Raw genomic sequence first — 57,671 nt, 5'->3', positions numbered from 1 at the left:
GGTCCGCGCGGTGGACTCCAGCGGCGCGGCCCCGCCGATCGGCAGCCGGACGTTGGCGACGGGCGAGTGGTGCAGCGCGTCGAGGATGAAGGTGTAACTGGCGTACAGGTCACCCGCGTAGAAGAGATCGGCGACCCGGTGCCCCGGGCGCAGCCCGGCGTCGACCAGCCCGGCGCCGAAGGAGGTGGTGAACGCCCGCCACTCCTCGCGGCTGTAGAACGAGAACTTGGGCGAGCCGGTGGTGCCGCCGCTCTTGAAGACCACCGCCTCCTCCAGCGGCCCGGTCAGCAGCCGGTTGCCGCGAGGCGTGTTCGCCTGCCAGAACTCGGCCTGCGGGACGACCGGGAGGTCGGTCAGCCGCAGTGTCCGGTCCGGCAGGCCGGCGTACAGCTCCGCGTAGAAGGGTGAATTGCGGCGCGCGAACCGTACGAGTTCCGCGATGGGTTGAACGGGCATGAATTCCTGCTCTGAGGCTGTGAGGAGAACGGACCGAGCGGGCGGTACCCGGATTCCGGGTACGCACAGAGCATTCGGTCGACACTGAGGCGAAGTCAGGAGAAGCTGCCCCCCGGCTCGCAGGAAGAGAGGCTAGCACCTTGATGGACCTTCGAATTCCAGCCCCAGGCCTCCCGTCGAGGTGGTGATCGGGCGACCTGAGGCTTCATCAGCGGCGATTTCCGAAGGTCCGGAATGACATGGTGAGCTGCGTCTCAGTGGCGAATTCGGCGGGCGCACATGAAATGTCTCGAATTCAACTAAAGGCAATCGGGGAGGATTCCGCCCGAACGGTGCGGCGGGCGGCCCGCCCCGCAGACGGGTCGGGATCCGGCGGTCCCGCTCCCGCACCGGCCCGCCCCGTTGATACCGTCCTGAATCCGCCGCACCACCCTGGAGCCCGGATGACCGACACGCCGCCCGACACCGCCGAAACCCGGAAGCCGGAAGGATTCAGCACCGCCCGCCTGGAGGCCTTCAGTGACGGAGTCTTCGCGATCGCGATCACCCTGCTCGTCCTGGACCTCCACGTCCCCGAACCCGACACCCTCCACGGCCGGTCGCTGGCCGCCGAGCTCGTCCACCAATGGCCCGCCTACTTCGCCTACTTGGTGAGCTTCCTCGTCATCGGCATCATCTGGATCAACCACCACGCCATGTGCGCGCTCGCCGGCCGGGTCGACCGCCGGACCCTGTTCGCCAACCTCTTCCTCCTGCTGACCGTCTCCGTCATCCCCTACCCGACCAGGATGCTCGCGGCCTACCTCACCGCCCGCCACGACGACGCGAGCACCGCCGCCGCCCTCTACGCGGCCACCATGCTCGCGATGGGCATCGCCTTCTCCCTCCTCTTCCTCTCCTTCACCCGCGACGCCCGCATGCTCCACCACCCCGTCCCGCCGCAGGCCCTCCGCGCAGCCCTGCGCCGCTTCGGCGTCGGAGGACTGTGCTACGCCGCCACCATCGCCCTCGCCTACGTCAGCCCCATCGCCATGCTCGCCACCCACGCCGCCCTGGCCGTCTACTACTGCTTCGACCAACTCGCCCCCGCCCGCGCCACGAAGGCGTGAGCTCGCGAGCCGGCGAGCAGCGCGGTCACACCCCTCCGGGAGGAACCGCAGGCGAGCGTGACCGCCCCGGGCGCCCAGCCGCGGGGAACCGAGGAGCGGACCTTCGCGCGGGCGCAGCCGGCGCGGGCCCGGCGCGTGCCGCCGGACGTCGGGCGGGCTGCGGGTCGACGGGCGGGCTGCGGCGAGGGATGGGGGTCCCCGTAGAGTTGGGCGGGGCGCACCCGGGGCCGTACGGGCCGCACCGCTTCCCGCCGGGCCCGGCCCGGGCGGGCCGCGGATGCCGGTCGCGGGTGGAGCCGGGGGTGTGCGGGTCGGCCGCAGCGGATCGGGGAGAGAGATGTCGAGGGACGGCCAGGACGCCAGGCGCCCGCACGGGGAGCTCGTCGCGGACGTGCTGGCGGTGCTGTGGGCGGCCGGTGAGCCGCTGACGGCCCGGCAGGTCAAGGGCGCGCTGCACCAGGACCTCGCCCGTACGACGGTGACGACGATCCTCGCCCGCCTGCACGAGAAGGGAACCCTGGCACGCACCCGGCCGGGGCGTTCCTTCGCCTACGCGCCGGTGGCGGACGCCGCCGGACTGGCGGCGGGCCGGATGCGTCAGGAGCTGGAGAAGGAGCCGCACCGGGACCTCGTGCTGAAGCGGTTCGTCTCCTCGCTCTCCGCCGACGACGGGGACGTCCTGCGCCGTCTCATCCTCGAAGCGGAGTCCGGACCGCCCTCGGTGGTGGAGGGCCGGGTGGAGCCGGGGGCCGGGGCGTGACGCTGGTCCTGGTGGTCGTCGCCCTCGCCGTCGCCCTCCCGTGGGCGGCGGTGCCCGCGGCGCGCGGGCTGGCCCGGCTGCTCCCGCCGCGCGAGGCCGCGCTGGCGCTCGCGGGCTCGGCGGTCCTGCTGGCGGGCAGCACGGTCACGGTCCTCGCGGGCCTGTTCCACGTCCCGTTCCTGGCCGGCCTGGAGCACCTGTCGCTGTCCGGCGTCGTCGCCCGGTGGCCGGCCGTGGTGCCGGTGTCCTGCGCCGCGGGAACCGCCCTGGTCGTGCAGGCCGTACGGCTGGCGCTGCGGTGGCGGAGGCAGCGCGCACTCCTCGCCCGCGCCTGGGACCTGGCCGGCGACGGGACGAGCGACGGCGATCTGCTCGTGGTCCCGGGTGAGGACGCGGAGGCCTTCGCGCTGCCCGGTCACCGGGGTCGCCCGGGCCGTGTCGTGGTCTCGGTCGGCATGCTCCGCGCGCTGGACCCGGCGGAGCGCGCGGTGCTCCTCGCCCACGAGCGCGCCCACCTGCGCGGGCGCCACCACCTGCTGTCGGCCGCCACCGACCTCGCCGCCGCCGTCCATCCCGCGCTGGGCCGGCTGGGCTCCGACCTCGGCTACCACCTGGAGCGGTGGGCCGACGAACGGGCCGCCCGCGCGGTCGCCGACCGGCGCACCGCCGCGACCGCCATCGCCCGGGCGGCGCTCGCCGGGGCACCGTCCGTGCGGCCGGACGCGGTGCCGCTGCTGTCCGTGACGTCCGGCCCGGTGCCCCGGCGGGTCCGGGCGCTCCTGGGCCCCGAACCCGCCCGTCCGACGGGCCGCGGGGCGCGTGCGGCCGTCGGCCTGGTCGCCGCCGTGGCGGTCGCGGTGCTGCTCGCCGTGGTCCTGACCTACGGGTTGCACGAGTACGTCGAGTACGCCGCGCAGGTCCTGAGGTCGCACGGCACGGTCTGACGACAATGATGTAGACCAACTCTGCGGGCCCGGGTATGGTGACGCTCGGACTGCCCCGCGCGGACCGCGCCCCCAGCCGCCCGCCGGCGATCAGGGACCGTGTTCACCCCGGTCCCGGGGTGCGGCGTGCCCGCGAGGGCGCCACCTGGACACCCCCTGGACACCCCCGGCCCGAGCGCACGGTGGCCCCGGACGATTGGACCTGGCGTGTACGACGGGAGGACGGGGTCGACGAGCCCCTTCGAACAGACCGTCTACCTGCTGTCGACGGCCGGCAAAGCCGTCGACCGGCTCCTGGCCGACCGCCTCGACGCACGCGGGATGAGCCCGGTCCACCAGGTGCTGCTGTCCGCGCTCGCCCGGCTGGGGCCCCACGGACGCGGTGACCTCACCGCGCGCACCGCCGCACCCGAGGCCGACGCCGCCCGGGCCCTGGACGACCTCCTGTCGGCCGGACTCGTGCACTCCCTGGTCGTCCACATCGGCGGGCAGCAGGAAGTGCTGACGATCACCCCGGCGGGACAGGCGGCGCTGGACGTGCTGCACGACGACGCGTCCGCCGTCCAGGACGACCTGCTCGCCGCGCTGACGCGGGGCCAGCGCGCCGAGCTCAACTCCCTGCTGAGACGGGTGTGCGCGGCAGCCGCCCGCAGCACCGAACGCCACACGGCTCCGCGTCGAGGCCCCGGCTGGGTGCTGACCGGCGGCCGGCGCCGCAGATGGGTCCCCGAGGAGCGCGCAGCCGGTGCGGCGGCGCGAGCGGACGGGACGGACGGGGCGGGCCCGGCGGGCGCGGTCGGTGCGGCGGCGCGAGCGGACGAGGCCGCAGGTGCCGGCGGACGCCGTCCGTCAGGACGCCGCCCCCGTGCGTCCGCGCCCCGCTGACCGGCCACCCGAACACCCGTAGTGCGTGCGGCACTGCGACACACCCGGAGGAAGCGATCCGTGACCCGATACAGCATCGACCCCGACCGGCACGAGCTGATCGCCGCCTGGGGAACCGGTGAGGGCAACCTCGCCACCCGCATCGCCGTCCTCCCCGCCGACGGGGCCGTGTCCGCGCTCCTCGGACTCTCCAGCGCCCTGACCCAACTCTCCGACGCGGCCTGGCGTTCCTACACCCACCCCGCCGACGCCGCCGACGCCGCCGGCGCCTCCGACGCCGCCGGCACCCCGGATCCCGACACCGACGGCCCGCACCGCGAGCGGGAGGACGATCCCATCGGCGAGGTCGCCCGCGCGATCGCCGCACCGAACCCGCCCCGCCGCGGCGCCGTGCTCGTCTCCTCCGGCCACCTGCTCGAATCGGCCCACCGGGTCGGCCGGACCCTCCACGACCTGGCCGATCCCCGCCTCACCGAAGCCGTCCTCGCCGAGACCGCCACCGAACTCGCCGCCGTGGAAGCCGCCGAACTCGGCGACCTCACCGGCCGCGCCCAACAGGCCGTCCTGCTCAGCCGCGAGGACGCGTCCCCGGTCCAGGTCGCCGCCGCGGACCGCCTCCTGGAACAGGACCCCTTCGGCCCGGCCGCGCTGTTCTCCGCGGTGGACCCGACCGCCGCCGCCGTCGCGGCCGCCCACTGGCTCGCCGCCGCCGTCGAAGTCACCGCCCAGGCCACCGGGTTGGACCCCGTCCGGGTCCTGCAGCAGGCCGACGCCGTCGAGCCCCTCGCCCACGAGACCCCCGCCGTCGTCCTCGGCCTGATCGAGACCGGCGTCTCCCCGTACGACGCCGTCACCGGCCTCGTCCGGCACGCCATGCAGATCACCGAGGGCCTGCTGCCCATCCCGGTCGCCCTGCGCGATCAGGTCGACGACACGGAGGAGGACACCACCGACTACCCCGTCGAGGAGGACCCGGGCCTCACCGACGTCGCCCTGCGCCTCACCCCGCTGGACCCCCGCCGACCCGCCCGCAGCCTCCTTGAGGTCCTCGTCGGCGGAATCCACGCCTGCTGGCTCATCCACGCCGAGTACGCCGCCCCGGCGGCCGATCCGGACACCGATCCGGACACCGGTTTCGACACCGGTTTCGACGGTGACCCCGACGGCGACCCGGCGGCCCGGGACGGCGACGGACAGGCCGGCCGGCAGCGGCGCAGCCGCGACCGCTTCGCCCGGCTCGTCCGCGCGACCGCCGCCCGCCACCGCGGCCGGCTGGTCTGACGCCCCTCCGGCGAACGACCCCCCGACACGCGGAAGGCCGTGGCCGGGGATCGGTCGTAGCCCGCGGTGGTTCCGAACCGCGACCGGACACGGGAGAGCCGATGTCGATCCTCGCCACCCGGCTACTGCCCGCCGAGGACGGCGACGCGGCGGCGCCGCGCGTCCACCAGGGACCGCACGTCGACCCTGCGGACAGCTTCGCCATGTCCGGGTGGCCGGCGGCGCGAGTGGCCTTCCGTCGGACGTGCTGGGCTTCCGGTCGCGCGGGCCCCGGTGGGAGCTCTGGACCCCGCCCCCGCCGGCTCCGGAAGTGAAGTGGCCCGCTCCTCGATGGCTTCGAGGAGCGGGCCGCTCGGCAGAGCCTGACGGCTCTGACTCAGGAGGTGATCAGGCTGCGGACCGCATCGCTGACTTCGGGCAGGTTGCCGGGCTGGGCCCACTGGTGGGCGTCGTGCTCGGTCAGGACGATCGGCTCGGTCTTCTTCACGGTGACGGCGAAGTTGAACTGTCGGGTGGTGCCACCGCGGCTGTTCTCGTAGTCGAAGTGCCCGAGGTAGCCGGTGACCTGGTCGATGGTCAGGCCGGTCTCCTCGTTGGTCTCGCGGTGCAGGCCGTTCAGGATGCTCTCCCCGGCCTCGACCGTCCCGGAAGGGATCTCCCACAGGCCGCCCATGTAGTCGTCGGCGTTGCGGCGCACGAGCAGGACCCGCCCGTCGTGGTTGATCACGGCGGCGGCGACGAAGCCGGTGATGCCGGCGGCTGAGGCGTCGGCCGCCAAGCCGGCCACGAACTCGGGGGAGGTGACGGTCACAGCAGCTCCTTGTGATGGTCGCTGATCTTCATGGCCGCGCGGGCGTACTGCTCGGCCAGCTCCAGATCCTGCTCACGATGCCAGACCGGGAGCTTGATCGTGTGGGCATAGGCATGCTCGGCGACCGGGAAATCGCCCGGCTCGTACCGACGGTGGGAGTGCGGGTGACCGGGGAACAGCATGCTGGGCTGCTGGTACAGCGGCAGCTGATTCATCGGGCAGGTGGAACCGGGCCGGTCGAACTCGGTGGCCCCCTCGGCGATCAGCGCCTGGTGGAACCGCTCGATCGACAGGCCGCCGATCTCGTCCGGCCGGTAGGTGAGCGTCAACCCGTACCAGGACGGGATCACCTCGTCGGGCATCTCGGTGACCTCGAGGCCAGGTATCCGGGCCAGCCGGCGGGTGAGGTAGCGCGCGATCTCCGCGCGGCCGGCGAGGTAGCCGTCGAGGCGGGCGAGCTGGTCGTGGGCGATGGCGGCGGCGAGGGGGTGGATGCGGAGCTTGAGGCCGGCCCCGGTGACCGCGTACCGCGCGAGCGGATGGCCTTCCGGGATCTCGGTCTTGGCCCGCTTGTTGTAGTGCGCGAGCGTGATGATGCGGTGGTAGGTGTCGTCGTCGTCCGTGAGGACGAACCCGCCCTCGCCGCCGGACAGCGGCTTGGGGCCGTTGAGGGAGAAGGCCGAGGCGAGGCCGAAGGTGCCGACCTTGTGCCCGGCGATGCCGGCGCCGTGGGCGTGGGAGCCGTCCTCCAGCAGCGCCAGGTCGTGGGCGTTCGCCAGGGCGACGAGGTCGGTCATGTCGGCGGGCTTGCCCCACAGGTGGGTGACCATGATGGCCCGGGTGCTGGGCGTGATCAGCTCCTCGATCCGGTCGGGGTTGATGTTGCCGTCCGGCCGGGTCTCGCACAGCACGGGCACCGCGCGGAGGTGGAAGAGCGGGGAGGCGGTGGCGTGGAAGGTCCAGGCCGGGACGATGACCTCGTCGCCGGGCTTGATCCTCGCGGCCCAGTAGGTGGCGTGCAGGGCGGCCGTACCGGAGCTGGTGGTGACCGCGTGCCGGACGCCGAAGTACTCCTGCAGGCCGTTCTCCAGCTCGGCGACGATGCCGGACCGGCCGGGGATGGAGATTGACTCCTCCAGCTGAGCGGCGACCTTGGCGCGGGTGGTGTCGTCGATCGGCGGCCAGCTGAAGTGCGGGCCGCCGGTGGTGACGGCGGGCTTGCCGCCGAGGAGGGCGAGGGTTGAGGTCACAGCATCTCCTTCGGGTCGATGTAGCGCCCGGCTGCCTTGGACTCGTAGCAGGAGGCGATGAAGGCGGCGTGGGCGAGGTGCTGTTCGGGGCCGGAGGTGTTGGGGCGTTCGCCGTCCAGGACCCGGCAGAAGTAGTCGATCTGGGCGGTCGATGCGCTGGCGGGCGCGTGCGGCCGGGCGAGCTCCTCCACGACGGTGCCGTTGAGGTCGAGCCGCTGGAGGTGGCCCTTGGTCAGCAGCACCGAGCCGCGGGTGCCGACGACGTGCAGCTTCTCGGTCTTCGGGGCCGCCCAGCGTGAGAGCAGGACGGAGCCGTAGAGGTCGGATTCGTAGCCGAGCTGGATGACGGCAGTGTCCTCCGCGTCGTAGCCGGCCTCGGGCAGGGCTGAGGCCGAGAAGTCGGCGATGACGCGGCTGGGCAGGCCGAAGTACCACAACAGCAGGTCGATGAGGTGGTAGCCCATGTCGATGATGCAGCCGCCACCAGCCTGCTTGACGTCCCCGCGCCAGCCCGCTCCGGGGTCGTCGGTGTGGAAGGTGTACTGGCCGTCGATGAGGAACGGGGTGCCGATCTGGTCGAGGAACTGCACCACGCTGGTGTAGATCGGGTTGAACCGCCGCTGGAGGGTGACCATCAGCTCCACCTGCCCAGCCTGGCAGATCGCGGTGAGTTCGCGGGCCTCGGCGAGCGAGGTGGCGAACGGCTTCTCCTTGAGGACGTGCACGCCCCGGGCCGAGCACTCCTCGATCACGGCCCGGCCCGCGTGGTGCGGGACGGCGACGATCACGAAGTCCGGACAGACGGTGTCCAGCAGATCGGCGGGCCGGGTGAAAGCAGGTACCTGGAAGAATTTCTGACGCTCGCGCAGGATGTCGGGGTTGCTGTCGCAGATCGCGGCCAGTTCGGCCCTGCCGGAGCCGAGCAGGCCGGGTAGGTGGTCCTCACACGCTTGGTGGCCGAGACCGATGACCGCAGCGCGTCGCTTCATGGGCAGAGTCCTTCCGCTTCGTGAAGGAAGTTCTTCGGTGTGCCACGAGTACAGTCCAACTCGCCGTCCCCGAAAAGGCATTGTCTGTAGTCCCGGGGTTGTCCCGCCTTCGCCAGCAGTAGGCTCACAGTCACCGTCGATGATGGGATTGGCCCGTGGACGACCCGATCCGGCACCCCCTCGCCTACGCACGCGTTTTGCGCGGCTGGTCGCAGGGCGACCTTGTCGCCCGCCTCGACCGGACCGCCCGCCGCCACGGGCTCCTGTCCGGCGCCGACAAGGCGGCCGTCAGCAGGTGGGAGAACTGGCGCAAGACGCCGAACCTCGACTCCCAGCTCCTGATTGCCGAAGCTTTCGGTGTCAAGGTCTCGGAGATGGAGGCGTACGGCTGGCCCTACTGGCTGCCCGGACGCGACGAACCGCTGCCGCTGGGGTCCGCCTACACCGTTCAAGCCCTCCACGATGCACAGAGAGCTTCCATGGACCGACGCAGCTTCATGACCTACAGCGCTATCTCGCTGGCCGGCCTCGCCGCCCGGTGGGCCACGATCGAACCCGAACGCCTCACGTCGGCCCTCGGGGGCAAGCGGGTGGACGCCGAACTCGTGGACTGGCTGGAGGACACCAGCACGAAGCTGACGGCCCTGCCCACCGAACAGCGCCAGCACACGATCCGCCTGATGGACGCTCATCTGGCCACGGTGACCGAGCTGATCGAGGAAGGCCGCTACAGCGAGAACACCGGCCGCAGGCTGCACCTGCTGGCGGCCTCGCTGGCCACCACCTGCGGATGGCACCGCTTCGACCAGGGCCGGCATTGGGCGGCCGGGAAGCTGTGGGGTGCGGCCCTGCAGTCCGCACACGCCGCCGGCGACCGCGACCACGGCGCCGGGGTGCTCTCGGACTTCGCCTACCAGTCGAACTGGCTAGGCGAGCCGAAGGTCTCCGTGGACCAGCTCGGATACGCGCTGTCCGGCATCGAGCACCCCGCCGCCCGGTCCCTGCTGTTCCTCCGCCGGGCCAGGGCCCACGCCGCGCTTGGCGACCACTCCGCCTGCTACCGCGACCTGTCCGAGGCCGAATCCGCTCTCGCCGTCGAGGCCGCCGACCCCGCACCCGACTGGTGCGCGTGGATGAGCCCGGCCGACCTCGCCGTGGACTCCGGCCAGTGCCTCCTGGACCTCGGCCGAACCGACGAGGCCCATGCGCGGATTGCCGAGGGCATGACCCTGCTGCCCCGCGCCAGGGACAAGACACGCGGCATCTTCCTGACCTACCAGGCCAAGGGCTACCTCCAAGCCAACGACGTCGAGCAAGCGCTCGCCGTCACCAGCGAGTCGCTCGACCTGGCCACCCGCATCGGCGCCCCGCGGTGCGTTGCCCTGGTCCGGGAGCTCGCGCCGGCTTTCAAGCCTTACCGCCAGGTCGACGGAGTCCCGGAGTTCCTGGAGCGGTTGAAGGCCGGCTGAGCACACCAGCTGGGGAACACCGATCGCGGAGTCGCTGCTGGGCCGGTCGGAGCCACTGCAGCACTGCGGCCAGACCTCCGGTACCGCCTGCCAACTGCTGCAGACCGACCTCGGAGGTGCGTCAGACCGCCTCTGCGGGCAAAGGGGTCCGGTAACCTCGGCTTCGTCCTCTGCGGGGCCGGACCTGAGGCGGCCTGGTGTCTTCATGGCCGAACTTCTGTCTGCCGGAGAAACGTTGGTGTTGCTGGGGAGCCGGGGGTCGGGAAGACCGCGCTGTCGGCCGAGGCAACCCGGCCCGGCGAGTCCGCCGGGATTCGGGTGCTGCGCCGCGCGGGTGCGCGGTACCGGAGGCAGCTCGGCTACGGTGCGCTGCGGCAGTTGGTGACGTCGACGCCCGAGTGCCTGGCGACAGCCGGGAGTTCGCCGGACCTCGCCGTCGCGCTCCGGTCGGAGTCGGGGGGAGAGGCGCCCGACGGGACGGAGCCGGCCGGGCACGGCTTCGACGCCGTGCCCGACTCGGCCGCTGGCTGAAGGGTCAGGACCTCGCTGCGCCGGGGATTCAGGTGGGCAGCGAGGAGAGCCAGCCGGTCAGCAGGCGGTTGACCTCGGTGGGGCGCTCCTGCTGGATCCAGTGGCCGCAACCGTCGAGCAGGTGCGAGGAGACCAGGCCGGGCAGGGTGGTGGGGAACGCGTCGATCGCGTCGGACATCCACACGGTGGAGGCGTCCAGACTGCCGCCGGCGAAGAAGGACGGCTGGGTGATCGGAGCGCCGTCGAAGTCGGCGAGGTCCACCCAGTCCCGGTCCATGTTCCGGTAGCGGTTGAGTGCGCCGCTCAGGCCGGTCCGCTCGAACTCCCCGGCGTAGACGTCGAGATCGTCCTTGCCGAGCCACTGGGGCAGCCGGCCGGTCGGAAACCGGTCGCGCAGCGTCCCGCCCTTGGTCACGAAGTGCGGGTCCGCCTCGTGGGGCGCGGGCATGGTGTCGGCGGACAGCGCCGCGTAGAAGCCCGCGAGCCAGCCGCGCACATCGGGTTCGATCTCGGCCTCGGCCCGCCCGGGCTCCTGGAAGTAGGAAACGTAGAACTCCTGGTCCCCGCCCAGCTGTGCGAAGACCTCGCTGGGGCGCGGCCCGCCGCGCGGGGCGTACGGCACGCTGAGCAGCCCCACGGCCCGGAAGACGTCCGGACGCACCAGCGCCGAGTTCGCGGCGATCGTCGCTCCCCAGTCGTGCCCGACGATCACCGCCGACTGCTCGCCGAGGGCGTGCACCACTGCGGCGTTGTCCGCCACGAGTTCCAGCATCCGGTACGCGTCCACGTCCTCGGGCCTGGACGAGCGGCCGTAGCCCCGTACGTCGATCGCCACGGCCCGGTACCCGGCGGCGGCCAACGCCGGAAGCTGGTGGCGCCAGGAGTACGAGGACTCGGGGAAGCCGTGGACGAGGAGCACCAGCGGCCCGGTGCCCTGCTCCACCAGGTGGATCCGGCCCGCCGCCGTGGGGACCGACCGGTGCGTGAGATCGTGCTGCGACATGAACCCTCCAGAGCTGCTGACGTGCTGTGCGCGGGCCGCGGCCGGTGCCGGCCGGTGGCGCGATCGGGACTCCGGATCGATCCTGTCGCGCGTGCCGCGGGTGCCTCCACTCTTGTTGCTGTTTCGGCAAAGAGGTGGGGGCGTCGCCTGCCGACTTCCCGCGCGGACTCCCTGCGGTGCGCAGGCGGTCAGCTCTCCGGGACGGGTCGGGTGTCCGATGGTGGCGGTGCGAGCAGGGCCCTGGCGCGGCGCTCCGTCAGGATCGGGACGAACGTCCGCACCTTGGCGTCGCGCAGTTCGTCGTAGGCGCCCACGACGAGAGCGTCCACGGTGGCCGGGTCGGCCTCGGGGTGGGCGGACTTGAGCCGGGCGGCGACCAGCCTCATCGCCTCCTCGTCCTCGGGTGACACCCAGGTCGCGGTCGCCCCGCCCGGTTGGGGGTGGCCGGGCGCGTCGTCGGGCGGCCGCGGTCGTCCGGGTGGCCCGTATTCCGGGTCATCGGTGGGCATGGCGCGGGCCTATCGGTGTGCGCCGGGACGCCGGCGCGGTGAGGGTCACCACGGCGACCTCGCTCCCGGGCCCCGCGGCCTCGTGGCAGGCCAGGGTGAGCAGGCCCGCGTCGGCCAGGTCTCGGAGGGCCTCCCGCAGGAGGCTCGGTTCGACGCGCAGGGCCACGGCCGCGGCCGTCACCGGAAACGTCGCCGTCCGGGCGAGGTGCTGCCGCGGGTCGGCGACGAGATCGACCAGGAGCCCGGCCGCGATCCGCCCGTTCGGAAGCTCCCTGGCCTGCCGGGCCCAGAGGGTCGCCCAGTCCTCGACTGCAACCGGTTGCACCGGCCCACGCCCCTTCGCATCCGCCGGCCTCGGGCCGACCCGCCGGTCCGCCCGACGGTCGGCCCCCGCATTCAGCATTCTCCGGCTGCCCGGACCGGACCGCCTGCCGGTACCGGGTCCTGCGCGTGCCCTCGCCCGATTCTTGACCGAGAACAAACGTCTGGCGGCCTGTACATGACACATATGGTCGAACGGTGGTGATCCTCGACCGGGCCCGGGTGGAGCACCTGCGCGACGTCCTCGCAGCCTGGCCGGGCACGGGCGAGCGGCAGCACCGCTCGCCCGCGGATCGTGCCGCAGGCCGCCGCCCCTGTCTCCGCACCCGGCGTGACCGTCGGCGGCGGCCCGCGGCGCCCCGTGCCGGGGGCGTTACCGGCCGGGGGCGGCCGTCGGCGGGGTGTCCAGGACCCGGAAGGAGATGCCGGCCGCGATCAGCCGGTCGATCAGCGGCCGGCCCATCGCCACCGCCGTGGTCAGCTGCCCCGCGGTGGGCGGCAGTTCGTCGTACGCCAGGCAGAACGCCGACTCGGCCAGCATCTTCGCGGTCTCCTGGTAGCCGGGGTCGCCGCCGGACACCTCGGTGAGGACCGTGCGTCCGCCGCGTTCCCGTGCCACGAACCGGACGGCGAACCAGGACCGGGCCCGCTGCTCCGCGTTCGGCCCGTCGCCCGGCTTGCGCAGCCGTCCCAGGGCCCGGCGCAGCGCCGGCAGTTGGGCGGCGACGGCGAGCGCCGCGACCGCGGCGACGCCGCCGAGGGCGATCGGCAGCCGGCGCACCGCCGCGTAGTGCGCGTAGCCGAAGTCCCGGCCGTAGGCGTCCAGTGCGGCGGCCGAGCGGGACACCACCTGCGGGTCGATGGTGGGCATCGGTACGGCCCAGGCCCGGGCGGTCCGGGACCGGTGCGGCCGGCCGGCCGGGGTGCGGACCAGCCGTCCCGCCGGCCGGGGTTCCACCGCGCGGCGCTCCCGGGCGGCGCGGGCCATCGCCCGGGGGCGGGAGAAGGCCGTCATCGCCGAGGCGAAGGTGCCGCCGGAGATGGTGCCGCCGGCGCGGACGAAGCCCTCGACGGAGATCCGGCCCGCCGGGCCGCCGCGGCGCAGGAGTTCCTCGACGGTGAACAGCACGCCGAGGTCGTGCGGCACGGAGTCGAAGCCGCAGGCGTGCACCAGCCGCGCGCCGGTGGCCACCGCCCGTTCGTGGTGCCGGAGGTACATCCGGTCGACGAACTCCGGCTCGCCGGTGAGGTCGACGTAGTCGGTGCCGCTGTCGGCGCAGGCCGCCACCAGCGGCTCGCCGTGCCGCAGGTACGGGCCGACGGTGGAGATCACCACCCGGGTGTCCGCGGCGACGGCGCGCAGCGCCTTCGCGTCCGCGGCGTCCGCGACCAGCAGGGGGAGGTCGGCGCAGCGCGGGTCGATCCGTGCCAGCCGCGCCCGGACGGCGGCGAGCCTGCCCTCGTCCCGGCCGGCGAGCGCCCAGCGGCAGTCCTCGGGCGCGGCCGTGGCCAGGTACTCGGCGGTGAGCCCGCCGGTGAACCCGGTGGCACCGAACAGGACGAGGTCGTACGGGCGGGGCTCGGCCATCAGCAGTCCCTACGTGCGGGTGATCGACTGCGCCACGCTAGGAGTCCGCCGGGGGCCTGTCAACGGGTTCGGCGGCTCCCGCCGCGCGGCCGGTGTGCGGTGCGTCGTGCCTGGTGCGCGACGTGGTCGAGGGGGCGCCGGGCGCCCCGCTGCTCCGGGGCGGGCGTGGTGGAGGTGCCCAACTCCGGGCGGCGGCGCGGGGTGTGCGGAACGGCCGGTTCCGGGTGGTTCGACGGACGGAGGGGAACGGCACAGTAGCGCTACGTCGATATGACAAGTACGCTGCGTGTCGCTGGTTGAACACCATGCGGGCCTGGGCGCCACTCCGTGGGGGGAGTCACGTCCAGGCCCGGTCGCCGGCCTTGGTCCCGGTTGGGCTCGTGGGGGAGCTTCAGCCGGGACCCTCGGCGGGCTGAGAGAGTTATGCCCGGTCGAACTGTGTTTCAGTCATGACAAGCCGTCAGGTTTTCTTCGGCGCCCGATTCTTCCCGCTCCGACTGCCGGGACGGGACCGGCCGGCGGTCTCAACGCCTGGCCGCAGGGCCGGAGTCGGCGGCGTCCCGGTCCGCCGGTCCGCCGGTCCGGTGGGCGCGGAGGTCACGAACGCCCGCTCGGTGAGTGCGACGGCGGGCCTCAGCAGCAGGACGGCGGCGCAGGCCGCGGTGACCGCCGCCATCACGACCAGCAGGGTCCGGTAGTCGAACCGGTCGATGAGGACCGTGCCGGCGGCGAGCGACAGCGACTGCGGGACCAGCACCAGCATCGTGCACATGGCGTTGACGCGGCCCTGGAGCCGGGGCGGCGTGTGCAGCTGCGCCGCGGACGACAGCACCACCATGATCCAGGTGATGGCGATCCCGTCCGCGACCTCGCCGGCGACCACGAACCCCAGGTGCGGCACGCAGTAGGTGAGCGCCGCGACCGTGAACGCGCCGATCCCGAGCCCGGCGGTGCGCGCCATGCCGACCCGCCGGATCAGGGCGGAGACCGTGAGTCCGCCGATCACCGCGCCGACGCCCTGGACGGCGTTGAGCGGGCCGAGCGCGGAGGGCGGCCGGCCCAGCCCCTCGTCCACGACCGCGAACATGACGGTCTGGCTCAGGCCGATGACGCAGAACGCGCAGGCCGCCGCGTAGCCGATCTGGGCCAGCACCGGTGTGGCGCCGATGTGCCGGATGCCGGCGAGGGCGCTGCGCCGGAACGGCTCGTGGGCGGGCTCCGCCCCGACCGACTCCTCGACCCGCAGGCCGACCAGCGCCAGGATCGCGGCCAGGAAGGTCAGGGAGTTGAGCACGGCGAGCGTTCCGGCGCCGGCGGCCGCGTAGACCGCCACGCCGACCAGCGGGGCGACGATGCGCAGCCCCTGACTGACGGTCTGGAGGAGGGCGTTGGCGCCGGTCAGCTGGTCGTCGGGGAGGAGGTCGCGGCGGATTCCGGCCGACGCGGCGCCGAGGACGCCGAAGGCCACGCCGTAGCAGACCGCCACCAGGTAGATCAGCCACAGCTGTTCGCGGCCGTGCACCGCGAGCAGGGACAGTACGGCCAGCGCCATGAGGGCGTTGGTGACCATGAGCAGCGGGCGCCGCCGCACCCGGTCGGCGAGGTGGCCGAAGAGCGGTGACAGCACCATGGGTGCGCCGAGGGCCGCCTCGACCCCGCCGGCGGCGGCGTTGCTGCCGGTGAGGTCCTTGGCCCAGATGCCCAGGGTGAGGAACAGGGCGCTGCTGCCGAAGCCGGAGAGCGCCTGGCCGATGAGCAGGCGGCGGAACCGGGGGTCCGCGAGCGGCTTCACCGCCGCTCCCGCCCGTCGCGCGGGTGCAGCAGGACCGGCGCGGACTCGTAGCCCCAGATCAGGTTGGAGTGCAGTCGGCGGGCCGGGCCGGCCGGTTCGGCGCCTTCGGCCCGGGCGAGCAGTTCGGTGAACAGGACACGGAGTTCGGTCCGGGCGAGGGCGCCGCCCAGGCAGAAGTGCGGGCCCACGCCGAAGGCGACGTGCGGGTTGGGCGTGCGCCGGACGTCGAAGCGCTCGGGCGCGTCGAAGACCGTCTCGTCCCGGTTCGCCGACGGCATCCACACCGCCACCGGGTCGCCGGCCCGGATCGGCTGCCCGGCGATCTCGGTGTCCCGGGCGGCGGTGCGCAGCACGTGCATCGCCGGGCTGGTGAAGCGCAGGATCTCGTCGACGACGCCGTCCATCCCCTCGGGGTCGGCGGCGGCGGTCCGCCACTGTCCGGGGTCGGCGGCGAAGGCGAGGAGTCCGCCGACGGTGGCGTGCCGGGTGGTCTCGTTGCCGCCCGAGATGAGGCCGTCGCAGTTGAGGAAGATCTCCTCGTCGGTGAGCGGCACGCCGTCGACGAGGCCGTTCACCATGGCGCTGATGACGTCGTCGCCCGGTTCGTCCCGGCGGAAGTCGACGAGGTCGGCGTAGTAGGCGAGCATGCCGGCGTGCGCTTCGAGCCGGGCGATCGGATCGACCTCGGAGGCCCCGAAGGCGGCCCGGGTGGAGTTCAGCATGAACGCCCAGTCGCTCTTCGGCACGCCCAGCAGGTCGCAGATCACCGCCACCGGCAGGACGGCGGCGAAGTCGGTGAACTCGCGGGGTTCACCGGCGAGCAGCGGCTCCAGTTCCTCGCGCACGATCGTCCGCATGTTCTGTTCCAGGCGGGCGACGGTGCGGGGGGTGAACGCGGAGCTGATGACCCGTCGGATCCTGCCGTGCCGGGGCGCGTCGGTGACGATGAGCATCTTCCCGGCGGCCTCGGCGGTGGCGGTCGGGTTGTGGCCGATCCGCATGCCCTGGGCGGAGGTGAAGGTCGCGGTGTCCTTGAGCACCCGCTGGACGTCGGCGTGCCGGGTGACGGCCCAGAAGCCGCCGCCCGTCGGGGAGTCGTTCCAGTGGACGGGGTGGTCGCGGCGGAGCGCGGCCCACACGGACTCCGGGTCGCCGGCCCCGTACAGGGCCGGGTCCGCGAGGTCGACCGCCGGCGGGGCGGCGAGGCTTCCGGTCGGGTTCGTCATGACGCGCTTCCCTGGGTGGTGGCCGGCTCCGGGCCGAGTAGCCGCTCGGCCCGGGCGATGGACAGGATCTGTTCGGGCCGGCCGAGGACCAGCTCCGGGAGGTGCCGGGAGACGGCCGCCACCGGCCAGTCCCACCAGCGGGCGGTGAGCAGCCGTTCGACGTCCTCGGGGCCGTAGCGGGCGCGGATCACCCTCGCCGGGTTGCCGCCGACGATCCGGTACGGCTCCACGTCGGAGGCGACCAGCGCGCCGGCGCCGATGATGGCGCCGTCGCCGACGGTCACCCCGGGCATGATCGTGGCGCCGCGGCCGATCCAGACGTCGTTGCCGATCCGGGTGTCGCCCTTGCGGCCGGGCCCCCGGGCGATCAGGTCGTCGATCAGGCCGTCGCGCCAGTCGCCCTCGAAGCTGAAGAAGGGGTAGCCCGTCGGACCGTCGAAGACGTGGTTCGCGCCGGCCATCACGAAGGTCACGCCCGCGGCGATGGAGCAGTAGCGGCCGATGAACAGCCGTTCGCTGCCGAACGCGTAGCGGACCCGGGCCTCCTCGAAGCCGGCGGTGTCCTCGGAGGCGTCGTAGTAGGAGAAGTTCCCGGCGACGACCTTCCCGCCCGGTTCGAGGACCGGGCGGATGAAGACCAGGCGGTCGTCGCCGAGCGGGCGCGGATCGCGGGGGTCCGGGATGTCCAGGTCGGGGTCGACGTCCCGGTCGACGTCCTGCTCGGAGGCGGGGGCGGAGGCAGGGGCGGGGTCGCGGTGGTCAGCCACGGTCGGCCTCCGTTCCCGACGGCGCCGGGGTGCCCGGCAGGGCCGGCAGGGCGGTCAGGGCGGCCGTCACCAGCGGCCCCGACTGCTCCATCACGGCGGGCGTCATCATCGCGTCGTGGTCGGAGTCCACCACGTGGTGCTCCGCCGCGGTGAGGTACGGCTGCCAGGCCTGCGCCGCGGAGCCCCGCTCGGCGACGGTCTTGGCGGCGGCGATGCTCAGGACCCGCCCGTGGTAGCCGTCCGGGTGCGGCGGCCCGAGGAGGGCGGCGACGCCCTTGGCCGCGCGGACCAGGGCCCGGCTCTGGCGGGCGTCGAGGGCTTCGTCGGCGGACGGGCCCGCGATGACCTCGCCGGTCACCCAGGCGGCGAAGTCGCCGTCCAGCTCCTCCGGTGTCACCGGCCGCTCGTACGGCCAGGCGTCGTAGAGGACGACCAGGTCGACCGTCCGGCCGGAGGCCTCCAGCAGGCGGGCGACCTCGTAGGACAGCACCCCGCCCAGCGACCAGCCCATGACGACGTACGGGCCGTCCGGGTGGGTCGCGGTGATCAGGTCCGCGTAGCGCCGGGCCAGCGCGTCGAGCGACTCCACCGCCTTGAAGCGGCCGTGGCTCTCCGTCACCTGGATGCCGTAGACCGGCTGGTCCCGCTCCAGGTGCGGCAGGACGGAGCTGTAGCACCAGCTGAGGCCGCCGATGGGGTGGATGCAGAAGACCGGGCGGCTGCTCGCCGCGCCGCGCCGCAGCTCGATGACGTTGGCGTACGGGTCGGTCGGGGCCTCGTCCAGCCGGGCCGCGAGGCCCGCGGCGGTGGGCGATTCGAACAGCGTCGCGATGCCGATCTCGGCGCCGAGCAGGGCGCGGATCCGGCCGGTCAGGCGGGTCGCCAGCAGCGAGTGACCGCCCAGTTCGAAGAACGAGTCGTCCGGGCCGACCCGGTCCAGCCCGAGCTCCTGCGCGAACAGCCGGACCAGGACGGCCACCCGCGGGTCGTCCGGGGCGTCGCCGCCGTCCGGGCCGGCCCCGGCGGGGCCGTTCGCCGCGGGGCCGTCGGCCGCGGGGGCGGGCAGGGCCTTGCGGTCCAGTTTCCCGCTGGGCGTCAGCGGCAGGCGGTCGAGGACCACCACGTCGCCGGGGACCAGGTACTCCGGCAGGTGCTCGGCCGCGTACCGCCGCAGTGCGGCGGCGCGGTCCCGGTCCTGAGGGGCCTGCGGATCCTGAGGAGCCTGCTGGGCCTGCGGGTCCTGTGGGTCCTGGGCGTCCTGTGGGTCCTGGGCGTCCTGGGCGTCCTGACCGTCCGCCAGGACGGCGTAGGCCACCAGCCGGACGTCCCCCGGTCGGTCCTCGCGGGCGATCACCGCGGCGTGGGCGACCTCCGGGTGGCCGGTGAGCACCGCCTCGACCTCGCCGGGCTCGACGCGGAAGCCCCTGATCTTGATCTGCTCGTCCGTCCGGCCGAGGAAGACCAGCTCGCCGTCCGCGGTCCACCGCACCAGGTCGCCGGTGCGGTACAGCCTCCCGCCACCGGGCGTGCCGAAGGGGTCGGGCAGGAAGCGCTCGGCGGTCAGCGCGGGCCGGTTCAGGTAGCCGGTGGCCAGTCCGGCGCCCGCGAGGTACAGCTCCCCGGGCACGCCGGGCGGGACGGGGCGCTGCCGCGCGTCCAGCACGTACACCCGGGTGTTCGCCACCGGCCGGCCGATCGGGACGGCTTGCGGCACCCCGTCGACGGCACGCACGGTCGCGCACACCGTGGACTCGGTGGGGCCGTAGGCGTTGACCACCTTCGCGAAGTGGCGGGCCGCGTCGAGGACGGCGGGCGTGCAGGCCTCACCGGCGGTGATCAGCGTGACCCCGGCGACGTCCTCGTCGAACTCGGTGGCGAGGACCACGGCGGGCGGCAGGGTGGCGTGGGTGATGCCGTGGACGCGCAGGAAGTCGGCCAGGGCCGGGCCGGGGACCCGGTCGGACTCCGGGACGACGACCAGGCACCCGCCGGTCAGCAGTGCCATCCAGGTGTCCCAGACGGAGGCGTCGAAGCTCATCGAGGCGAACTGCAGCACCCTGCTGTCGCCGTCGACGCCGAGCGTCGCCGCCTGGGTGCTCACCATGCTGGGGATGCCGCGGTGGGAGACCACCACGCCCTTCGGCCGGCCGGTGGAGCCCGAGGTGTAGATGACGTACGCCGGGTGGGCGGGGAGCAGCGGTGCGGTGCGGTCCGCGTCGGCGGGCGCGGTGGCCGGCCGGTCCGCGACCGAGCGCCGCACGTCCTCGTCGTCCAGCGCCAGGACCGGGAGGCCGGGGCCGCCGGGCAGGGCGGCGGCGACCTCCCCGGTGCTGAGCACACAGGCCGGGGCCGCGTCGTCGAGCATGAACGCGACGCGGTCGGCGGGGTAGGACGGGTCGACCGGGAGGTAGGCCGCCCCGGCCTTCAGGACCGCGAGCAGGGCCACCACGACCTGCTCCGAGCGCGGCAGGGCGAGGGCCACCAGCCGGCCCGGCCCGATGCCGCGGGCGATCAGCTCGTGCGCCAGCCGGTTGGCGCGGGCGTCGAGTTCGGCGTACGTCAGCTCGGTGTCCAGGTACCGCACCGCCGGGGCGGCGGGGGTGTGCGCGGCGCGGGCGGCGAACAGCTCGGGCACCGTGCCCGCCGGCACCTCGGTGGCGGTGTCGTTCCAGTCCCGCAGGACCCGCTGCCGCTCCCGGGTGCTCAGCAGCTCCACCTCGCCGACCCGGCGGCCCGGGTCGGCGGCCATCGCCTCCAGCACCAGCACCAGCCGGTCGGCGATGCCCTCGACCGTGGCGTGGTCGAACAGGTCGGCGTCGTACCCGATCGCGGCGACCAGGCCGGTGGCCGGTCCGGCCGCGTCGTCGGCGCCCGGGCGTTCGCCGAACACGAAGGACAGGTCGAAGGCGGAGATCCCCATGCTCAGGTCGAGCGGGGCGACCGCCAGCCCCGGGAGGGCGAGCTCCGCGCTGATGCTGTTCAGCATGGAGACGCTCACCTGGAACAGCGGGTTGGCGCCGGGGACCCGGGCCGGGTTGAGCGCCTCGACCAGGGTCTCGAACGGGACGTCCTGGTGGGCGTAGGCGCCGAGGTCGGTCTCCCGGACCCGGCCGAGGAGTTCGGTGAAGGTCGGGTCGCCCGAGAGGTCGGTGCGCAGCACCAGGGTGCTGGCGAAGAAGCCGACGAGGCCGTCCAGCACGGCGTCGGCGCGCCCGGAGGTGGCCGTGCCCAGCGGGATGTCGGGCCCGGCGCCGGAGCGGGACAGCACCACGCCCACCGCGGCCTGCAGCGCCATGAACACGGTGCAGTCGTGGGCCCGCGCGACGGCGGTCAGGGCGGCGTGCAGGGCCGGCCCGACCTCGATCGCGACCTCCCCGCCGCGCAGGCTGACGGTGCCCGAGCGCGGCCGGTCGAAGGGCAGCGCGAGCTGGTCGGGAATGCCGGCCAGCGCCCGGCGCCAGTACTCGGTCTGCTGGGAGAGCCGGCTCGCCGGGTCGTCCTCGGCGCCGAGCAGGTCCCGCTGCCAGAGCGTGAAGTCGGCGTACTGGACGGGCAGTGGCGGCCGGGCCGGTGCGGTGCCGGTGCGGCGCGCCGCGTAGGCCTCGGCGAGGTCGTCGAGCAGCGGTTCCAGGGACCAGCCGTCGCAGGCCACGTGGTGGACGACCAGCAGGAGGACGTGCTCGTCCGGGGCGAGGCGGAACAGTCGGGCGCGCAGGGCGGGTTCGGTGGTGAGCCGGAAGACCTTCTGGCTCTCCTCGGCGAGTTCGGCGTCCAGCGCGTCCGGCGTGGTGTCGGTGACGGTGAGTTCCGTCCGGGCCGCCCGGCCGGTCAGCACCTGCTGCCAGGGCCGGCCGTCCTCGGTGGGCAGGACGGTGCGCAGCGACTCGTGCCGGTCGACGACGTCGGCCAGGGCGGCGGTGAGCGCCCCGACGTCCAGGGCGCCGGAGAGGCGGGCCGCGTACGGGATGTTGTAGGCGGCCCCGCCGTCGAGCTCGTTGAGGAACCACAGGCGGCGCTGGGCGAAGGACAGCGGCAGGCGGTCCGGGCGGGCGGTGGGGCGCACGGCCGGGCGGGCCTGCTGCCCGAGGTCGACGAGCGCGGCCAGGCCGGCCGGGGTCGCGGCCTCGAACACGGCCCGGATGGACAGTTCCACGCCGAGGGCGGAGCGGATCCGGTCGACCAGCCGGATGACCAGCAGCGAGTGCCCGCCGAGTTCGAAGAAGGCGTCCTCGACGCCGACCCGGTCGACCTCCAGGACCTCGGCGAACAGGGCACACAGGGCGGCTTCGGTGGCGTTCGCGGGCTCCCGGCCGGCGGAGCGGGCGGAGAGTTCCGGCGCGGGCAGGGCGGCGCGGTCGACCTTGCCGTTGCGGGTCAGCGGGAGGGCGTCCAGGACGACGACGGCGGCGGGGACCATGTGGGCGGGCAGGTGGCGGGCGGCGAAGTCGCGCAGGTCGTGGGTGGCCGCGCCGTCGGGGCAGGCCGCGTAGGCGACGAGCCGGAGGTCGCCGGGGGCGGACTCGTGGACGACCACGGTGACGCCCTGGACGGACGGGTGCCGGGCGATCGCGGCCTCGACCTCGCCGAGTTCGATCCGGAAGCCGCGGATCTTGACCTGGTCGTCGGTGCGGCCGCAGTACTCCAGTTCACCGGCGGCGTTCCAGCGGCCGAGGTCGCCGGTGCGGTAGAGCCGGCCGCCGGGTTCGGCGCCGAACGGGTCCGGGAGGTAGCGCTCGGCGGTCAGCGCGGGGCGGGCGAGGTAGCCGCGGGCCACGCCGGGACCGCCGACGTGGATCTCGCCGACGACCCCGGTGGGCGACGGCTCGCCGCGGGCGTCCAGGACGACCAGCCGCCAGCCCGGGATGGTCCCGTCGATGGGGGAGACGTTGCCCCCGGTCGCGCTGCCGGTGGCGGTCGCGGCTTCCACACCGGGCATCACCCGCCAGGTCGTGAGCACCGTGTTCTCGGTGGCGCCGTAGGCGTTCACCAGCCGGGTGGTGTCCGCGGGGTACCGGCGCTGCCACTTGCCGACGGTCGCGAGGTCGAGCGCCTCGCCGCCGAGCACGACCATCCGCAGCCGCAGCGCGTCCAGCGGGTGCCGTTCCTCCCGGGCCACGAACTGCCGGAAGGCGGACGGCGTCTGGCTCAGGACGGTGACCCCTTCACGGGCCAGCAGCGCGTGCAGCGCGTCCGGGTCCATCCCCGCCTCGCGGGGGACGACGACCAGGCGGCCGCCGAAGGCCAGCGGGCCCCAGATCTCCCAGACCGAGAAGTCGAAGGCGAGCGAGTGGAACAGCGTCCACACGTCGGTGTCCGACGCGTCCGAGAGGAGCTGCGTGGAGGCCAGGAGCACGGCGAGGTTGCCGTGGGTGACCTCGACGCCCTTCGGCCGGCCGGTGGAGCCCGAGGTGTAGATGACGTAGGCGAGTTCGGCGGGCCCGGGCAGCACCGGCGCCGGAGCGGCGGCGTCGGTCGTCCGGGTGACGTCGAGGGTGCGCCACGGCCCGTCCGGGACGCGGTCGCGGGCCCCGGGGTCGGTCAGGACGATCGGGACCCGGGCGTCGCCGAGGACGAACTCCAGCCGGGCCGGCGGGTAGTCGGGGTCGACGGGGACGTAGGCGGCGCCGAGCCGCAGCACGCCGAGCACGGCGGCGACCAGGTCGACGGAACGGCCGAGGCAGAGCCCGACGCGGTCGCCGCGCCGGACGCCGGCCTCGGCCAGCAGGGCCGCGATCCGGCCGGCGCGCTCGTCGAGCTGCCGGTAGGTCAGCCGGGTGCCAGTGCCGGTGCCGGTGCCGTCGCTGACGGCGACGCGGTCGCCGGCCGCCGCGACCTGCGCCGCGAAGCGCTCGACCGCCGACGGCCGCACCTCGGGCAGCACGCCCTCGGGCCCGTTGCCCAGGTCGAGCAGCCACTGCCGCTCGGCCGCGTCCATCACCGGGAGTTCGCCGACCGGCCGCGCCGGCTCGGCCAGCGCCCCGGCGAGCAGCAGCTGCCAGCGGCGGGCCAGGGCCTCGACCGTGGCCCGGTCGAACAGGTCCTCGGCGTACTCCAGCACGCCGCTCAGGCCGGCCGGCTGTCCGTCCGCACGGTGTTCGGTGAGGCCGAGGCTGAGGTCGAACTTGGCCGCTCCGGCGCCGAACGGCTCGTCGGTGACCGTCAGGCCGGGCAGGACCAGGCCGCCGTCCCCGTCCGCCTCCAGCGAGAAGCTCACCTGGAAGAGGGGGTTGCCGGTCGCCGTGCGGACGGGGTTGACGGCCTCGACCACCCGGTCGAAGGGGACGTCCTGGTGGGCGAAGGCCGTCAGGGCCGTGCGCCGCACCCGCTTCAGGAGCTCGCCGAAGCTCGGGTCGCCCGAGCAGTCGACCCGGAACACCAGGGTGTTGACGAAGAACCCGACGAGTTCCTGCAGGTCCTCGTCGGTACGGCCGTCCACCGGCGCGCCGATCGGGATGTCGGTGCCCGCCCCCAGCCGGTTCAGCAGCGCCGCGAACGCCGTCTGCAGTGCCACGAACGGTGTGACCCGGTGCTCGCGGGCCAGCCGCGCCAGCGCCCGGTGGGTGTCGGCGTCGACCTCGAAGCGCACCGTCCCGGCCGGCGAGGGGCCGGCCGTCGGCGGCCGCGGCCGGTCCCGGGGGAGCGGCAGCTCCTGCGGGGAGCCGCGCAACTCCTCCCGCCAGTGATCGAGTTGCCGGGACAGGAGGCTCTGCGGGTCGTCCTCGGAGCCGAGCGCCGCGCGCTGGCGCACCGCGTGCTCCGGGTACTCCAGGGGCAGCGCGGGCCAGACCGGCGCGGCGCCGGCCAGACGCGCGGCGTAGGCCGTGCCGAGGTCGCGCTCCACGAGGCCGAGGGACCAGCCGTCCGCGGCGATGTGGTGGACCACCAGGACCAGCACGTGCTCCGTCGGACCGGTAGCGAACAGCCGTGCCAGCACCGGGAGTTCGGAGGTCAGGTCGAACTCGTGGCGGCAGGCCAGGTCGACCAGCCCCGGCACCTCGCCGGCGGCGCACTCGGCGGACTCCACCGTGAACCGCCCGGCGACGTCGCCGGCCGCCACGACCTCCTGCCACGGCTCGCCGGCGACCTCCGGGAACACCGTCCGCAGCGCCGCGTGCCGGCGGACGACGTCGCCGAGCGCCGCGGTGAGCGCCGTCCGGTCCAGGGGGCCGGAGATCCGGACCACCCGGGGCATGTTGTACCCGGCCCGGAACTCCCCGAGCCTGGAAAGGAACCACAGCCGCTGCTGCGCCAGGGACAGCGGCAGCCGGCCGGCACCCGCCGCGGCGGGTGTGTGCGGCGAGCGGGGTGCCGGGACGGGAGCCGACCCGTCTTCCCGGGCGTCCAGACCGTGTGACATCAGATGTACCTCCAACTCCGTCCCGAACGATGGTGACTAGGCGCTGCGCAGGCTCTTGGGCCGCATGTCGGTCCAGTTGCGCTCGATCCACTCCAGGCAGTCCGCCTTCTTGCCGCGGGCCCCGGCGTCCAGCCAGCCGGGCGGGTTCTCCCGCTCCTGGGGCCAGATCGAGTACTGCTCCTCGTCGTTCACCACGACCTTGTAGTCCAGGTCGAGTTCGTCGTCGGACATGGCAACCTCCACAGCGAAAAGGGATGGGATGACGGGGTGGTGCGGGTCCTGCGGGTTCTGCGGGTGCTACGGGTTCTGTGCGTCCTGCGGTTTCCGCGGGCTTCCGCGGGTATTGCGGGTTTTCGCGGGGCCCGGCGGCCGTCAGGCGGACAGGTGGCGCGCGAGTTCCGCGACCGTGGGGTTGAGCTGGACGTCGACCGGCCTGAGCTGGACGCCGAACTCGCGCTTGATCCGGAAGGCGATCTGCACGGCCCGGATGGAGTCGCCGCCGAGGTCGAAGAAGTCGTCCTCCGCGCCGACGTGCTCCACCGACAGGACCTCCGCCCACAGGCGGGCCAGGCCCTCCTCCAGCGGGGTGTGCGGCGCCACGCGCCCGGCCGGGTCGGGGGCGGAGCGCACGGGTGCGGGCAGCGCGGCGCGGTCCACCTTGCCGCTCGGCGAGAGCGGCAGCGCGTCCAGCACCACCACCGCCGAGGGCACCATGTACGCCGGCAGCCGGCGGCCCAGCCAGGCACGCACCTCGTCGGCCGAGAGCGCGCCGGACGCGGACGGGACCGTGCCGGACCCGGCCGGGACGACGTAGCCGACCAGCCGGCGCTCCGCGCCCTCGCCGAGCGCGGTGGCGGCACCGGCCGCGACCCCGGGGTGTGCCCGCAGGTGCGACTCGACCTCGCCGAGTTCGATCCGCAGGCCGCGGATCTTCACCTGGTCGTCGGTGCGGCCCAGGTACTCGAGTTCGCCGCCGGCCGTCCACCGGGCCACGTCGCCGGTCCGGTACAGGCGTGCCCCGGGCACGTCGCCGGACGGGTCGGGGACGAAGCGCTCGGCGGTCAGTCCCGGCCGCCCCAGGTACCCGCGGGCCACACCGGCGCCGCCGATGCAGAGCTCCCCGCGTGCCCCGGGCGGCACCGGCCGTCCCGTCCCGTCCAGGACGTGGGCGACGGCGCCGGGCACGGCCCGGCCGATCAGGACGTCGCCGTCCGTGGCGCAGCGGTGGGCCGTCGCGTAGACGGTGGCCTCGGTCGGGCCGTAGGCGTTGACCAGTTCGGCCACCGCGGCCCAGCGTGCGGCGAGCGGCGCCGGGAGCGCCTCGCCCGCGACGACGACCCGGCGCAGCGCGGGCAGGTCGGCGGGTTCCAGGCCGGCCAGGACGCTCGGCGGCATCGAGACGACGGTCGGCCGGTGCGCGCGGATCGCCGCGACCAGTCCTTCGCCGACGCGGTCGGCCCCGCCGGGGGAGACGACGAAGGTGGCGCCGGTGGTCAGGGCGGACACCAGGTCCGCGACCGACACGTCGAAGCTCAGCGACGCGAACTGGAGCAGCCGGTCGTCGGGGCGCAGGGCCATGACCTCGTCCGCGACGGCCACCAGGTTGTCCAGCGACCGCCACTCGACCTCGACCCCCTTGGGGGTGCCGGTGGAGCCCGAGGTGTAGATGACGTAGGCGAGTTCGGCGGCCTCCGGGCGGACGGCCCCGGTGTGGACGGCCTCCGTCGCCCCGGTGGTGTCGAGGGTGCGCCAGGGGCCCGCGGGGACGCGGTCGGTGCTGCCGGGGTCGGTGAGGACGAACGGGACGTCCGCGTCCTTGAGGACGAACTCGATCCGGCTCGCCGGGTAGTCGGGGTCGACGGGGACGTAGGCGGCGCCCAGGCGCCAGACGGCGAGGACGGCGGCGACCAGGTCGACGGAGCGGCCGAGGCAGAGCCCGGCGCGGTCGCCGCGGCCCACTCCGGCCCCGGCGAGCAGGGCGGCGAGCCGGGCGGCGCGCTCGTCGAGTGCGCGGTAGGTCAGCCGTCCGCCGGTCGCGTCGGCGACGGCGACGGCGTCACCGTTCGACGCGACCTGTGCCGCGAACCGCTCCAGGACGCCCTGCGGGGCGACGGCCCCGGTGCGCGGACCGGCCGGGGCCGGCACCGCACCGGCGGGTGTGCTTCCCGGCCCGGCGGGCGTGCGCGCCACCTCGACGAACTCGCCCTTCGGATCGGGGAGTTCGCCGTCCGGGTCGGTGACCAGGGCTTCGACGGCCCGGACGTGCTGCTCGGCGATCTCCTCGATCCGGGCCGGGGTCAGCCGGTGGGCGTCGTAGTCGATGCAGAGCTGCAGGCCGTCCGTCAGCGGGTTGCGGAAGAACGTGACGGTGAGCGGGACGTCGGCCGGCTCCACCCGGCGGCTGGCGGTCAGCTCGCCCAGGCCGCTGAGCAGGTCCGCGTGCTCGCCGCCGCCCATGGTGTCGCGCATGACGTGGAAGTTGTTGAAGGTGAAGTTCGTCGTGAACAGGTCGCGTCCGCCGGCGAGTTGCCGGATCCGGGCGAGCGGCATCCGGCGGTGCGGCAGGATCCGGGCCTCCGCCTCGAAGACGCGGCGGACCAGGTCGGAGCGGCGTCCGCCGCCCACCGCGAGCCGGAACGGGACGGTGTTGAGGAACAGCCCGCGGGCCTCCGTCCCGCCGGTCTCCTCCAGTCGGCCGTTGAGCGTGACCCCGCAGCAGACGTCGTCGAGACCGGTCTGCGCCGCGATCACCTGGAGGTGCGCCGCGAGCAGGACGGTCTTCTCGGGGACGCCGAGGCGCTTGGCGAGCGCCCCGACCCGCGGGCCGAGGCCCGCCGGCAGGTGCGCGTCGCGCCAGCCGTAGCCGTCGACCACGCCGCTGGCGCCGTCGCCGCGCAGGGCCTGTCCGGCGGGCCGGGGCGGCTGCCCGGTGGGTGCCGGGAGCTGCGGCAGGGTGTGTCCGGCGAGGGTCTCGGACCAGAACCGCCGGGCCTCGGGCGAGGCCGACGCGCGCTGCTCCAGGGCGACGAAGTCGCGGTAGACCGAGGCCGGGGGCGGGAGTTGCGCCAGGCCCCGGCCGTCCAGGAGGCGGGTGTAGTGCAGCAGGATCTCGGTGATCGTCGACCACAGGCTCCAGCCGTCGAGGATGGAGTGGTGCTCGACCAGCGTCCACTGGAAGCTGTCGTCGCCGAGCACCTGGACGGCGAGGCGCAGCATCGGCGGCTGCTCCACGTCGAACGGGCGGCGCTCCCGCTCCATCAGCTCGTCGACGGCCCGGTCCTGCTCCGCCGGTGCCAGCGCCCGCAGGTCCTCGACCAGGAGGGGCACCTCGGCCTCGCGGTGGACGAGTTGCAGCGGCTCGTCGTAGTTCGCCAGGTCGAATCCGGTCCGCAGGACGGGGTGCCGGGCGACCACGGCCCGGACGGCGCGGCGGAACGCCTCCTCGTCGAAGCGGTACGGCAGGCGGTAGCTCGCCGCGTTGACGTAGGGCAGCACCCGGGGGTCGGACGCCATGTGGTAGATCATCCCGACCTGGAGCGCCGTCATGGGGTAGGCGTCGTCGAGGCCGGCTCCGGGGCCGTCGGCGATCCGGGCCCGGTCGGCTGCGGAGAGCAGCTCGAAGGGCTCGGTGCGCGCGCGGTCGGCGGCCGTGTCGGCGGCGGCCGCGAGGTCGGCGAGGGTGCGGTGCCGGTAGATCTGGGCGACGGCGATGCCCAGGCCGCGCCCGCGGGCGAGCGCGGCGACCTGCACGGCGCGGATGGAGTCGCCGCCGAGGTCGAAGAAGCCGTCGTTCGCGCCGACCTTCTCGACCTGGAGGATCTCGGCCCAGATCTCGGCGAGGGCCTCCTCGGCGGGGGTGCCGGGTGCCACGAAGGCGGCGGCGTCGCCGGAGAACTCCGGTGCGGGCAGGGCGGCGTGGTCGACCTTGCCGTTGCGGGTCAGGGGCAGGGCGTCGAGGACGACGACCGCGGCGGGGACCATGTGGGCGGGCAGGTGGCCGGCGGCGAAGTCGCGCAGGTCGCGGGCGTCCGTGCCGTCGGGGCAGGCCGCGTAGGCGACGAGCCGGCGGTCGCCGGGGGCGGACCCGTGGACGAGCGCGGTGACGCCCCGGACGGACGGGTGGCGGCCGATCGCGGCCGCCACTTCGCCGAGTTCGATCCGGAAGCCGCGGATCTTGACCTGGTCGTCGTTGCGGCCGCAGTACTCCAGCTCACCGGCGGTGGTCCAGCGGGCGAGGTCGCCGCTGCGGTACAGGCGGGCGCCGGGCACGTCGGTGAACGGGTCGGGGACGAAGCGTTCGGTGGTGAGGTCCGGTCGTCCGAGGTAGCCCCGGGCCACGGCGTCGCCGCCGACGTACAGTTCGCCGCGCACCCCGACCGGTACCGGCTGCCCGTGGTCGTCCAGGACGAGCGTGCGGTAGCCCGGGAGGGCCCGGCCGATCGGGCTGCTGCCGGTCTCGATCCGCTCCTCGTCCAGGACCTGCCAGGTGACGTGGACGGTGGTCTCGGTGATGCCGTACATGTTGACGAGGACGGGGCGGTCGGGGGTGTGGCGGCGCCACCAGGTGCGGACCGAGGCCAGGTCGAGCGCCTCGCCGCCGAACACCACCAGGCGCAGGCTCAGTTCGTCCAGCGGATGGCGCTCCTCCTCGGCGACGAGCTGGCGGAACGCGGACGGCGTCTGGTTCAGGACGGTGACGCGCTCGCGCACCAGCAGGTCGCGGAAGGCGGCGGGGTCGCGCGTCACGTCGCGCGGGACGACCACCACGCGCCCGCCGTGGGCGAGGGCGCCCCAGATCTCCCAGACCGAGAAGTCGAAGGCGAAGGAGTGGAACAGCGACCAGACGTCGGTCTCGTGCAGGCCGACGGTCTGCGCGCCGGCGTCCAGCAGCGCGGCGAGGTTGCCGTGGGTGACCTCGACGCCCTTCGGGGTGCCGGTGGAGCCGGAGGTGTAGATGACGTACGCGGGATCGCCGGCCTCCGGGCGGACCGGCCCGGTGTGCGCGGCGTCCGTGGCCCGGCTGGTGACGAGGGTGCGCCAGGGGCCCGCCGGGACCCGGTCGGCCGTGTCGGGGTCGGCGAGGACGAGCGGGACCCGGGCGTCGCCGAGGACGTACGCGATCCGGCCGGTGGGGTTGTCGGGGTCGACGGGGACGTAGGCGGCGCCGAGCCGCCAGACGGCGAGGACGGCGGCGACCAGGTCGACGGAGCGGTCGAGGCAGAGCCCGACCCGGTCGCCCCGGGTGACCCCGGCCCCGGCGAGCAGCGCGGCGAGTCGGGCCGCACGCTCGTCGAGCTGCCGGTAGGTCAGCCGGGCGCCGGTGCCGTCGCTGACCGCGACGCGGTCACCGGCCGCCGCCACCCGCGCGGCGAACCGCTCCGGCGCCGACGGGCGCACCCGGGGGGTCTCGGCCGTCCCGACGAGCTGCGCCCGCTCCTCGGCGGACAGCAGTTCGGCCCGGGCCACGGGCGCGTCCGGCGCGGTCAGGAGGGAGCCGAGCAGCCGGCACCAGTGCCCGGCCAGGCGCTCGACCAGCTCCGCGTCGATCAGCTCGGTCCGGTGCTCGACCTCGATCTCGATCCGCTCGCCGTCGTCGTTGACGTTCCAGGTGAGGTCGAACTTGGCGGTCGCGGTGTTCACCGGGACGTGGGCGGTCTCCAGGCCGGCCATCGGCGGTGCGGCGTGCCCGCGGGCGTAGCCGAACAGGATCCGGAACAGCGGCGAGCCGTCCCGGTCGGTGCCGAGCCGCCGGGCGAGGTCCTCCAGGGCGACGTCCTGGTGCTCCAGGGCGTCGATGAACGCGTCCCGGGCGGTGCGGAGCAGCCCGGTGAAGCCGGTGTCCGGGCCGGTGGTGATCCGCAGCGGGACGACCTTGACCAGGCAGTCCACCAGCCGGTCCGTCTCCGGGTCGTCGCGGCCCGCCAGCGAGGTGCCGATGACGAGGTCCTGCTGCCCGCTGTAGCGGGTGAGCAGCGCGGCGAACCCGGCGAGGAGCGTCATGGCGGGGCTCACCCGGTGGGTGCGGCCGAACGCGCGGACGGCGGCGGACAGGGCGTCGGGCAGGACGAACCGGGAGGTCGTGCCCCGGTTGGTGCGGGTCGTCGTCCGGTGTCCGGAGCCGAACAGCTCCGTCGCCGCGGGGGCGTCGCGCAGCGTCCGCTCCCAGAAGGCGAGGTTCTCCGCGGCCGTCGCGGCGTCCACCGGTGGGAGCGCGGGCTCCCGCGGCGCCTCGTCGGGCCCGGGCGCGCGCTCCGGGCCGGCCCGGTAGTGGGCGGCGAGGTCCTCCAGCAGGACGTCCACCGACCAGCCGTCGCTCACCAGGTGGTGGGAGACCAGCAGCAGGAAGCACCGGTCCTCGGCGTACCGGAGGACGGACACCCGCAGCAGGGCGTCGACGGCGAGGTCGAAGGGCCGGGCGATCTCCTCGGCCATGGCCTGCCGGGCCGCCGCCTCGTCGGGCAGCCGCAGGTCGCGGACCGGGACGTCGGCGTGGTCGAGGACGGTGCGGCGGGGGAGGCCCGCGGCGGAGGAGAACCTCGTCCGCAGCGCGCGGTGGCGGCGGACGAGCGCCGCGACGGCGTCGCGCAGCCCGTCCGCGGACAGCTCGCCCCGCAGGTGCAGCGCGGCCGGCACGTTGTAGACCGGCTGCCCCGGGTTGACCTGCTCGGCCAGCCAGATGCCCTGCTGCGTCGGCGACACGGGTAGCGAGTGGGTCATGGTGCTCAACTACTTTCCTGATCGGCGGTCTGCCGCTGCCGGTGCTCGTCCGCCCGCGCCAGCCGGATGACCCTGACGGTCCTGTACAGGCCCGGGAGGTCGGGCTCGTGCGCTTCGATGTACGCCGCCAGCGCGGTGACCGTCCCGTCGACGAGCAGGACGCGCAGCGGCACCGTGACGGACAGCTCGCGCCGCAGCCGCGCCACGATCCGCGTCGCGGTCAGCGAGTAGCCGCCGAGCGCGAAGAAGTCCTGGTCGGCGCCGACGGCGGCCACGCCGAGTTCGTCGGCCCAGAGGTCGGCCAGGACGGTTTCGAGGGCGGCGCGCCGACTGGAGGCCGGGGCCGCGTCGTCGGCGTCCGATTCCTGCGCGGGGGCGGCCGCGGGCTGCGCGTCGGCGCGGTCCGGCGCCGCCGGCTCCCCGGCGGGCAGCCACCGGTCGGCCCGCAGCTCCGGGTCCCGCACCACGGCCGCGAGGAGCGACAGGTAGTGCTCGACGAACCGGGCGACGCGCGCGGCGTCGTAGTGGTCCGCCCGGTACTCGACGTTGCCGATGGTCCCCGCGGTGGTGGACTCCAGCGTCACCATCAGCCCGAACTTGGCCGAGCCGACCCGGACGGGCACCTCCTCGGCCGTGGCGCCCGGGAGCGCGAGCCGCACCGGGTCGACGTTCAGCAGCTCGAAGATGACCGAGGTCAGCGGCGAGCCCGGGGCGCCGTGGAGCCGCCGCTCGCGCAGCGCGGTCTCCAGCGGGTAGTCCTGGTGGGTGTAGGCGTCGATGACGGTGCGCTTCGCGCGGTCCAGGACCTCGCGGAACGCGAGCCCGTCGGACAGCGCCGTGCGCAGCTGTACCAGGTTGACGAACGAGCCGACCGACGCTTCGAGTTGCGGGTGGCCGCGGCCGGCGACGGAGGTGCCGACGGTGAGGTCGTGCTGGCCCGAGTAGCGGTGGAGCAGCCCGAGGAACGCGGCGTAGAGCACCATGAACGGGGTCGTGCCGCTGCGCCGGCCGAGCTCCTCGACCTCGCCGAGCAGCGCGGCGGGGATCTCGAAGCGGTGGCAGCCGCTGCGCAGGCCGGGGCCGGCGTCGGAGCGGCGCAGCACCGTCAGGTCCACCTCGGGGGCGCCGACGACGCTCTCCCGCCAGTGCTCCCCCAGCGCGGGCAGCCGCTCGGCCAGCACGTCCCGGTGCCAGGCCGCGTAGTCCAGGTAGCCGGTGCGCGCGCCGTCCTGCGCCGGGTCCTCCGCCGCGGTGGCCCCGGCGGCGTACAGGGTGCCGAGTTCGTCGACGAGGTGGGCCAGCGACCACTGGTCGCAGACGATGTGGTGGACCACGAGGACCAGCGCCCAGTCGTCGGCCGCCAGGCGTACGAGCACCACCCGCAGCGCGTCCTCGGCCAGGTCGAAGGGCGCGTCGACGGTGCGCTCGACCAGTTCGGCGAGGGCCGCCTCGTCGAGTCCGGGCAGCTCGACGACCTCGAAGGGGGCCGCCTCGACCGGGGCGACGGTCTGCACCGGGCCGGCGTCCGACTCGGTGATCCGCAGCCGCAGGGCGTCGTGACGCCGCACCAGTCCGTCCAGGGCGCGCCGCAGCGCCTGCGGGTCCACGGTGCCGCGCAGCCGCCAGTACAGCGGGAAGTTGTACTGGGCCGCTCCCGGGTTGAGCTGTTCGGCGAGCCAGATCCCGGTCTGCGCGGAGCTGAGCGGGTGGGCGCCGCCGGTGGGTGCGGCCGGGATGGGGCGCACCGTCGTGGGCGCGGCCCGGTCGATCCGGTCGGCGAGTTCGGCCAGCGTGGGGTGGTGGAAGAGGTCCTCCACGGTGATCTCGACGCCGAGGACGGTGCCCGTCCGCATGGCGACCCGGGCGGCCAGCAGGGAGTGCCCGCCCAGGGCGAAGAAGTCGGAGCCGGTCTCGATCTCGGCGGCGGAGACGTCCAGCACCTCGGCCCAGATGCCCTGCAGGACGCCCTCGGTGGCGGTCAGTCCGGGGGCGTCGGGCGTCGCCGGGGCGGCCTGCGTCGCGTCCGGCTCCGGGGCCGCGTCCTCCTCGACGTCGAGCACGGGCAGGTCCGGCGAGTCCCGCAGCGCCACCAGCACCTGCCGGACGGAGTCGCAGAAGGCCGTCACGGTGGCGGGGTCGTAGAGGTCGCGGTCGTACTCGCAGCCGGCCTCCTTGCGCTCCGGGTCGAGGCTGAGCACGAGGTCCCGGTCGGCGAGCCGGGGTCCGATGCCCCGCCACTTCTCGGCCGGGCGCCCGAACAGCACCGCGACGCCGGAGCGGCCCGCGGTTCCCTGCCCGGAGGTTCCCTGACCGGCGCCGGATCCTGCGTCGGCTCCGGCGTCGGCTCCCGCGTCGAGTTCGGCTTCGAGTTCGGCGTCCAGCCGGCCGAGGGCCACCGTCGCGGCGGTCCGGCCGCCCAACGCGACCTCGACGTCGAGGAGCCGGGCCGGCCCGAAGACCGTGCCGACGGCGAGCGCGGTGCGGCCGCGCCGGTGACGGGCGGCCAGGGCGGCGGCGACCGCGGCGACCGCCGCCGTCTGCGGCTCGATCCCGTACCGGGCCGAGACCTCGTTGACGCCCTCGGCGAAGGCGGCGCCGTCGAGGCCCAGCGTGGCGCGCCGGAACTGCGTCACCGGCGGCCGCGGCCGGTCGGGCGGCAGGGTCGCGTGCGCGGCCGGCTGCCGGGGCTGGAAGAGGCTAGCCGACATCGGCGATCGACTCCTTGCCGTCCTTGCCGACCTTGCCGCCCTCGGCGTCCTTCGCGGTCGCGGCGTCCTTCGCCGCCCCGGCGTCCTTGACGATGACGGTGCGGCCGAGGACGAGCGCGTCCAGCTTCGAGCGCAGGAAGGTGCGCAGGGCCTCCTGCGGGGTCGCGATGATCGGCTGGCCGCGCAGGTTGAAGGACGTGTTCAGCACCACCGGGGTGCCGGTGCGCCGACCGAAGGCGCTGATCAGCTCGAAGAACCGCGGGTTGCTCTCGGGGTGGAGCACCTGGACCCGGGCGCTGCCGTCGACGTGGGTCACCGCGCCGAGGTTGTCGCGCTGCTCGGCGCGGGTCTGCGTCACGAACAGCATGTGGGCGTACCGGGATTCGGTGCCGGGCTCGATCTCGAAGTAGTCGCCGGCGTCCTGGACGCGGACCACCGGTGCGAACGGCCGGAAGCTCTCGCGCTCCTTGACGACCTCGTTCAGGCGGTCGCGCATGGCCTCGGTCCGCGGGTCGGCGATGATGCTGCGGTTGCCGAGCGCGCGGGGACCGAACTCCATCCGGCCCTGGACCCACGCGGTGATGTTGCCGTCGGCCAGCAGCTCCGAGACGCCCTCGGCGAGTTCGGCGTCGGTGGCGTACTCGTGGACGGTGCAGCCCTGCGGCTCGCCGACCGCCGCCGCCAGCTCCTCGTCGGAGAACCCGGGGCCCCAGTACGGCATGGACATCCGGCCGGCCCGGGAGGACGCGGCGGCGTCCGCCGCGAGCGCCGCGCCGATCGCCGTGCCGTCGTCGCTGGAGGCCGGCTGGACGAAGATGTCGTCGAACAGGCGGCTGCGCGACACCAGGCCGTTGAGCGTGCAGTTCAGCGCGACGCCGCCGGCCAGGCAGAGCCGGTTCAGGCCGGTGCGCTCGCGGGCCGCGCGCAGGACGTGCAGCATCGCCTGCTCGGTGATCGCCTGCAGGGCGGCCGCGATGTCGGCGTGGTCCTGCGTCGAGGGCTGCCCCGGGAGCCGGGCGGGGCCGAGCACGGCGGCCAGCTCGCGCAGCACGCCCTCGTGGGTCTCGTGCTCGAAGGCCGTGCGGTCCCGGGCCAGCACGGGGACGGTGTAGGTGCCGTCCTCCCGCAGCCGCACCATGGTGGCGAAGCGGTCGTAGTAGCGCTGCGGGTCGCCGTAGGGCGCCAGGCCCATCACCTTGTACTCGTCCATGAAGGGGACGAAGCCGAGGTGGTGGGTGACCAGGCTGTAGAGGATCCCGACCGAGTGCATGGCCGGGATGGTGTGGAGCACCTCGATGGACTCGCCCCGGCCGACCGCGACGGTGAGGCTCTCCGACTCGCCCATCCCGTCGCTCACCACGATCAGCGAGTCCTCGAACCCGCTGGGGTAGAAGGTGCTGGCGGCGTGCGCCAGGTGGTGCGGGACGGGCCGGAAGCGGTCGGCCCAGGGCCGGCCGGGCAGGAACTTCTCGGCCAGCGCGAGCTGCGACTCCGTCGAGTACACCTCGCGGAACCTGGCCGAGGAGTAGGGGCTCCCGAAGCTTCCGGCCGGATCCCCGTAGGCGAAGCCGTGCGCCAGCACGTCGATGTCGTCGGGGCCCAGGCCGGCCTGCGCCAGGCAGAACTCGATGGCGTTGACCGGGAACGACCCGGTGGTCTTCTCCCCGGTGAACCGCTCCTCCGCGGCGGCGGCCACCACCTCGCCGTCGATCACCAGGGCCGCCGCGGAGTCGTAGCCCTGGGCGAACCTGTGCAACCGGGGATCGAGCCCGGGGAAAGCCTCCCGCTTGAATTCCAGTCCGCCGTTCAGCCCGCTGTAGCCGAGGACGCGCATAGTCTCCAACCTCCCGTCGATGCCACGCGAAATCGTTCGGCCCTCACGCTAGGCGGCGGGATCCCCGCACGTCGCCGCCCGTAGGTCGGGAACAGACCTGTACTTCGGTACGGCCGGGATTCCGGTCGAAAGGACGAGCGGGAAATCGTTGACCCGTGCGCGGTGCCGCTCCTAATGTGACCGGCGGACATGTCGAAGGAGCAGCGGATTCCGTCAGGATTCGCGTGAGCGACCGGGTGATAGGAGCCAGAGCTCGATGTGCGGAATAGCCGGGGTTTACGGACCCGACGACCCGGCCGGCCTGGACCCCGACGTCCTGACGGCCATGACCGACGTGCTGGTGCACCGGGGACCAGACGCGCACACCACCTGTCGGACCGGCGCGTTCACCGCCGGATTCCGCCGCTTGTCGCTGGTCGACCTGGCCGGCGGCGGACAGCCCCACAGCACGCCGGATTCCTCCGTCGTCTCGGTGTGCAACGGCGAGATATTCAACCACCGGAGCCTGCGCGAAGAACTCCGGAGAAAAGGCCACAGATTCCGTTCCGGATCGGACACGGAAGTCCTGGTCCACCTCTACGAGGAATACGGGACCGAACTCACCGACCACCTCGACGGACAGTTCGCCTTCGCCCTCTACGACCGGCGCGAGGACCGCCTGCTGCTCGCCCGCGACCATTGCGGAGTTCTTCCGCTGTTCTACACCGCGGTGGCCGGCCGGATCGTCTTCGCCTCGGAGATCAAGAGCATTCTCCGGCACCCGCTGGTGGAACGCCGGGTCGACCTGCGCGGACTCGACCAGGTGCTCTCGCTGCCCGGACTGGTCAGCCCCCGGACGATGTTCGAGGGCATCCGGTCGCTGCGCCCCGGCGAGCGGCTCGTCGCGGACCGCTCGGGGCACCGCACCGAGCGCTACTGGGACCTCGACTACCCGCTCTGGGACGACGAGGCGCGCCGGCGGGACGCGGCCGCGCTCGCCGACCCGCGCGTCCTCGACGGGCACGCCGACCGGACCAGGGACCTGCTCGAAGCGGCCGTCCGCTCCCGCTCGGTCGCCGACGTCCCGGTCGGGATGTACCTCAGCGGCGGCCTGGACTCCAGCCTGATCGGCGGACTCATGGCCGCCGAACGCCCCGACCACCCGTGGCCCAGCTACGCGGTCACCTTCCCCGGCAGCAGCATCGACGAGGCGCGCTACCAGCGGCTGGTCGCCGGCAAGATCGGCACCCGCCACCACGAGGTGCCGGTGGACGCCGCCGACACCGCCGGCCTGCTCGCCGGCATGGTCCGGCACGCCGAGACCCCGGTGAAGGAGTCCTACAACGTCTGCTCGATGCTGCTGGCCCGCAAGGTCCGCGCCACCGGCACGGTCGCGGTGCTCAGCGGCGAGGGCGCCGACGAGCTGTTCGGCGGCTACCCCGGCTACCTCTTCGACACCGGCGGCCCGGACCGCGGCCCGGGCGACCTCCTGGAGGAGCAGCTCGAACGCGAGGCCGCGCACCGGATGTGGGGCCTCGACCTGCGGTACGAGACCGACCAGCTCCCCGCCCACGACCTGCGCCGCCAGCTCTACAGCGGCCCGCTGGCCGAGGAGTTCGACCGCTTCTCGGTGACCACCCAGCGCCTGGTCGACCCGGACCGGCTGATCGGGCGCCACCCGCTGCACCAGCGCTCCTACCTCGACTTCCACCTGCGGCTCGCCGACCACCTGCTCGGCGACCACGGCGACCGGATGGCCATGGCCAGCTCCGTCGAGATGCGCTTCCCGTTCCTGGCCAGGGACGTCGTCCGGCACGCGACCGCCATCCCGCCGTCCCTGATGACGGCCGGCGGCCGCGAGAAGGCCGTGCTGCGCCGCGCCGCCGAGGGGCTCGTCCCCCACGAGGTGCTGAACCGCCGCAAGTTCGGCTTCCGCAGCCAGACCAGCACCGAGCTGCTGCTGGCCGGCGACGAGTGGTTCAACGACCTGCTGTCGCCCGCGACCGTCCGCCGGCAGGGCTACTTCGACCCGGCCGTCGTCGCCGAGCTGATCCGCCGGCAGACGACGGGGGCCCGCACCGTGCACCCGCACCTGGACACGGACTACCTGCTCGTCATCGCGACCTTCGCGATCTTCCTGGAGGAGTTCGACCTGCCGTGCCTGGGATGACTGGGACGACCCGAGAACGCGTCACCACGCCCCCGCCGACCGCCCTGCGGCCGTCGGCGGCCGACGCCCCCGCACGCACCGGCGCGCCCGGCGCCCGCAGGCCGCTGATCGGCGTGATCGGCGGCATGGGCCCGCTGGCCTCCACCGAACTGCTCAACACTGTGTACGGACTCGAACCGCCCGAGCACGAACAGCTCGCCGCGCGGATCCTGCTGTGGTCCGACCCGGCCGTGGCCGACCGGACCACGGCCATCCAGTCCGGCACGGTCGACCTCGTGCGCGAAGCGCTGGAGGACTCGGTCGACCGCCTGCTCACCGCCGGCGCCGACGTCGTCGTGGTGGCCTGCATCACCGCGCACCCCGCGATCCGGCTGCTGCCGGAGCGGCTGCGCTCGCGCTGCGTCTCCCTGGTGGACCTGGTCTTCGACCGGCTCGACGAACACCCGGGCCGGCACCTGGTGCTGTGCACGCGGGGCAGCGTCCTCGCCGGCGTCTTCACCGACCACGAGCGCTGGCCCGAGTTCGCGCACCGCCTGGTCCTGCCCGACGAGGCCGACCAGGAGCAGCTGCACCACCACATCTACCGGCTCAAGCGCAACGCCGACCGGCTCCCGACGATCGACTTCGTCCGCGGACTGCTGCCCAAGTACCGGGCCGCCGCGTTCGTCGCCGGCTGCACCGAACTGCACCTGGTGACCCGCGCGATCGAGTCCCGCGGCCTGACCCGGCACCTGCCCAGCATCGACCCGATGACCGTCATCGCCCAGCAGATCAAGGACGGAACACTATGACAACGCCGACGGTCCTGGGGCGGTGGGCGGACAGCCTGGCCCGCCACGGCGCCCGCTGCGCCATCAAGTCCGGCCCCCGGGAGGTGAGTTACGGCGAGCTCGCGGGCCGGGCGGCCGGCTACCGGGCCGCGTTCGAGGGCGCCGGCCGGCCCGTCGACCCGGTCCTGATCGCCACCGCCGACCCGGTCGAGGTGATCGCGGCCGTCCTCGGCTGCGCGGCCGCCGGCCGCACCTTCGCACCGGTCGACCCCCGGCTGCCCGCCGCCGTACTGGACGGCGTGCTCGCCGCCCTCCGCCCGGGCACGGTCGTCGCCGACACCGTCGGCCGCGAGGCGCTCGCCGGGCGGCGCCTGCCCGACGGCGCCGGGATCGTCCACCCCGAGACGCTGGAGCCCCGCGCGTGGTCCGCCGAGGACCGGCCGGGGGCCGCCCCGGAGGACGGCGGCTACGTCTACTTCACCTCGGGCACGACCGGGCGCCCGAAGGGCATCCGCGGCAGCCTGGAGGCCGTCCACCACTTCGTCGACTGGGAGATCGCCGAGTTCGGCATCGGCGAGGGCACCACCGTGTCCCAGCTGACCTCCCCGGGCTTCGACGCGTTCCTGCGCGACGCCTTCGCCCCGCTGTGCGCGGGCGGCACCGTCTGCGTGCGCCCGGACGACGGGACACCGGTCGGCGAGGGCCTGGCGCGCTGGCTCACCGAGAACGAGGTCGAGGTCCTGCACTGCGTGCCGACCCTCTTCCGCACCCTGCGCTCCGCCGCCCTGACCCCCGACTCCTTCCCCGCCCTGCGCGCCGTGCTGCTCGCCGGCGAGCAGCTGCACCCCTCCGACGTCGCCTGGTGGCGCGGCCTGTTCGGCGGCGACAAGGAACTGGTCAACCTGTACGGGCCGTCCGAGACCACCATGACGAAGCTCTTCCACCGGACGACGGAGGAGGACGCCCACGCCCGGCTGGTGCCGGTCGGCCGGCCGCTGCCGGGCGTGGCGGCCCGGGTGCTGACCGGGCCCGGCGACCCGCCGGACGCGCTCGGCGAGGTGGAGCTGGAGGTCCCGTTCCCGCTGCTCGGCTACCTCGGTGAGGACGAGTGGCGCGGCACCGCCACCACCTACCGCACCGGCGACCTCGGCAGGTTCCGGCCCGACGGGACACTGGAGCTGTTCGGCCGCCGCGACCAGCAGGTCAAGGTGCACGGCGTGCGCATCGACCTCGGCGAGGTCGAGAACGCCCTGCGCGGCCACCCCGGGGTGGAGGACGTCTGCGCGGCGGCGGTCACGGAGGACGTGTCGACCGCCCTGGTCGCCTACGTGGTGGCCCCCGACGTCCCCGACGCCGAGCTGCGCGCGCACGCCGCGCAGCTGCTCGCACCCGGCCTGGTGCCCTCGGTGTTCGTCCGCATGGCGGCGATCCCCCGGACGCTCAACGGCAAGGTGGAGCGCCGCTCCCTGCCCCGGGTCCGGCTGCAGCGCGCCGCCGACGCCACCCGGGCGCCGCAGGGGCCTGCCGAGACCCGGATCGCCGCGATCTGGAGCGAGATCCTCGGCCTGGCCGGCATCAACCGCGACGACGACTTCACCCTGCTCGGCGGCGACTCCCTGGCGATCGCGCGGCTCATGGACCGGGTCCGCTACGAGTACCGGGTCGACCTGCCGCTGCGCGCGTTCCTCCAGGACCCCACCGTCACCGGGCTCGCCTCGGCCGTGACGGACCGCACGGCGCGGAGCGGATCGTGAGCGCCCCCGCGCCGGCCCTGCCCGCCAACACGGTGCTCCGCGCCCGCCTGACCGGGGAGCTGGACGTCACCGCGCTGTCGGCGGCGGTCGACGACCTGGTGACGGCGCGTCCGGAACTCGCAGCGGCGGGAGCGCGGCCCGGCCGGGTCCGGCTGAGGGTCATCGACCTCTCCCGCTCCGCCGGGGAACAGCAGCGGAGCGTCCTCGCCGAGCTGGCGGCCGACGAGGCGGCCCGGCCGGTCGGCGCGGCCGGCCGCCCCCGGCTGCGGGCCTGCCTCGCCGGGCTGGGCGCCGGGGCGCACGAACTCCTGCTCGCGGTGGACCGGGAGCAGGTCGACACGTGGTCGGTCGCCGGGCTGACCCGGGACCTCGGTGCCGCCTACCGCGCGCGGATCCCGGACGCGACGGCGGCGCGGCCCGCGACGGGACCGGCGCCCGGGACCGGACCGGTGCCGGGCGCCTGGCTCCCGGGCGAGCGGGCGTCCCGCACGCTGCCGGGGGAGACCGGGGAGACCGGGGAGACCGCAGCGACCGCGAAGACCGCCGCCGTGGCCGAGCGGGTGCTCGCCGCCTTCGCCGCAGTGCTCGGCCGCTACGCCGGGACGGACGAGGCCGTGCTGACCGTGCCGGACGGCCCGGCACACCGGACCATCCGCGTGGACCTCGCCGGCGCCCCGACCTCCGCCCGGCTGGCCGCCGCGGTGCGCACGGCGCCGGACGCCGGCCCGGACACACCGGCCTTCCCGATCCGCGCCGTCTTCGCCGGGCACGACCTGCCGGCCGCGGCCCTGGAACTGCCGGGCGTCGCGGAACAGGTGAGCGTCGACTCCCCGCCCGACCCCGAGGGCCGGCTGACCCTGGCCGTGACCGGGCCGGCGGAGTTCACCGTCGCCCTCACCGGCACGCTGCCGGGCCGGGTGACGGCCGAGGGCTTCGCCGACCACCTCGCCCTGGCGGTCCGGTTCGGGCTCGACGAACCCGACCGGCCGCTGGCCGAACTCGACCTCTCCGGCCGCCCCGCGCCCCACCCGGCACCCGGCCCCGCCACCACCCGGCCGTACCGCGACTACCTGGCCTTCCTGGACGAGGAGTTCGCGGCGCGGGTGCGGGAGGCCCCGGGGGCGGTCGCGGTGCGCTCGGAGGAGGGCACGCTCGACTACGGCGGGCTGGACCGGTGGAGCTGCCGGACGGCCCACGTCCTGGACCGTCACGGCGCCGGCCCCGGGCGGGTGGTGGCGCTCCTGCTGACCGGCGGGGCCGGCCGGATCGCGGCCGTCCTCGGGGCGATGCGCACCGGTGCGACCTTCACCTGTCTCAACCCCGCCGACCCGGACGCCCGCCTCCGCGACATCCTGGCCGGCACCGGGGCGGTCTGCGTGCTCGCCGACGAGGCCGCCGTCGCGGCGCACCCGGCGCTGCTCGGACCGGACGGCAGGTTCGCCGGCCTGCCGGTGGCGGCGCCGGTGCCCGCCCCGGGAGACGCACCGGGAGACGCCCCGGAGGACGCCCCGGGGGACGAGCCGCAGGGCGAGCACGTGTGCTTCCCGGCCCCGCCGGCCGCCGACCGCCCGCTGTGCATCGTGCACACCTCGGGGAGCACCGGGACGCCCAAGGGCATCGCGCTGTCGCGGGCCGCGTTCGCGCAGTTCGCCGAGTGGCAGCGGGAGCGGTTCGGGATAGGCCCGGACAGCAGGGTCGCCCAGTGGGCGCCGCTCACCTACGACGCCGCGTACACCGAGATCCTCGCGGCGCTCACCGCCGGCGCCGCGCTCTGCCTGCCGCCCGAAGCGGCCCGGCGCGACCCGGTCTCGGTGGTGCGCTGGCTGCGGCGGGAGCGGATCGGGCAGATCCAGACCGTGCCGTCGTTCTTCCGGCTGCTCACCGAGGCGCTGGACGCGCAGGGCGGCGAACTGCCCGACCTGCGGCACGTCCTGGTCGCCGGCGAGGTGTTCCCGGTGGACCTCGCCGAGGCCTGGGCGCACCGGGCGGTGCGTCCGCGGCTGCACAACCTGTACGGGCCCACCGAGTGCATCCTCGCCACCCACCACGAATTGCCCCCCGGCGGGGAGTTCCCGACCGGGGTGCCGATCGGCGTGCCGATCCCGGGCCGGGAGGCGCTCGTCCTCGACGGCCTCGGCCGGCCCTGCCCGGTCGGGGTGCCCGGCGAGATCCACCTGCGCAGCGCGTTCCTGGCCGGTTCCTACCACCGCCGGCCCGCCGAGACCGCCTCGGCGTACCTGCCCGACCCGTGGCGGCCCGGCCGGACGCTGTACCGCACCGGCGACCGCGGCCACCTGCGGGCCGACGGCACGCTGGCGTTCACCGGCCGGACCGGCAACCAGGTGAAGATCCGCGGGAACCGGATCGAACTGGACGAGGTCGAGGCGGTGCTGGAGCAGCAGGCCGGGGTGCGGGAGGCCGCCGCGGCGGTCCGCACCACCGCGTCCGGCGACCCCTGCCTGGTGGGCTACGTGGTGGCCGACCCCGGGGTCTCCGGGGAGGCGCTGCGCCGGCTCGTCGCGGCGCGGCTGCCCGCCCCCGCGGTGCCCGACCTGATCGCGGTGCTGGCCGACCTGCCGCGCACCGCCACCAACAAACGTGATCGTGCGCGGCTGCCCTGGCCCCTGCCGGCACGACGGAGCGAACCGGAAGGTGACGAACGATGAAGAACGCCGAAGCGGCGATCGCGGCCCTGGCCGCCGAGACCGGGGTCGGCCCGGAGACGGTGCGGCTGGCCGCCTCGTTCAAGGTGGCGGCGGTGCTCACCGGCTCCGACGCGCTCGGCGACGACGGGCGGAGCTGGCGCGAGCTGGTCGCCCGGGTGGCCACCCCGCAGGGGCGGGCCGAGGCCGAGCGGGTCCGGGAGGAGGCCGCCGCCCAGGGGCACGTCGGGCCCGACCGCACGGAGCGCTACGTCCGGGCGGTCCTGGAGCGGATGGCCGGCGCCCCGGACGAGGCGCACGACGAGCACGGCCTGGTCGACGGGGAGGAGCTCGCGGCCACGCTGGAGCTCTCCGCCGGTCCGGTCCGGGAGCTGCCGGACCGCCGGTTCCACGAACTGTTCGAGGAGCGGGTGCGCCGGCACCCCGACGCGGTAGCCGCGGTGCAGGCCGGGCGGAGCTGGACGTACGCGGAGCTGAACGGCCGCGCCAACCGGATCGCCCGGTCGCTGCGGCAGCAGGGGCTGGCCGACGAGGACGTGGTCGCCGTGGTCGCCGAGCGCTCGCTGGAGTGGATGGCCGCGGTGATCGCGATCTTCAAGGCGGGCGGCTGCTACCTCCCGCTGGACCCGGCCTTCCCGGCCGAGCGGATCGCCGTGGTGCTGGAGCGCAGCGGCTGCCGCCGGGTGCTGGCGGACCCGGGGCTGAGTCAGGTCGACGAGGCGGTGCGGGGCCGCGGGGTGACCGTCTCGGTGCTGACCGAGGTGCCGGCCGAGGTGCCTGCGGACGGGCCGGCCGGGTCCGGCCCCGAGGACGACCTCCACCTGCCCGTCGCTGCCGAGCAGTTGGCGTACATCTACTTCACCTCGGGCTCCACCGGCGAGCCCAAGGGCGCGATGTGCGAGCACGCCGGCTTCCTCAACCACCTCTACTCCAAGATCGAGGACCTGGGCGTCCGCGAGGGCGACGTCATCGCCCAGACCGCCCCGCAGTGCTTCGACATCTCGCTGTGGCAGCTGGTCGCCGCGCTGCTGGTCGGCGGCCGGACGGAGATCATCGGACAGGACACCATCACCGACGTCCGCCGGTTCGTCGAAACCGTCACCGGGGCCGGCGTCCAGGTGGCCCAACTGGTGCCCTCCTACCTGGACCTGGTGCTGGAGACCCTCCAGGGCGACCGCCTCGGCCTGCCGTCGCTGCGCTGCCTCGCGGTGACCGGCGAGGCCCTCAAGGCCGAACTGGTGCACCGCTGGTTCGCCGCCTTCCCCGGCATCCCCCTGGTCAACTGCTACGGCACGACCGAGGTCTCGGACGACACCAACCACGGCGTGATGCACGGCCCGCCGGCCGGCCGGTCCGTCCCGCTCGGCCCTCCGACCCGCAACGTCCGGGTGTACGTGGTGGACGAGCGGCTGCGCATGGTCCCGGACGGGGCGCCCGGGGAGATCGTCTTCGCCGGGGTGTGCGTCGGCCGGGGGTACGTCAACGACGCCGCCCGGACGGACGCCGCGTACCGGGCGGACCCGTACCGGCCGGGCGAACGGCTCTACCACTCCGGCGACTTCGGCCGCCGACTGCCCTCCGGCGAGTTCGAGTACCTCGGCCGCCGGGACTCGCAGGTGAAGGTGAGCGGGTTCCGGATCGAGATCGGCGAGATCGAGAACCGCCTGCTGCAGGTCCCCGGCGTCCGGGACGGCGCCGTGGTGATCGCCGGATCGACCGAGGACCCCCAGCTGGTCGGCTACTACAGCGGCGGCGCCGCCCCCGAGCCCGGGGACGTGGAACGGGCCCTGGCCGCCGTCCTGCCGCACTACATGGTGCCCGGCCGCCTGCTCCGCCTCGACCGGCTGCCGCTGTCCGCGAACGGCAAGATCGACAAGAAGGCGCTGACCGCCGCGGCCCGGGAGCAGGGCCGTCCGGCCGCCGGCGGCGGCGTGGCGCTCCCGGAGACCGACACCGAGCGCCGGGTCGCCCGGCTGTGGGCCGAACTGCTCGACGTCCCGCTCGACCGGATCGGCCGCGGCTCCCGCTTCGTCGAGCTCGGCGGCACCTCGCTGGCCGCGATCCGGCTGGCGATCGCCCTGGACCGCGCCGTGACGGTGGGCGAGCTGAAGGCCACCCCGACCGTCGCCGAGGTCGCCGGACTCCTCGACCGCAAGGCGGCCGGCCGGACCGCGGAGGCGCGGCGATGAGCCCCGCCGCCCCCGCCACCCGCACCGCCCCGCGCCTGCGCGTGCTGGACGCCGCCCCCGGCCCGGAGTGGGCCGCCGCGCACCGGGCGGAGGTCCTCGCCGAGGTCGAGGCGTCCGGGGCCGTGCTCCTGCGCGGACTCGGCGTCGCCTCGGCCGCGGACCTCGCCGCCGTCACCGCCGCCCTCGGGATCGAGCCGATGGCCGAACGGGAGGGGTTCGCGCCCCGCGAGCACCACGGCGGGACGGTCTACTCGGCCTCGCACTGGCCCGCGGACGCCCCGATGTGCATGCACCACGAGCAGAGTTACGCCGCCGAGGTCCCCGGCGTGCTGCTGTTCGGCTGCCTGACCGCCCCGGAGCGCGGCGGCCGGACCATGCTCGCCGACTCCCAGCGGGTGCTGCGCGACCTCCCCCCGGACCTGGTCGAGCCGTTCCGCCGGGACGGCTGGCTGCTGCTGCGGAGCTACCAGGACGTCGGCGTGCCGTGGACCGACGCCTTCGGCACCGACGACCGGGCCCGGGTCGACGCCTACTGCGCGGCCGAGGGCATCCGGCACGAGTGGTTCGACGACGGCCGGCTGCGCACCGTGCAGCGCCGCTCCGCCGTCGTCGCCCACCCCCGCACCGGCGTGCCCGGCTGGTTCAACCAGATCGCCTTCCTCAACGAACTGACCATGGACCCGGTGATCCGCGAGTACCTGCTCGACCAGTACGGGCCGACCGGCCTGCCGTTCACCACGGCCCACGGCGACGGCACCCCGGTCGACGCCGGCACCGTGGAGACCGTCAACGCGGTCTACGAGGCGGCCACCTTCGGCGAGTCCTGGCGGGACGGCGACGTCCTGGTCGTCGACAACATCCGGATGGCCCACAGCCGGGAGCCGTACGAGGGATCCCGGGAGGTCGCCGTCGTCCTCGGCGACCCGGTCCGGCTCGACGGCCACGTCCTGACCGACGGACACGTTCTGCCCGACGGCCACGTCCTGCCCGGCGGTGGCGCCGGATGACCGCGGCCTCCTTCGCGCAGGAACGCGCCTGGCTCGCCAGCCGGTTCGCCGCCGACACGGCGCTGTACCACGTCGCGGACCAGTGGCCGCTGCACGGGGACCTCTCCGAGGCCCGGATCCGGGCGGCCCTGGCCGCCGTGGTGGAGCGGCACGAGGCCCTGCGCACCGGATTCCGGGTCGTGGACGGCACGCTGACCGCCGTCGTCCACGACCGGGTCGACCCCGCTCCGGAGGTCGTCGACCTCTCCGGGCGCACCGAGGAGGAGCAGCGCCGGGAGCGCGGGATCCTCGCCGACCGGCTGAAGCACACCCCCTTCGACCTCGCCCGCGCACCGCTGTGGCGCGCGGGCCTGGTCAAACTCGGCGCCGGGCGCTGGCGGTTGCTGTTCGTCGCCCACCACGCGGTCTGCGACGCCCCGTCGCTCTTCAACCTCCACGCCGAGATCACCGAGTTCTGTGCGGCGCTCGAACAGGACCGGCCGCCGCGCGTCCCCCCGCTCGCCCTCTCCTACGGCGAGCACGCGCGGCAGCAGCGCGAGCGGCTCGGCGGTGCCGGGACCACCGAGTCGGCCGGCTACTGGCGGGCGCAGCTCGCCGGCCTGCCGGCCGAGCACGGCCTTCCGCTGGACCTGCCGCGGCCGGCCCGGCGGTCCTTCGCCGGCGCGGAGCTGCGGGCCGAACTCCCGGCCGGCACGGCGCCCGCGCTCGCGCGGGCCGCCGACCGGCACGGGGTCACGCCGTTCGAGCTGCTGCTCGCCGGGTACGCGGCCCTGCTCCACCGGCGCTCCGGCCGGGACGACGTCGTCCTCGGGGTGCCGCTGTCCGGCCGGGACCGCCCCGAACTGCTGCCCCTCGTCGGCACCTTCGTCAACATGGTGGTGCTCCGGGTGGACGCCTCGGGCGACCCCTCGTACGCCGGGCTCGTCGAACGCGTCCGGGCGGTGTGGCGGGCGGCCCGCGACCACCAGGAGACGCCGTTCCAGACCGTGGTCGAGTACCTCGCGCCGCAGCGCGGCCCCGGCCTGCCCCCGCTCTACCAGCTGGCCTTCAACACCACGGCGGCCGAGGGCTTCGGGCCGCCGTCCACCACCGCCGAGGACGACCTGCTGCTGGAGGTGTCCGGCACGACGGCCCGGCTGGAGTACAACACCGCCCTGTTCCGCCGGGAGACCGCCGAAGGGCTGCTCGCCGACTACGCGGCGGTGCTCACGGCGGCCCTCGCCGACCGGTCGACACCGCTGTCCCGGCTCCCGGTGAGACCGCCGCGCCGGGCCGGTGCGGCCGGCCCTGTGCCCGCGTCGGGCGCCGTGCCGGGCCCGCCCCCCGGCCGCGTCCCGCCGCGCACCGCCGCCGAGGAGGTGGTGGCCCGCGCCTGGGCCGACGTCCTCGGCGTCGACCGGGTGGGCGTGCACGACGACTTCTTCGCCGTCGGCGGCCACTCGCTGCAGGCGCTGCGCCTGCTCGCCCGGCTGTCGTCCGACCACCGCGTCGAGACCACCGTCGACGCCTTCTTCTCGAACCCGACCGTCGCACGGCTGGCCGCCGAGCTGGAGCGGCACACCGCGACGCGCCGGGAGCACCGGACCGACCCCGAGGGAGAGACATGGCAGTGACCGGCCGGATCGACGGCGTGCCCAGCGAGGTGTGGAACGAGGAGGTGCTGGCCCCGCAGTTCGGCTACGAGGCCGAAGCCCTGCTGCCGCACTACGTGTCCATCGAGAAGGTGCTGCTGCTGGAGTACCGCAGGATGGGCCTGGTCGACCCGCAGGGGGCGGCCGCGCTCGCCGGCCGGCTCGACGGCCTGACCCCCGAGCTGATCCGGGCGGACCCGCGGGACAACATGTCGGACATCTTCTTCGCCATGGAACGCCACGTGGCCCGCGGCGCCACCGCCCCCTTCGCGGCCTGGCACGTCGACCGCAGCCGCAACGACTTCCAGGCCTGCGGCCAGCTGCTGTCCTGCCGGGAGAACATCCGTGCCCTCGCCGCGGACCTGGTCGCCCTCGGGCGAACGGCCGCGGCGCGCGCCGCCGAACTGCCGGACAGCCCGATGCCGGGCTACACCCACGCGCAGGCCGCGCAGACCATCACGCCGGCGTTCTACCTCTCGGCGCTCTCCGAGGAGACCCTCGGCGCGGCCCGCCGACTGCTGGCCACCTACGACGAGATCGACCGCTCGCCGCTGGGCGCGGGCAGCATGGCCGGCCAGGAACTGCCCTGGGACCGCGAGCGGATGGCCGCACTGCTGGGCTTCCGGGAGCCGCAGGCGCACGCCCTGGTCTCGGTGGCCTCCCGGTCCTGGGCCCTCGCGGTCGCGTCCGAGCTGTCGAACTTCGCGGTGGCCCTCAGCCGGTTCACCACCGACCTGATGACCTGGAGCGGCGCCGGGTTCGGGTTCGTGGACTTCCCCGACGCGCTGGCCGGGATCTCCGCCGCGATGCCGCAGAAGCGCAACTTCCCCGTCCTGGAACGGATCCGCGGCCGCTGCTCGCACGTCGTCGGCTGCGCGGCCCAGCTCGCCTTCGCCCAGCACGGCACCCCGTACGCCAACAGCGTCGAGGTTTCCAAGGAGGCCGGGCAGCACCTCCGGGCCCAGTTCGCCGCGCTGCGCTCGGCCCTGCGGCTGGCCCACACCACCCTCGCCACCGCGACCTTCCGGACCGACCGGATGCGCGAGGCCTGCGAGGGGGACTTCCTCGGCGCCTTCACCCTCGCCAACCTGCTCACCCTGGAGGCCGGGGTCCCCTGGCGGACGGCGCAGGTGATCGCCGGAGCGTACGTCAGGGCCGCCATCGCCGGCGGCCTGACCGCGGCCACCCCCGACGGCCCGCTGCTCGCGGCGATCGCCGAGGAGCACGGCCACCGGGTGCCCGAGCCCGCCGAGCTGCTGTCCCGCTCCTTCGACTCCGACCGGGCCGTCCGGATCAAGCACTCCGCGGGCTCGACGCACCCCGACGCCGTCCGCGTCATGCTCGCCGCGCAGGAGGACGGGTACCGGGAGCTGGCCGGGCAGTGGCGGCTGCGCGACGAGGCGGCGAGCGGCGCCGCGGCGCGCGTGGACGCCCTGCTGGCCACCGTCGACACCGCCGCCGGGGACACCGCTGCCGGGGACACCGCTACCGGGGACACCGCCGGGGAGACCGCGACGGTCACCCCGTGACCGGGCCCAGCCTCATCACCCGCCGCCCCGGCGCGGACCTGCGCAGCGGCCGCGCCGACGCCTCCGGCACCTTCGGCGAACTGCTCCAGGGCCGGCTGCCCGACGGCACGGACTTCCTCGTCACGCTGCCGATCACGCTCCGCTCCCGGGCCTGGTTCCGCTTCGACCCGGCCGGCCCGCTGCGGGTCTTCCCCGCCCACAAGACGAAGTCCCTGCGGCTGGCCGAGGCCATGCTGGCGGCCCACCGTCCCGGTGGCGGCGGGACGCTGATCCTGGACAGCGACCTGCTGATCGGCAAGGGACTGGCCAGCTCCTCCGCCGACCTGGTCGCCACCGCGCGCGCGGTCGGCGGCGCGCTGGGCATGGACACCGGCCCGGCGGCGGTGGAGCACTGGCTGCGCCCGATCGAGCCGACCGACGGGGTGATGCACCCGGGCGTCGTGGTCTTCGAGCACCGCGAGGTGCGGCTGCGCGAGGCGCTCGGCGCCCTGGCGCCGGCCACCGTGGTCGCCGTGGACGAGGGCGGCCACCTGGACACCGTCGCCTTCAACAAGCGTCCCAAGCTCTACTCCCCGGCCGAGACGGCCGAGTTCACCGCGCTGCTGGACGCCCTGACCGTGGCCGTGCGCGCCGGGGACCCGGCCGCCGTGGGCCGGGTGACCACCCGCAGCGCCGTCCTCAACCAGCGTTTCGCCCCCAAGCGGCACCTGGACGCGATGCTGGCCATCGCGGAGCGGACCGGGGCGCTCGGCCTGGTGTGCGCGCACAGCGGCACCATGCTGGGCCTGCTGTTCGACGACGCGGATCCGGACCGCACCCGCAAGGTCGCCGAGGCGCACGCGGCCTGCGAGGCCCTGGGCGACGACACCCTCCTGTTCCGGACCCTCACCCAGCCCTCCCCGTAGGGGCACTTCCCACACCTCCTAAGGACGTACTCACATGCGGCAGGAATCGGTCATCGACGGCATCGGCCACACCCCGGCGGTGCGGCTGAGGGTCGACGCCCCCGAAGGCGTCGAGGTCTTCGCCAAGCTGGAGATGCAGAACCTCTTCGCGATGAAGGACCGGGTGGCCCGGCAGGTGATCCTCGACGCCCGGCGCACCGGCGCGCTGGCCGAGGGCGCGCCGATCGTGGAGAGCTCCTCGGGCACGATGGCGCTCGGGGTCGCCCTGGTCGGCACCTACCTCGGCCACCCGGTGCACATCGTCACCGACCCGCGGATCGATCCCGTCACCCTGGCCAAGCTGCGCACCCTGGGCTGTGAGGTCCACGTGGTGGCGGCGATGACCGGGCAGGGGTGGCAGAGCGCCCGGCTGGAGCGGCTGGCCGAGCTGATGGCCGGTCTGCCCGGCGCGTTCTGGCCGCAGCAGTACAGCAACCCGCAGAACCCCGCCGCGTACCGGGGCCTGGCCGCCGAACTGGTCGCCGACCTGGGGTCGGTGGACGTCGTGGTCGGGGCGGTGGGCAGCGGAGGCTCGCTCTGCGGGACGTCGAGGGCGCTGCTGGAACGCCTGCCGGACGTCTCGGTGGTGGGCGTGGACTGCGTGGGCAGCGTGCTCTTCGGCCAGCCGGACCGGCCGACCCGCAAGCAGAGCGGGCTCGGCAACAGCCTCATCCCGGAGAACATCGACTACCGCCTCTTCGACGAGGTGCACTGGCTGTCCGACGACGAGGCCTTCGACGCCACCCGCCGGCTCGCCCGGGAGCAGAAGATCTTCGGCGGGAACACCTCCGGCTCGGTCTACCGGATCCTCACCCACCTCGCGGCCCGGGCCGAGCCCGGCACCCGGCTGGTCGGGATCATGCCGGACCGCGGCGACCGCTACGTGGACACCGTCTACGCCGACGCCGCCGACGCCGAGGCGGGCGCGGCCGAAGCCGGCACCCTCGCCGCCGCCCCGGAGGAGGTCGAGTACGGCGCCACCGTCTCCAGCTGGTCGTTCGCCCGGATACCCCGCCGGGACCGGAAGCTGCTGCTGTTCGTCGAGTCCAACACCACCGGCACCGGCATGATCGCGCTGCGGACCGCCGTGCGCCTCGCCCTGGAGCCGGTGCTGTTCACCAAGGACGCGGCGCGCTACCCGGAACTGCCCGGCACCGGCTGCCGGGTCGTGGTGTGCGACACCGACGACGAGGCCGCGCTGACCGCGGCCGTCGCCGAGGTGAGCGCCGGCCGCCGGGTGGCGGGCGTCACGACGACCAGCGAGTTCTACCTGGAGCACGTCGCGCGGGCGGCCGCGGCGCTGGGCACGCCCGGCAACCCGGCGGAGGCGATGACCCGTTGCCGCAACAAGGCGTTGACCCGGACCGCGCTGCACGAGGCCGGGGTGACCCAGCCCCGGTTCGCGGTCGTCACGGACCCGGACCGGGACGCGGTCGCGGCCGCCGTCGCCGCGGTGGGCCTGCCCTGCGTGGTCAAGCCGGTCGGGGAGTCCGGTTCGCAGTCCGTGCTGTGGTGCGAGGACGCCGGGACGGCCACCGCGCACGCCCTCGACCTGCTCGCCGTCACCCACAACGTGCGCGGCCAGCGGACCCCGGGCGCGGTGCTGGTCGAGCAGTACGTGGACGGGCCCGAGTTCAGCGCGGAGATGTTCGGCGTGGACGGCGAGGCCCGGTGCGTCGGCGTCACCCAGCGCACCGTCAGCCCGCTGCCGCACTTCGTCGAGACCGGTCACCTCTTCCCCGCCGACATCGACGACGCGCTGGCCGAACGGATCGCCGACACGGCCCGGCAGGCGCTGAAGGCCGTCGGCTTCGAGCGCGGCCCGGCGCACGTCGAGCTCCGGCTGACCGCGGACGGCCCGGCCGTCATCGAGATCAACGGACGGCTGGCCGGCGGCATGATCCCGGAACTGATCCGCCCGGCCACCGGGATCGACCTGCTGGAGCAGCAGATCCGCGCCGCCGCCGGCCTGCCGCTCGACCTCTCGGCCGCGCACGACCGCCGGGCCGGCCTGCGGTTCCTGACCGCGCCGCGGCCGGGCCGGCTGACCGGCGTGACCGGGGTCGGACAGGCCGAGCGGGTGCCCGGCGTGGAGCGGGTCCTGGTGAGCGGGACGCCGGGCCGCGAGGTCCGGCCGCCGCGGAGCGCCTACGACCGGCTGGGCCACGTCATCGCCGTGGGCGCGTCGCCGCAGGAGGTCGGACGGGCGCTGGCCGAGGCGACCGGACTGATCGAGGTCGGCGTCGAGGGGGAGTGACGGATCGTCATGTCCGCCCCGCGCGACGGACCGTCATGCGGGGCGGACGGCGACGGAGCGTCACACTCCGTCCGGGGCACGCAGGTCGACCGGGTGCCCGTGGAGCTCGGCCGCGATCCGGCCGAGCATCCCGTCCCTCTCCTCGCGGAGGAAGAAGTGGTCCCCGGGGTGGACCCGGAGGGCGAAGGGCGCCGTCGTGTGGTCGGCCCAGCCCGCGGTCAGCTCCGCCGGGACGACCCGGTCGTCCCGGCCCGCGAACGCCGTGATGGGGCAGGAGACCCGGCTCCCGGCCGGCGCGTGCCACTGTTCGAGCAGGGTCAGGTCGGCCCGGATCACCGGCAGCATGAACTCCATCAGCTCGGTGTTGGCGAGGATCTCCGGAGGCGTGCCGCCCATCGCGGTCAGCTCGGCCGTCAGCTCGGCGTCCGGCAGGTCGTGCAGCGGCTTCGGCTCGACGGCCGAGGCCGGGAACGACCCGGACACGAAGAGCCGGACCGGCGGCGTGGCCCCGGGCCGGCGCTCCAGCTCCTCGGTCACCGCGTACGCGATCTTCGCGCCCATGCTGTGCCCGAGGATCGCGAAGGGCCCGCTCTCCCGCCGCAGGACCTCCTCGCACAGCGCGTCGACCATGGCGGCCATGCCGGTCAGCAGGGGATCGCGCAAGCGGGTCCCGTGGCCCGGCAGTTCGACCGGGACGACCTCGACGTCGAGGTCCCGGGCCGGCTCCGTCCACGAGCGGAAGAAGTGCGAGGACCCGCCGGCGAAGGGCAGGCAGTAGACGCGGGGCAGTCCGGTCGTCCCCGTGGTCCACGGCAGCCAGCGGGCAGCGCTGTCCTGGTTCTGGCGCAACATCAGATGACACCGTTCTGGTGGGCGAACACGGCGGCCTGCAGGCGGTCCCTGAGTCCGAGTTTCCTGAGCAGCTGGGAGATGTGGAACTTGACCGTCGACTGCACGATGCAGAGCCGCTTGGAGATCTCGGCGTTGGACATCCCGTTCGCCAGCAGTGCCAGGATCTCGCGCTCGCGGAAGGTGAGCAGGTTGAGGCTCAGCGCCGGGAGCAGCGCGGGCTGTTTGTCGCGGACCCAGCCCAGCAGCAGGGCCGCGATGTCGGGGGACAGGAAGGAGTGGCCGGTGGCCGTGGCTCTTATCGCCTGGGGGAAGTCCTCGGCCAGGGTGTTCCGGGTGACGATCCCGGTGGCGCCCGCCAGGATGGACTCCAGCACGGCGTCGTCCTCGGCCGGGGCCATCAGCAGCGTACGGGGGGCCTCCCGGCTCGGCCCCGGGAGTTCGCGGACGAGGTCGATGCCCGTCATGTCCGCGAGTTCGAAGTCGGCCACGACGACGGCGGGGTTCAGCTCCCGGGCCAGCGCGCGGGCGGTGCTCCCGTCCGCGGTCTCACCGACCACTCGGATGTCCGGCTCGGCCACGAGGGCCGAGGAGAGTCCGCTGCGCATCAGCGACTGGCCCGCACATATCAGAATCGGTATTTCCATCGGTTTGTGACATCCCCCTTCTCCGGAGTGGCCCGCCCAGCACGCCCGGTTCCCGCCGGTCCGGGCGTCGCCAGGGGCGCGCCTGCGGCCGGCCGGACATGTCCGACCCCCGTCGGGGAGTGCTGCTCGGATTCGGACTTGATCAGCCCCTGCCGGGCCCGGCGGGCCCGACGGTGTCGAACCCGAGGGCGATGGCGAGCAGCTGGGTACGGCTGCTGGCCCCGCTCTTGCCCCGCATGTTGCGGATGTGGGTCTCGACGGTGTGGTGGCTCAGGTGCAGCAGCCGGGCGGTGGCCCGGGAGGTGCGGCCCTGCGCGAGGTGGTCGAGGATCTCCCTCTCCCGTGTGGTGAACAAAGGGTCAGCCTCCCCAGGAGGTGTCGTCACAGAGGGCGTTGGTCGGGCAGGTGAGGACGGAGGACGCGGTGGGGCCGTCGTGGGCCGCCGCCGCGGTGGCGGAGACGGTCGGGGCCAGCCAGAGGGCTGCGGCGCCGAGCAGCGCCACGGTGGTGGTGATGAACCGCTTCATGGGGATCTCCCGTGGGTCTATGTGGTATCCGCCCCCTTGGTCCAAGGGGCCATGGCTTCACTCTGGCGGGCATCGAAGATCGCCGACATGCTTGGAACCGTTCATCAACTTGCCTGGCAGCAAAGGGGTGTGGGGGTAAATATGGAGAAAAGCGATCAAAATGTGACAGAGCGTCGGACCGGGGCAGGTCAGGGGCATGAATCCGACCTGTCCGTCTACGCATGGTTTGCGGAGAACCGCTACCCCGGCGCCCACGATCCGGCGGTCGTCGCACAGGCGACGGGACTTCCCCCCGCCGGGGTGACCGCGGCGATCGAGCGGCTGCTCGACACCGGACTGCTGGCGCCCACCGGTGCCAGGCAGGAGACCCTGCGGGTGGTCTCCCCCGACTCGGCCTACTTCCGCCGCGCCGCCCCCGTCGAGGCGGAGATCCGCCGGCGACAGGACGACATCGCCCGGATGCGCAGCCGGTTCGACGACTTCTCCCCCCTCTTCCCGGACAGCCGGGAGTCCGGCGAGGGCATCGAGGTGATCCCCACCCTGGCGGAAGTCCGGCTCCTGCTCAACCGGTTGGGCGAACAGTGCACCACCGAGGTGGTCTCCTGCCAGCCCGGCGGCGGTGCCCGGCTCCCCGAGGCGATGTCCGAGGCCCTGGTGCGCGACCGGGCGATGCTGGAGCGCGGCGTGCGCATCCGCACCATCTACCACCACACCGCCCGCTTCAACGGCCCCAGCCAGGCCTACGTCGCCGCCGCCTCCGCCCTGGGCGCCGAGTACCGCACCACCCACGAACTGGCCGGGCGGATCATCATCATGGACCGCGAGACCGCCTTCCTCTCCGCCGCGGGCCCGGAGCTGGGAGCCGTGGTCATCCGCGAACCGTCGACCGTCGCCTACCTCTACGAGATGTTCGAACTCACCTGGGGCCAGGCCACCCCCTTCCAGGAGTCCACCGGACGCGAGATGGAGGCCGTCGCCCGGGAACTCCACCGCACGATCCTGCGCCTGCTCGCCGACGGGCTCAAGGACGAGGCGATCGCCCGCCGCCTGGGAATGTCGCTGCGCACCGCGCGCCGTCACATCGCCGAGATCCTGGAGCGGCTCGGCGCCGACAGCCGCTTCCAGGCGGGCGTCGCCGCCAGCCGGGCGGGCCTCCTGGATACCTGAAAACCGTGATGCCGTCCGAGCCGCAGATGCACCATGCTGACACTCCGACACCACTGTGGCGGATGGCACCACCGAAGGAGACAACACGTGGACTGGGAACGCCTGAGCGAGCGCCCCGGGCTGGATCCCTACCTCCAGGAGCTGGCGCTCTTCCTGGACACCCACTTCGCCCGCACCTTCGGGCTGCTCTGGCCCGAGAACGACCCGGCCGTCCCCCGCAGCGCCGGCGGGCCGCCCGACGCGGCGCTGGCCGGGTACGTCGCCGCGGGCCTGACGGCGCTGCTGGGCTGGCAGGTCGAGGACGCCGCCGGCGCCCTCCCGCCCGGCGGCCACGTCCTGGTGATCCAGTCCGCCGGATCGAGCCGCTGGACGCTCCGGTCGCCGGGCGACCCCGCCGCCGAGGTCTCCACCCTCAGCGGCGAGGCCCTGTACCTCCCGCCCGGCTACCGCTGCAGCGCCCTCCACAGCGAGGACGCGCGGCACGTCGTCCTCACCGTCACCGATCCGCAGGAAGCGCCGTCGGCGCCGGCCGCCGCACTGGCGGCCGACGGCGTGCAGGACTGAACCCGCCGGACTCCGGACGGATCCGGACCCGGTCGATCCGCCGCGCCTCGCCCTCCGTCCCGGTGGCGACGGCCGATCCGGCCGCCGGGGTCACGACCCGGCCTCGTCCCCGCGATCCGCGCGCCGTTCCGGCCCCCTGGTCCCGCACGGTTCCTCGGGCGTGGCCGACGGGCACCCCGCCGTCACCGTCCGGCACGGCATGACCGAGATCACCGCAGGCACCCGCCACCGGCCGGCGGCCGTCCGCACCGCCGTCACCGCCGAGGTCGCCCGCCCCCCGGAGGCGCGCCGGGCGGCCCGGCCCGGCCGCCCCGACTGTGGGGGCACGGCCGGGTGCCCGGTACTACCCTGAAAGCCGAGGCGACGTCCGGCCGCGGACGATGCCACTGCCTCGGGACTCCGCTCAGCCGTCGGACGACGGGAGACCCGCATGAACGACCGCGTCGAAAGCTGATCCGGGCCGATGTACGGAGCGGACGGCCGTGACGCCGCGGGCGCGGACCCGGGCGGGCCCGGGCCGGATCGGCCGGTCCTGGGCGGGCTGCGTTCGCGGCTGCGGGTGCACAGCCTCGCCGGGCAGGTGTTCCTGTGCCTGCTGGTCGTCGTGGTGCTGCTGGTCGGTGCGGCGCTGACGACGCTCGTCCTGCAGGCCCGGAGCTACGCCACCAGCGTGGCGGCGGGCCGCACCCGTGCCGCGGCCGTCGCCCTGGCGCAGGA

At 74.6% G+C, this 57,671-nt stretch carries 40 protein-coding genes (2 of these 40 cut by a window edge); 20 read left to right on the top strand and 20 right to left on the bottom strand.

Annotation, left to right across the window (positions count from 1 at the left end; genetic code table 11):
* Positions 1 to 456: the 5' end (the start) of a phenylacetate--CoA ligase family protein gene (locus tag ACFV04_RS04990; protein ID WP_380526853.1), read on the bottom strand. The gene continues 807 nt to the left of window position 1, outside the view; 456 of the gene's 1,263 nt are visible here — the first part of the coding sequence; its start codon is at positions 454 to 456; the stop codon falls past the left edge of the window.
* Between the two features lie 443 nt (positions 457 to 899).
* Between ACFV04_RS04990 and ACFV04_RS04985 the strand changes: the two genes are divergently transcribed.
* The 5 genes from ACFV04_RS04985 (at position 900) to ACFV04_RS04965 (ending at position 5,435) form a co-directional block, all read left to right on the top strand.
* On the top strand, positions 900 to 1,565 hold the full coding sequence (locus ACFV04_RS04985) for a TMEM175 family protein (RefSeq protein WP_360261203.1): 666 nt from the start codon (positions 900 to 902) through the stop codon (positions 1,563 to 1,565).
* Between the two features lie 337 nt (positions 1,566 to 1,902).
* Complete coding sequence (locus ACFV04_RS04980) at positions 1,903 to 2,325, top strand: BlaI/MecI/CopY family transcriptional regulator (protein ID WP_380335055.1); 423 nt, start codon at positions 1,903 to 1,905, stop codon at positions 2,323 to 2,325.
* The gene (locus ACFV04_RS04975; protein ID WP_380526851.1) at positions 2,322 to 3,269 is read left to right on the top strand and encodes a M48 family metalloprotease; all 948 of its coding nucleotides are present in this window, start codon (positions 2,322 to 2,324) and stop codon (positions 3,267 to 3,269) included. Before ACFV04_RS04980 ends, ACFV04_RS04975 begins: the two co-directional genes overlap by 4 nt.
* Positions 3,270 to 3,476: 207 nt before the next feature.
* Positions 3,477 to 4,154: a MarR family winged helix-turn-helix transcriptional regulator gene (locus ACFV04_RS04970; protein ID WP_380335060.1), complete on the top strand. Its 678-nt coding sequence runs from the start codon at positions 3,477 to 3,479 to the stop codon at positions 4,152 to 4,154.
* Positions 4,155 to 4,214: 60 nt separating this feature from the next.
* Positions 4,215 to 5,435, top strand: coding sequence for a hypothetical protein (locus ACFV04_RS04965; RefSeq protein ID WP_380526849.1), 1,221 nt, complete (start codon positions 4,215 to 4,217; stop codon positions 5,433 to 5,435).
* 376 nt (positions 5,436 to 5,811) lie between these two features.
* Here the strand turns inward: ACFV04_RS04965 and ACFV04_RS04960 are convergent, their stop codons facing one another.
* Genes ACFV04_RS04960 through ACFV04_RS04950 form a run of 3 tightly spaced genes read right to left on the bottom strand, consistent with a single transcriptional unit; the run spans position 5,812 to position 8,485 of the window.
* The gene (locus ACFV04_RS04960; protein WP_380335066.1) at positions 5,812 to 6,246 is read right to left on the bottom strand and encodes an NUDIX hydrolase; all 435 of its coding nucleotides are present in this window, start codon (positions 6,244 to 6,246) and stop codon (positions 5,812 to 5,814) included.
* The gene (locus ACFV04_RS04955; RefSeq protein ID WP_380335068.1) at positions 6,243 to 7,496 is read right to left on the bottom strand and encodes a DegT/DnrJ/EryC1/StrS family aminotransferase; all 1,254 of its coding nucleotides are present in this window, start codon (positions 7,494 to 7,496) and stop codon (positions 6,243 to 6,245) included. Before ACFV04_RS04955 ends, ACFV04_RS04960 begins: the two co-directional genes overlap by 4 nt.
* Entirely contained in the window at positions 7,493 to 8,485 is a 993-nt protein-coding gene (locus ACFV04_RS04950; RefSeq protein ID WP_380526847.1) for a Gfo/Idh/MocA family protein, read from the bottom strand. Before ACFV04_RS04950 ends, ACFV04_RS04955 begins: the two co-directional genes overlap by 4 nt.
* Positions 8,486 to 8,640: 155 nt before the next feature.
* On the opposite strand from ACFV04_RS04950, the gene ACFV04_RS04945 reads away from it, so the two are divergent.
* The gene (locus ACFV04_RS04945; protein WP_380335073.1) at positions 8,641 to 9,954 is read left to right on the top strand and encodes a helix-turn-helix transcriptional regulator; all 1,314 of its coding nucleotides are present in this window, start codon (positions 8,641 to 8,643) and stop codon (positions 9,952 to 9,954) included.
* A gap of 559 nt (positions 9,955 to 10,513) precedes the next feature.
* Here ACFV04_RS04945 and ACFV04_RS04940 read toward each other — a convergent pair.
* The 12 genes from ACFV04_RS04940 to ACFV04_RS04885 form a co-directional block, all read right to left on the bottom strand.
* Positions 10,514 to 11,488, bottom strand: a complete 975-nt coding sequence (locus ACFV04_RS04940) for an alpha/beta hydrolase (RefSeq protein ID WP_380335078.1) — start codon at positions 11,486 to 11,488, stop codon at positions 10,514 to 10,516.
* Positions 11,489 to 11,676: 188 nt separating this feature from the next.
* Positions 11,677 to 11,997, bottom strand: coding sequence for a three-helix bundle dimerization domain-containing protein (locus ACFV04_RS04935; protein WP_380526846.1), 321 nt, complete (start codon positions 11,995 to 11,997; stop codon positions 11,677 to 11,679).
* Entirely contained in the window at positions 11,984 to 12,322 is a 339-nt protein-coding gene (locus ACFV04_RS04930; RefSeq protein WP_380335085.1) for a hypothetical protein, read from the bottom strand. Before ACFV04_RS04930 ends, ACFV04_RS04935 begins: the two co-directional genes overlap by 14 nt.
* 369 nt (positions 12,323 to 12,691) lie before the next feature.
* Positions 12,692 to 13,906, bottom strand: a complete 1,215-nt coding sequence (locus ACFV04_RS04925) for a saccharopine dehydrogenase family protein (protein WP_380526844.1) — start codon at positions 13,904 to 13,906, stop codon at positions 12,692 to 12,694.
* 460 nt (positions 13,907 to 14,366) lie between these two features.
* Positions 14,367 to 15,698, bottom strand: a complete 1,332-nt coding sequence (locus tag ACFV04_RS04920; protein ID WP_380526843.1) for an MFS transporter — start codon at positions 15,696 to 15,698, stop codon at positions 14,367 to 14,369.
* Entirely contained in the window at positions 15,695 to 16,924 is a 1,230-nt protein-coding gene (locus tag ACFV04_RS04915) for a cytochrome P450 (RefSeq protein WP_380526841.1), read from the bottom strand. Before ACFV04_RS04915 ends, ACFV04_RS04920 begins: the two co-directional genes overlap by 4 nt.
* Positions 16,921 to 17,691 carry a CatB-related O-acetyltransferase gene (locus ACFV04_RS04910; protein ID WP_380526839.1) on the bottom strand — a complete coding sequence of 257 codons (771 nt, stop codon included), beginning with the start codon at positions 17,689 to 17,691 and terminating at the stop codon, positions 16,921 to 16,923. Before ACFV04_RS04910 ends, ACFV04_RS04915 begins: the two co-directional genes overlap by 4 nt.
* A complete protein-coding gene (locus ACFV04_RS04905; RefSeq protein ID WP_380526838.1) occupies positions 17,684 to 25,048 on the bottom strand; it encodes an amino acid adenylation domain-containing protein in 7,365 nt (2,454 codons plus the stop codon). Before ACFV04_RS04905 ends, ACFV04_RS04910 begins: the two co-directional genes overlap by 8 nt.
* A 36-nt stretch (positions 25,049 to 25,084) precedes the next feature.
* Positions 25,085 to 25,279, bottom strand: a complete 195-nt coding sequence (locus ACFV04_RS04900; RefSeq protein WP_360261177.1) for an MbtH family NRPS accessory protein — start codon at positions 25,277 to 25,279, stop codon at positions 25,085 to 25,087.
* Between the two features lie 141 nt (positions 25,280 to 25,420).
* The gene (locus ACFV04_RS04895) at positions 25,421 to 31,765 is read right to left on the bottom strand and encodes an amino acid adenylation domain-containing protein (RefSeq protein ID WP_380526873.1); all 6,345 of its coding nucleotides are present in this window, start codon (positions 31,763 to 31,765) and stop codon (positions 25,421 to 25,423) included.
* Between the two features lie 5 nt (positions 31,766 to 31,770).
* Positions 31,771 to 34,473: a condensation domain-containing protein gene (locus tag ACFV04_RS04890; RefSeq protein WP_380526836.1), complete on the bottom strand. Its 2,703-nt coding sequence runs from the start codon at positions 34,471 to 34,473 to the stop codon at positions 31,771 to 31,773.
* On the bottom strand, positions 34,463 to 36,307 hold the full coding sequence (locus ACFV04_RS04885) for a carbamoyltransferase (protein WP_380526835.1): 1,845 nt from the start codon (positions 36,305 to 36,307) through the stop codon (positions 34,463 to 34,465). Before ACFV04_RS04885 ends, ACFV04_RS04890 begins: the two co-directional genes overlap by 11 nt.
* 256 nt (positions 36,308 to 36,563) lie before the next feature.
* Between ACFV04_RS04885 and asnB the strand changes: the two genes are divergently transcribed.
* The 10 genes from asnB to ACFV04_RS04835 are packed head-to-tail and all read left to right on the top strand — an operon-like array spanning position 36,564 to position 53,200.
* Positions 36,564 to 38,456 (top strand): asparagine synthase (glutamine-hydrolyzing), encoded by a 1,893-nt coding sequence (gene asnB / locus ACFV04_RS04880; RefSeq protein ID WP_380335112.1) that lies wholly within the window; start codon positions 36,564 to 36,566, stop codon positions 38,454 to 38,456.
* Positions 38,453 to 39,247, top strand: coding sequence for an aspartate/glutamate racemase family protein (locus tag ACFV04_RS04875; RefSeq protein ID WP_380526833.1), 795 nt, complete (start codon positions 38,453 to 38,455; stop codon positions 39,245 to 39,247). Before asnB ends, ACFV04_RS04875 begins: the two co-directional genes overlap by 4 nt.
* A complete protein-coding gene (locus tag ACFV04_RS04870) occupies positions 39,244 to 40,980 on the top strand; it encodes an AMP-binding protein (RefSeq protein WP_380526831.1) in 1,737 nt (578 codons plus the stop codon). Before ACFV04_RS04875 ends, ACFV04_RS04870 begins: the two co-directional genes overlap by 4 nt.
* On the top strand, positions 40,977 to 43,646 hold the full coding sequence (locus ACFV04_RS04865) for an amino acid adenylation domain-containing protein (RefSeq protein ID WP_380526829.1): 2,670 nt from the start codon (positions 40,977 to 40,979) through the stop codon (positions 43,644 to 43,646). The genes ACFV04_RS04870 and ACFV04_RS04865 overlap by 4 nt, the downstream gene beginning before the upstream one ends.
* Positions 43,643 to 45,832, top strand: a complete 2,190-nt coding sequence (locus ACFV04_RS04860) for an amino acid adenylation domain-containing protein (RefSeq protein WP_380526827.1) — start codon at positions 43,643 to 43,645, stop codon at positions 45,830 to 45,832. Before ACFV04_RS04865 ends, ACFV04_RS04860 begins: the two co-directional genes overlap by 4 nt.
* Positions 45,829 to 46,839, top strand: a complete 1,011-nt coding sequence (locus ACFV04_RS04855; RefSeq protein WP_380526825.1) for a TauD/TfdA family dioxygenase — start codon at positions 45,829 to 45,831, stop codon at positions 46,837 to 46,839. Before ACFV04_RS04860 ends, ACFV04_RS04855 begins: the two co-directional genes overlap by 4 nt.
* Complete coding sequence (locus tag ACFV04_RS04850) at positions 46,836 to 48,452, top strand: condensation domain-containing protein (protein ID WP_380335127.1); 1,617 nt, start codon at positions 46,836 to 46,838, stop codon at positions 48,450 to 48,452. The genes ACFV04_RS04855 and ACFV04_RS04850 overlap by 4 nt, the downstream gene beginning before the upstream one ends.
* Positions 48,443 to 49,999, top strand: coding sequence for an argininosuccinate lyase (locus ACFV04_RS04845; protein ID WP_380526823.1), 1,557 nt, complete (start codon positions 48,443 to 48,445; stop codon positions 49,997 to 49,999). Before ACFV04_RS04850 ends, ACFV04_RS04845 begins: the two co-directional genes overlap by 10 nt.
* Positions 49,996 to 50,904 carry a kinase gene (locus tag ACFV04_RS04840; RefSeq protein WP_380526821.1) on the top strand — a complete coding sequence of 303 codons (909 nt, stop codon included), beginning with the start codon at positions 49,996 to 49,998 and terminating at the stop codon, positions 50,902 to 50,904. The genes ACFV04_RS04845 and ACFV04_RS04840 overlap by 4 nt, the downstream gene beginning before the upstream one ends.
* A 34-nt stretch (positions 50,905 to 50,938) precedes the next feature.
* The gene (locus ACFV04_RS04835) at positions 50,939 to 53,200 is read left to right on the top strand and encodes a pyridoxal-phosphate dependent enzyme (protein WP_380526819.1); all 2,262 of its coding nucleotides are present in this window, start codon (positions 50,939 to 50,941) and stop codon (positions 53,198 to 53,200) included.
* Between the two features lie 60 nt (positions 53,201 to 53,260).
* Here ACFV04_RS04835 and ACFV04_RS04830 read toward each other — a convergent pair whose 3' ends face one another.
* The 4 genes from ACFV04_RS04830 to ACFV04_RS04815 all read right to left on the bottom strand — a co-directional run bounded on the left by ACFV04_RS04830 (position 53,261) and on the right by ACFV04_RS04815 (position 55,223).
* Positions 53,261 to 54,052, bottom strand: coding sequence for a thioesterase II family protein (locus ACFV04_RS04830; protein WP_380526818.1), 792 nt, complete (start codon positions 54,050 to 54,052; stop codon positions 53,261 to 53,263).
* A complete protein-coding gene (locus tag ACFV04_RS04825) occupies positions 54,052 to 54,696 on the bottom strand; it encodes a LuxR C-terminal-related transcriptional regulator (RefSeq protein WP_380526817.1) in 645 nt (214 codons plus the stop codon). Before ACFV04_RS04825 ends, ACFV04_RS04830 begins: the two co-directional genes overlap by 1 nt.
* A gap of 142 nt (positions 54,697 to 54,838) precedes the next feature.
* Positions 54,839 to 55,051: a helix-turn-helix transcriptional regulator gene (locus tag ACFV04_RS04820; protein ID WP_360261137.1), complete on the bottom strand. Its 213-nt coding sequence runs from the start codon at positions 55,049 to 55,051 to the stop codon at positions 54,839 to 54,841.
* Positions 55,052 to 55,055: 4 nt separating this feature from the next.
* Positions 55,056 to 55,223: a hypothetical protein gene (locus ACFV04_RS04815; protein WP_360261133.1), complete on the bottom strand. Its 168-nt coding sequence runs from the start codon at positions 55,221 to 55,223 to the stop codon at positions 55,056 to 55,058.
* Positions 55,224 to 55,523: 300 nt separating this feature from the next.
* Here ACFV04_RS04815 and ACFV04_RS04810 point away from each other — a divergent pair, with 300 nt between their 5' ends.
* From ACFV04_RS04810 to ACFV04_RS04795, 4 genes are all read left to right on the top strand, one after another.
* Entirely contained in the window at positions 55,524 to 56,390 is an 867-nt protein-coding gene (locus ACFV04_RS04810) for a LuxR C-terminal-related transcriptional regulator (protein ID WP_380335142.1), read from the top strand.
* A gap of 87 nt (positions 56,391 to 56,477) precedes the next feature.
* Positions 56,478 to 56,954, top strand: a complete 477-nt coding sequence (locus tag ACFV04_RS04805; protein WP_380526814.1) for a hypothetical protein — start codon at positions 56,478 to 56,480, stop codon at positions 56,952 to 56,954.
* Positions 56,955 to 57,114: 160 nt separating this feature from the next.
* Positions 57,115 to 57,306 (top strand): hypothetical protein, encoded by a 192-nt coding sequence (locus tag ACFV04_RS04800; RefSeq protein WP_380526812.1) that lies wholly within the window; start codon positions 57,115 to 57,117, stop codon positions 57,304 to 57,306.
* 111 nt (positions 57,307 to 57,417) lie between these two features.
* A protein-coding gene (locus tag ACFV04_RS04795; RefSeq protein ID WP_380526811.1) for a SpoIIE family protein phosphatase crosses the window boundary here: on the top strand, positions 57,418 to 57,671 show its 5' end (the start). 2,512 nt of this gene lie beyond the right edge of the window; 254 of the gene's 2,766 nt are visible here — the first part of the coding sequence; the start codon lies at positions 57,418 to 57,420; its stop codon lies off the right edge, out of view.

The sequence above is a fragment of the Kitasatospora sp. NPDC059599 genome (assembly GCF_042735125.1).
GTDB lineage: Bacteria > Actinomycetota > Actinomycetes > Streptomycetales > Streptomycetaceae > Kitasatospora.
Note: the sequence above shows the minus strand (reverse complement) of the source record. Positions and strands in the feature narration are given on the sequence as shown.

Excerpts from the sequence above, each read along its gene's own strand:
- ACFV04_RS04985 (WP_360261203.1), top strand. The coding sequence starts at position 900 with ATGACCGACACGCCGCCCGACACCGCCGAAACCCGGAAGCCGGAAGGA.
- ACFV04_RS04980 (WP_380335055.1), top strand. The coding sequence starts at position 1,903 with ATGTCGAGGGACGGCCAGGACGCCAGGCGCCCGCACGGGGAGCTCGTC.
- ACFV04_RS04950 (WP_380526847.1), bottom strand. The coding sequence starts at position 8,485 with ATGAAGCGACGCGCTGCGGTCATCGGTCTCGGCCACCAAGCGTGTGAG.
- ACFV04_RS04940 (WP_380335078.1), bottom strand. The coding sequence starts at position 11,488 with ATGTCGCAGCACGATCTCACGCACCGGTCGGTCCCCACGGCGGCGGGC.
- ACFV04_RS04935 (WP_380526846.1), bottom strand. The coding sequence starts at position 11,997 with ATGCCCACCGATGACCCGGAATACGGGCCACCCGGACGACCGCGGCCG.
- ACFV04_RS04925 (WP_380526844.1), bottom strand. The coding sequence starts at position 13,906 with ATGGCCGAGCCCCGCCCGTACGACCTCGTCCTGTTCGGTGCCACCGGG.
- ACFV04_RS04915 (WP_380526841.1), bottom strand. The coding sequence starts at position 16,924 with ATGACGAACCCGACCGGAAGCCTCGCCGCCCCGCCGGCGGTCGACCTC.
- ACFV04_RS04905 (WP_380526838.1), bottom strand. The coding sequence starts at position 25,048 with ATGTCACACGGTCTGGACGCCCGGGAAGACGGGTCGGCTCCCGTCCCG.
- ACFV04_RS04900 (WP_360261177.1), bottom strand. The coding sequence starts at position 25,279 with ATGTCCGACGACGAACTCGACCTGGACTACAAGGTCGTGGTGAACGAC.
- ACFV04_RS04895 (WP_380526873.1), bottom strand. The coding sequence starts at position 31,765 with ATGACCCACTCGCTACCCGTGTCGCCGACGCAGCAGGGCATCTGGCTG.
- ACFV04_RS04890 (WP_380526836.1), bottom strand. The coding sequence starts at position 34,473 with ATGTCGGCTAGCCTCTTCCAGCCCCGGCAGCCGGCCGCGCACGCGACC.
- ACFV04_RS04885 (WP_380526835.1), bottom strand. The coding sequence starts at position 36,307 with ATGCGCGTCCTCGGCTACAGCGGGCTGAACGGCGGACTGGAATTCAAG.
- asnB (WP_380335112.1), top strand. The coding sequence starts at position 36,564 with ATGTGCGGAATAGCCGGGGTTTACGGACCCGACGACCCGGCCGGCCTG.
- ACFV04_RS04875 (WP_380526833.1), top strand. The coding sequence starts at position 38,453 with ATGACTGGGACGACCCGAGAACGCGTCACCACGCCCCCGCCGACCGCC.
- ACFV04_RS04870 (WP_380526831.1), top strand. The coding sequence starts at position 39,244 with ATGACAACGCCGACGGTCCTGGGGCGGTGGGCGGACAGCCTGGCCCGC.
- ACFV04_RS04860 (WP_380526827.1), top strand. The coding sequence starts at position 43,643 with ATGAAGAACGCCGAAGCGGCGATCGCGGCCCTGGCCGCCGAGACCGGG.
- ACFV04_RS04855 (WP_380526825.1), top strand. The coding sequence starts at position 45,829 with ATGAGCCCCGCCGCCCCCGCCACCCGCACCGCCCCGCGCCTGCGCGTG.
- ACFV04_RS04850 (WP_380335127.1), top strand. The coding sequence starts at position 46,836 with ATGACCGCGGCCTCCTTCGCGCAGGAACGCGCCTGGCTCGCCAGCCGG.
- ACFV04_RS04845 (WP_380526823.1), top strand. The coding sequence starts at position 48,443 with ATGGCAGTGACCGGCCGGATCGACGGCGTGCCCAGCGAGGTGTGGAAC.
- ACFV04_RS04835 (WP_380526819.1), top strand. The coding sequence starts at position 50,939 with ATGCGGCAGGAATCGGTCATCGACGGCATCGGCCACACCCCGGCGGTG.
- ACFV04_RS04830 (WP_380526818.1), bottom strand. The coding sequence starts at position 54,052 with ATGTTGCGCCAGAACCAGGACAGCGCTGCCCGCTGGCTGCCGTGGACC.
- ACFV04_RS04825 (WP_380526817.1), bottom strand. The coding sequence starts at position 54,696 with ATGGAAATACCGATTCTGATATGTGCGGGCCAGTCGCTGATGCGCAGC.
- ACFV04_RS04815 (WP_360261133.1), bottom strand. The coding sequence starts at position 55,223 with ATGAAGCGGTTCATCACCACCACCGTGGCGCTGCTCGGCGCCGCAGCC.